Annotated in this window: 53 protein-coding genes and 4 pseudogenes (1 of these 57 only partly in view); 19 read left to right on the top strand and 38 right to left on the bottom strand. The window is 59.6% G+C overall.

Translation table 11 applies throughout. The features are described 5' to 3' along the window. On the bottom strand, nt 1-477 hold the 5' end (the start) of the coding sequence (locus tag ACZYSM_RS22740; RefSeq protein ID WP_489074802.1) for an SDR family oxidoreductase. 525 nt of this gene lie to the left of the window's left edge; the window shows 477 of its 1,002 coding nt (coding positions 1-477); its start codon is at nt 475-477; its stop codon lies beyond the left edge, outside the window. Between the two features lie 95 nt (nt 478-572). On the opposite strand from ACZYSM_RS22740, the gene ACZYSM_RS22735 reads away from it, so the two are divergent. Further along, a complete protein-coding gene (locus ACZYSM_RS22735; protein WP_489074800.1) occupies nt 573-1,478 on the top strand; it encodes a LysR family transcriptional regulator in 906 nt (301 codons plus the stop codon). Nucleotides 1,479-1,664: 186 nt separating this feature from the next. On the opposite strand, the gene ACZYSM_RS22730 is transcribed toward ACZYSM_RS22735, so the two are convergent. The 8 genes from ACZYSM_RS22730 to ACZYSM_RS22695 form a co-directional block, all read right to left on the bottom strand. Beyond that, a complete protein-coding gene (locus ACZYSM_RS22730; RefSeq protein ID WP_489074798.1) occupies nt 1,665-2,942 on the bottom strand; it encodes an OprD family porin in 1,278 nt (425 codons plus the stop codon). 110 nt (nt 2,943-3,052) lie between these two features. Continuing rightward, entirely contained in the window at nt 3,053-4,279 is a 1,227-nt protein-coding gene (gene mhpT, locus ACZYSM_RS22725; protein ID WP_489074796.1) for a 3-(3-hydroxy-phenyl)propionate transporter MhpT, read from the bottom strand. A gap of 73 nt (nt 4,280-4,352) precedes the next feature. Then, on the bottom strand, nt 4,353-5,372 hold the full coding sequence (gene dmpG / locus ACZYSM_RS22720) for a 4-hydroxy-2-oxovalerate aldolase (protein WP_489074794.1): 1,020 nt from the start codon (nt 5,370-5,372) through the stop codon (nt 4,353-4,355). Nucleotides 5,373-5,383: 11 nt separating this feature from the next. Further along, nucleotides 5,384-6,319 carry an acetaldehyde dehydrogenase gene (mhpF, locus tag ACZYSM_RS22715; protein ID WP_489074792.1) on the bottom strand — a complete coding sequence of 312 codons (936 nt, stop codon included), beginning with the start codon at nt 6,317-6,319 and terminating at the stop codon, nt 5,384-5,386. Nucleotides 6,320-6,351: 32 nt separating this feature from the next. Continuing rightward, a complete protein-coding gene (gene mhpD / locus ACZYSM_RS22710) occupies nt 6,352-7,146 on the bottom strand; it encodes a 2-keto-4-pentenoate hydratase (protein WP_489074790.1) in 795 nt (264 codons plus the stop codon). A 118-nt stretch (nt 7,147-7,264) separates the two neighbouring features. Continuing rightward, nucleotides 7,265-8,134: an alpha/beta fold hydrolase gene (locus ACZYSM_RS22705; RefSeq protein ID WP_489074788.1), complete on the bottom strand. Its 870-nt coding sequence runs from the start codon at nt 8,132-8,134 to the stop codon at nt 7,265-7,267. A gap of 73 nt (nt 8,135-8,207) precedes the next feature. Beyond that, nucleotides 8,208-9,152, bottom strand: a complete 945-nt coding sequence (mhpB, locus tag ACZYSM_RS22700; protein ID WP_489074786.1) for a 3-carboxyethylcatechol 2,3-dioxygenase — start codon at nt 9,150-9,152, stop codon at nt 8,208-8,210. A 1-nt stretch (nt 9,153) separates the two neighbouring features. Further along, nucleotides 9,154-10,884 carry a bifunctional 3-(3-hydroxy-phenyl)propionate/3-hydroxycinnamic acid hydroxylase gene (locus ACZYSM_RS22695; RefSeq protein ID WP_489074837.1) on the bottom strand — a complete coding sequence of 577 codons (1,731 nt, stop codon included), beginning with the start codon at nt 10,882-10,884 and terminating at the stop codon, nt 9,154-9,156. A gap of 292 nt (nt 10,885-11,176) precedes the next feature. Between ACZYSM_RS22695 and ACZYSM_RS22690 the strand changes: the two genes are divergently transcribed. Continuing rightward, nucleotides 11,177-12,004, top strand: coding sequence for a DNA-binding transcriptional regulator (locus ACZYSM_RS22690; protein ID WP_489074784.1), 828 nt, complete (start codon nt 11,177-11,179; stop codon nt 12,002-12,004). A 23-nt stretch (nt 12,005-12,027) separates the two neighbouring features. Here the strand turns inward: ACZYSM_RS22690 and ACZYSM_RS22685 are convergent, their stop codons facing one another. After that, entirely contained in the window at nt 12,028-12,693 is a 666-nt protein-coding gene (locus ACZYSM_RS22685; RefSeq protein WP_489074782.1) for a ribonuclease T2, read from the bottom strand. A gap of 211 nt (nt 12,694-12,904) precedes the next feature. Between ACZYSM_RS22685 and ACZYSM_RS22680 the strand changes: the two genes are divergently transcribed. Further along, nucleotides 12,905-13,567 carry a glutathione S-transferase family protein gene (locus ACZYSM_RS22680; protein ID WP_489074780.1) on the top strand — a complete coding sequence of 221 codons (663 nt, stop codon included), beginning with the start codon at nt 12,905-12,907 and terminating at the stop codon, nt 13,565-13,567. A 59-nt stretch (nt 13,568-13,626) separates the two neighbouring features. Here the strand turns inward: ACZYSM_RS22680 and ACZYSM_RS22675 are convergent, their stop codons facing one another. The 5 genes from ACZYSM_RS22675 to ACZYSM_RS22655 all read right to left on the bottom strand — a co-directional run bounded on the left by ACZYSM_RS22675 (nt 13,627) and on the right by ACZYSM_RS22655 (nt 18,387). Then, nucleotides 13,627-15,237, bottom strand: coding sequence for a gamma-glutamyltransferase family protein (locus ACZYSM_RS22675; protein ID WP_489074778.1), 1,611 nt, complete (start codon nt 15,235-15,237; stop codon nt 13,627-13,629). Nucleotides 15,238-15,269: 32 nt separating this feature from the next. Continuing rightward, the gene (locus tag ACZYSM_RS22670) at nt 15,270-16,049 is read right to left on the bottom strand and encodes an amino acid ABC transporter ATP-binding protein (protein ID WP_489074775.1); all 780 of its coding nucleotides are present in this window, start codon (nt 16,047-16,049) and stop codon (nt 15,270-15,272) included. Nucleotides 16,050-16,051: 2 nt separating this feature from the next. Continuing rightward, nucleotides 16,052-16,819 carry an amino acid ABC transporter permease gene (locus tag ACZYSM_RS22665; RefSeq protein ID WP_489074773.1) on the bottom strand — a complete coding sequence of 256 codons (768 nt, stop codon included), beginning with the start codon at nt 16,817-16,819 and terminating at the stop codon, nt 16,052-16,054. 11 nt (nt 16,820-16,830) lie between these two features. Further along, entirely contained in the window at nt 16,831-17,637 is an 807-nt protein-coding gene (locus ACZYSM_RS22660; protein WP_489074771.1) for an ABC transporter substrate-binding protein, read from the bottom strand. A gap of 81 nt (nt 17,638-17,718) precedes the next feature. Further along, nucleotides 17,719-18,387 (bottom strand): GntR family transcriptional regulator, encoded by a 669-nt coding sequence (locus ACZYSM_RS22655; protein WP_489074769.1) that lies wholly within the window; start codon nt 18,385-18,387, stop codon nt 17,719-17,721. 334 nt (nt 18,388-18,721) lie between these two features. Here ACZYSM_RS22655 and ACZYSM_RS22650 point away from each other — a divergent pair. Continuing rightward, nucleotides 18,722-18,874, top strand: a pseudogene (locus ACZYSM_RS22650) (transposase domain-containing protein); the annotation flags it as partial. Nucleotides 18,875-18,950: 76 nt separating this feature from the next. Here ACZYSM_RS22650 and ACZYSM_RS22645 read toward each other — a convergent pair. From ACZYSM_RS22645 to ACZYSM_RS22595, 11 genes and pseudogenes are all read right to left on the bottom strand, one after another. Then, complete coding sequence (locus ACZYSM_RS22645; RefSeq protein WP_489074767.1) at nt 18,951-19,757, bottom strand: sulfite exporter TauE/SafE family protein; 807 nt, start codon at nt 19,755-19,757, stop codon at nt 18,951-18,953. Nucleotides 19,758-19,766: 9 nt separating this feature from the next. Beyond that, on the bottom strand, nt 19,767-20,990 hold the full coding sequence (locus ACZYSM_RS22640; protein ID WP_489074835.1) for an NAD(P)/FAD-dependent oxidoreductase: 1,224 nt from the start codon (nt 20,988-20,990) through the stop codon (nt 19,767-19,769). A gap of 42 nt (nt 20,991-21,032) precedes the next feature. Beyond that, nucleotides 21,033-21,359 (bottom strand): annotated as a pseudogene (locus ACZYSM_RS22635) (protein tyrosine phosphatase family protein); the annotation flags it as partial. A gap of 59 nt (nt 21,360-21,418) precedes the next feature. Continuing rightward, the gene (locus ACZYSM_RS22630) at nt 21,419-22,282 is read right to left on the bottom strand and encodes an MBL fold metallo-hydrolase (RefSeq protein ID WP_489074765.1); all 864 of its coding nucleotides are present in this window, start codon (nt 22,280-22,282) and stop codon (nt 21,419-21,421) included. A gap of 88 nt (nt 22,283-22,370) precedes the next feature. After that, nucleotides 22,371-23,129, bottom strand: coding sequence for an amino acid ABC transporter ATP-binding protein (locus tag ACZYSM_RS22625; RefSeq protein WP_489074763.1), 759 nt, complete (start codon nt 23,127-23,129; stop codon nt 22,371-22,373). A gap of 4 nt (nt 23,130-23,133) precedes the next feature. Continuing rightward, a complete protein-coding gene (locus ACZYSM_RS22620; RefSeq protein WP_489074833.1) occupies nt 23,134-23,829 on the bottom strand; it encodes an amino acid ABC transporter permease in 696 nt (231 codons plus the stop codon). Further along, nucleotides 23,826-24,521, bottom strand: a complete 696-nt coding sequence (locus ACZYSM_RS22615) for an amino acid ABC transporter permease (protein WP_489074761.1) — start codon at nt 24,519-24,521, stop codon at nt 23,826-23,828. Before ACZYSM_RS22615 ends, ACZYSM_RS22620 begins: the two co-directional genes overlap by 4 nt. A 42-nt stretch (nt 24,522-24,563) precedes the next feature. Continuing rightward, on the bottom strand, nt 24,564-25,409 hold the full coding sequence (locus ACZYSM_RS22610; RefSeq protein WP_489074759.1) for an ABC transporter substrate-binding protein: 846 nt from the start codon (nt 25,407-25,409) through the stop codon (nt 24,564-24,566). A gap of 94 nt (nt 25,410-25,503) precedes the next feature. After that, the gene (locus ACZYSM_RS22605; RefSeq protein ID WP_489074757.1) at nt 25,504-26,682 is read right to left on the bottom strand and encodes a trans-sulfuration enzyme family protein; all 1,179 of its coding nucleotides are present in this window, start codon (nt 26,680-26,682) and stop codon (nt 25,504-25,506) included. A gap of 22 nt (nt 26,683-26,704) precedes the next feature. Next, entirely contained in the window at nt 26,705-27,748 is a 1,044-nt protein-coding gene (locus tag ACZYSM_RS22600; protein ID WP_489074755.1) for a PLP-dependent cysteine synthase family protein, read from the bottom strand. Between the two features lie 13 nt (nt 27,749-27,761). Beyond that, the gene (locus ACZYSM_RS22595) at nt 27,762-28,142 is read right to left on the bottom strand and encodes a Rid family detoxifying hydrolase (protein ID WP_489074753.1); all 381 of its coding nucleotides are present in this window, start codon (nt 28,140-28,142) and stop codon (nt 27,762-27,764) included. A 147-nt stretch (nt 28,143-28,289) separates the two neighbouring features. On the opposite strand from ACZYSM_RS22595, the pseudogene ACZYSM_RS22590 reads away from it, so the two are divergent. After that, nucleotides 28,290-28,465, top strand: a pseudogene (locus tag ACZYSM_RS22590) (IS21 family transposase); the annotation flags it as partial. 342 nt (nt 28,466-28,807) lie between these two features. Then, nucleotides 28,808-29,827, top strand: coding sequence for a D-cysteine desulfhydrase (locus ACZYSM_RS22585; RefSeq protein ID WP_489074751.1), 1,020 nt, complete (start codon nt 28,808-28,810; stop codon nt 29,825-29,827). A gap of 49 nt (nt 29,828-29,876) precedes the next feature. Here the strand turns inward: ACZYSM_RS22585 and ACZYSM_RS22580 are convergent, their stop codons facing one another. Then, on the bottom strand, nt 29,877-30,344 hold the full coding sequence (locus ACZYSM_RS22580; RefSeq protein WP_489074749.1) for an Lrp/AsnC family transcriptional regulator: 468 nt from the start codon (nt 30,342-30,344) through the stop codon (nt 29,877-29,879). A 168-nt stretch (nt 30,345-30,512) separates the two neighbouring features. Between ACZYSM_RS22580 and metC the strand changes: the two genes are divergently transcribed. The 3 genes from metC (at nt 30,513) to ACZYSM_RS22565 (ending at nt 33,385) form a co-directional block, all read left to right on the top strand. After that, entirely contained in the window at nt 30,513-31,700 is a 1,188-nt protein-coding gene (metC, locus tag ACZYSM_RS22575; protein WP_489074747.1) for a cystathionine beta-lyase, read from the top strand. Nucleotides 31,701-31,811: 111 nt separating this feature from the next. Continuing rightward, complete coding sequence (locus tag ACZYSM_RS22570) at nt 31,812-32,156, top strand: DUF3088 domain-containing protein (protein ID WP_489074745.1); 345 nt, start codon at nt 31,812-31,814, stop codon at nt 32,154-32,156. Between the two features lie 488 nt (nt 32,157-32,644). After that, the gene (locus ACZYSM_RS22565) at nt 32,645-33,385 is read left to right on the top strand and encodes a Mut7-C RNAse domain-containing protein (protein ID WP_489074743.1); all 741 of its coding nucleotides are present in this window, start codon (nt 32,645-32,647) and stop codon (nt 33,383-33,385) included. A gap of 288 nt (nt 33,386-33,673) precedes the next feature. Here the strand turns inward: ACZYSM_RS22565 and ACZYSM_RS22560 are convergent, their stop codons facing one another. The 4 genes from ACZYSM_RS22560 to ACZYSM_RS22545 all read right to left on the bottom strand — a co-directional run bounded on the left by ACZYSM_RS22560 (nt 33,674) and on the right by ACZYSM_RS22545 (nt 37,631). Further along, on the bottom strand, nt 33,674-34,054 hold the full coding sequence (locus tag ACZYSM_RS22560; RefSeq protein ID WP_489074741.1) for a RidA family protein: 381 nt from the start codon (nt 34,052-34,054) through the stop codon (nt 33,674-33,676). 321 nt (nt 34,055-34,375) lie between these two features. After that, nucleotides 34,376-35,623, bottom strand: coding sequence for an MFS transporter (locus ACZYSM_RS22555; protein ID WP_489074739.1), 1,248 nt, complete (start codon nt 35,621-35,623; stop codon nt 34,376-34,378). Nucleotides 35,624-36,190: 567 nt separating this feature from the next. Continuing rightward, nucleotides 36,191-37,114 (bottom strand): NADP-dependent oxidoreductase, encoded by a 924-nt coding sequence (locus tag ACZYSM_RS22550; protein ID WP_489074737.1) that lies wholly within the window; start codon nt 37,112-37,114, stop codon nt 36,191-36,193. Nucleotides 37,115-37,190: 76 nt separating this feature from the next. Further along, nucleotides 37,191-37,631, bottom strand: coding sequence for a DoxX family protein (locus ACZYSM_RS22545; protein WP_489074735.1), 441 nt, complete (start codon nt 37,629-37,631; stop codon nt 37,191-37,193). Between the two features lie 212 nt (nt 37,632-37,843). On the opposite strand from ACZYSM_RS22545, the gene ACZYSM_RS22540 reads away from it, so the two are divergent. Beyond that, nucleotides 37,844-38,743 carry a LysR family transcriptional regulator gene (locus ACZYSM_RS22540; protein WP_489074733.1) on the top strand — a complete coding sequence of 300 codons (900 nt, stop codon included), beginning with the start codon at nt 37,844-37,846 and terminating at the stop codon, nt 38,741-38,743. Between the two features lie 383 nt (nt 38,744-39,126). Then, nucleotides 39,127-39,552, top strand: coding sequence for a nuclear transport factor 2 family protein (locus tag ACZYSM_RS22535; protein ID WP_489074731.1), 426 nt, complete (start codon nt 39,127-39,129; stop codon nt 39,550-39,552). 128 nt (nt 39,553-39,680) lie between these two features. Here ACZYSM_RS22535 and ACZYSM_RS22530 read toward each other — a convergent pair whose 3' ends face one another. Beyond that, on the bottom strand, nt 39,681-40,349 hold the full coding sequence (locus ACZYSM_RS22530) for a dihydrofolate reductase family protein (protein WP_489074729.1): 669 nt from the start codon (nt 40,347-40,349) through the stop codon (nt 39,681-39,683). A 261-nt stretch (nt 40,350-40,610) separates the two neighbouring features. Further along, nucleotides 40,611-41,252, bottom strand: a complete 642-nt coding sequence (locus ACZYSM_RS22525; RefSeq protein WP_489074727.1) for a hypothetical protein — start codon at nt 41,250-41,252, stop codon at nt 40,611-40,613. A gap of 382 nt (nt 41,253-41,634) precedes the next feature. Between ACZYSM_RS22525 and katG the strand changes: the two genes are divergently transcribed. The 4 genes from katG to ACZYSM_RS22505 all read left to right on the top strand — a co-directional run bounded on the left by katG (nt 41,635) and on the right by ACZYSM_RS22505 (nt 47,653). Next, the gene (katG, locus tag ACZYSM_RS22520) at nt 41,635-43,869 is read left to right on the top strand and encodes a catalase/peroxidase HPI (RefSeq protein ID WP_489074725.1); all 2,235 of its coding nucleotides are present in this window, start codon (nt 41,635-41,637) and stop codon (nt 43,867-43,869) included. Nucleotides 43,870-44,126: 257 nt separating this feature from the next. Further along, nucleotides 44,127-45,035 (top strand): alpha/beta fold hydrolase, encoded by a 909-nt coding sequence (locus tag ACZYSM_RS22515; protein WP_489074723.1) that lies wholly within the window; start codon nt 44,127-44,129, stop codon nt 45,033-45,035. 705 nt (nt 45,036-45,740) lie between these two features. Then, nucleotides 45,741-46,319, top strand: coding sequence for an S-(hydroxymethyl)glutathione synthase (gfa, locus tag ACZYSM_RS22510; RefSeq protein WP_489074721.1), 579 nt, complete (start codon nt 45,741-45,743; stop codon nt 46,317-46,319). 302 nt (nt 46,320-46,621) lie between these two features. After that, on the top strand, nt 46,622-47,653 hold the full coding sequence (locus ACZYSM_RS22505) for an IS110 family RNA-guided transposase (protein WP_489074719.1): 1,032 nt from the start codon (nt 46,622-46,624) through the stop codon (nt 47,651-47,653). A 469-nt stretch (nt 47,654-48,122) separates the two neighbouring features. Here the strand turns inward: ACZYSM_RS22505 and ACZYSM_RS22500 are convergent, their stop codons facing one another. Next, entirely contained in the window at nt 48,123-48,776 is a 654-nt protein-coding gene (locus ACZYSM_RS22500) for a peroxiredoxin (RefSeq protein ID WP_489074717.1), read from the bottom strand. Between the two features lie 127 nt (nt 48,777-48,903). Then, nucleotides 48,904-49,308, bottom strand: a pseudogene (locus ACZYSM_RS22495) (GNAT family N-acetyltransferase); the annotation flags it as partial. 168 nt (nt 49,309-49,476) lie between these two features. Here ACZYSM_RS22495 and ACZYSM_RS22490 point away from each other — a divergent pair. The 4 genes from ACZYSM_RS22490 (at nt 49,477) to ACZYSM_RS22475 (ending at nt 52,025) form a co-directional block, all read left to right on the top strand. After that, the gene (locus ACZYSM_RS22490) at nt 49,477-49,782 is read left to right on the top strand and encodes a panthothenate synthetase (protein ID WP_489074715.1); all 306 of its coding nucleotides are present in this window, start codon (nt 49,477-49,479) and stop codon (nt 49,780-49,782) included. Between the two features lie 111 nt (nt 49,783-49,893). Beyond that, on the top strand, nt 49,894-50,655 hold the full coding sequence (locus ACZYSM_RS22485; protein ID WP_489074713.1) for a bestrophin-like domain: 762 nt from the start codon (nt 49,894-49,896) through the stop codon (nt 50,653-50,655). Nucleotides 50,656-50,744: 89 nt separating this feature from the next. Then, entirely contained in the window at nt 50,745-51,146 is a 402-nt protein-coding gene (locus ACZYSM_RS22480) for a hypothetical protein (protein ID WP_489074711.1), read from the top strand. Nucleotides 51,147-51,599: 453 nt separating this feature from the next. Further along, entirely contained in the window at nt 51,600-52,025 is a 426-nt protein-coding gene (locus ACZYSM_RS22475; protein ID WP_489074709.1) for a DUF1810 domain-containing protein, read from the top strand. Between the two features lie 556 nt (nt 52,026-52,581). Here ACZYSM_RS22475 and ACZYSM_RS22470 read toward each other — a convergent pair. From ACZYSM_RS22470 to ACZYSM_RS22460, 3 genes are all read right to left on the bottom strand, one after another. After that, a complete protein-coding gene (locus ACZYSM_RS22470; protein ID WP_489074831.1) occupies nt 52,582-54,225 on the bottom strand; it encodes a fatty acid--CoA ligase in 1,644 nt (547 codons plus the stop codon). Nucleotides 54,226-54,305: 80 nt separating this feature from the next. Beyond that, a complete protein-coding gene (locus tag ACZYSM_RS22465; RefSeq protein WP_489074707.1) occupies nt 54,306-56,084 on the bottom strand; it encodes an acyl-CoA dehydrogenase C-terminal domain-containing protein in 1,779 nt (592 codons plus the stop codon). Nucleotides 56,085-56,091: 7 nt separating this feature from the next. Beyond that, nucleotides 56,092-56,316, bottom strand: a 225-nt coding sequence (locus ACZYSM_RS22460) for a hypothetical protein (protein WP_489074705.1), incomplete at its 5' end; no start/stop codon positions are given.

Genomic DNA, 56,316 nt, shown 5'->3' with positions numbered 1-56,316 from the left:
CCGGGCGCCCTGCCCCGTGGCCACGCGCAGCCGCTGTTCGAGTTCGACGCGGATGCTGCCCTTGCGGGTCGATGGACGCTGCGGTGCGTCCTCGTGCAGCAGCGCGAAGGCATCCGGGCCGTAGTTATAGACTGTACCTGGTAGCACGATGGTGGCGCCTTCGACCATGGCTGCCGCGATGGTGTTGTCGATCATCGGCAATACCCACTCGGCCCAACGGCGGTAGCCGGGTGGGTTGACCGCATGCACGATGACGCTGCAGCCGCGCGCGGCTTGCACCACGTCGTCGCGGTGCATTGCATCGCCACGCAGCCAGGTGATGCCCTCTCGCTGTTCGGCGGCGTGTGCAAGCCCGCGCTGGAGCGCCTGAACCTGCCAGCCCCTGTCGCGCAACTGGCGCGCCACTTCGCCGCCGACACCCCCCGTTGCGCCCAGCACCAGAGCCTTATTGCTCAGAGGGCTGCTCGTCGTTGCCATGTCTGTTCTCCAAATAGGTTTCGGTGAACGGATTCTGGTTCTGTCGAAGAAAGAAAGAAATTGCCCAAGATAAGGCATCAGCTATACATTTATGTATGAATAACACGATTGGCTGGGAGCTCTACCGCACCTTTCTCGCCGTGCTGACGGAGGGCTCGCTCTCGGGTGCAGCGCGTGCCCTTGGCATCACTCAACCAACGGTGGGCCGCCACATTTCTTCGCTTGAAACGTCGTTCAAGCAGACCCTCTTCACTCGCTCACAGACGGGCTTATTGCCAACCGAGGTCGCATTGGCGCTGCGCGGCTATGCCGAGGCCATGCAGAACACCGCAGCAGCACTGGAGCGCGCAGCAGCCGGCCATGGTCAGGGGGTGACCGGAACAGTGCGGGTTTCGGCCAGCGAGGTCATCGGTGTAGAGGTGCTCCCGCCAATGCTGGCACTGCTGCGGCAAGCGCATCCCCAGCTCAAAATCGAGTTGGTGCCTACCAACCGCGTGCAGGACCTGTTGCACAGAGAGGCCGACATTGCGGTTCGTATGACCCCGCCTAAACAAAACTCGCTCATCGCCCGGCGCGTGGGCGAGGTGGAACTGGGCCTCTACGCGCACGCAGACTACTTACAGCAGCACGGCACGCCAACGATGCCAGCGGACCTCGCTCGACATGCGCTGATCGGGTTCGACGTGGAAACACCCTTCCTGCGCGCCGCCAGTAAGCAACTGCCTGGATGGACACGCGAAGCCTTCTCGCTGCGCACCGACAGCCACCTGGCCCAACTCGCCATGATCCGCGCCAGCTGCGGCATCGGCTTTTACCAGTCAGCCCTGGCCAAGCGGGATGCCAAGCTCGTGCGCGTGCTGCCCCAGCACGTCACCTTCAACCTGGAAACCTGGGTCACCATGCATGAAGACTTGCGCGACAGCCCTCGCTGCAAGGCGACTTTCGATGCGCTGGTACGGTGCCTACAGGCTCATACGACCGGTACGGCAGCCGACGCCTGAAGCCCCTGTTGCGCATCTGCCGGGCTAGCCACGGGAATGTTCATTATTGACGTCATGCGCTCGGCGGACCCGGTGCCCGGAGAGTGCCTCCAGACCCGAATTTTCCATAGTTTTTAGAGGGTTCGACTTCACCGGCAGTAGAGAGCGCATTGAGTCCCTAACCACCGGCCAGCCTCTAGTGTCGGGTCATTTCCAAAGCGCTAAGGTGTAATCGATATTGACGCGCGTCTCGTTGTCGTCGCGGAAGGTCGCCTTTGGCGCAAAATCGTTGCGGTACCAGGCGTGACGCAGACGCAATGAAACCCCCTTGAACGTACCCGACTGCACCACATAGGAAAGCTCGACATCCTTTTCGTTCTCGCTGCTGTTATCACCCCCCAGTGCCACCGGCATTTGGATATCACTGCCGCTCATATACCGCAGCATGCCCTTGAGCCCCGGAACGCCAACACCAGCAAAGTCATAGTCGTAACGTGTCTGCCAACTGCGCTCCTTGGGGTTAAGAAAGTCGGAACTGAGCGCGCCTTCACTGACAACCAATGGTTCGGTCCCGGCGAGGTACGGCATGGCGGTATTGCCGTTAAGTTGCATGTAACCGGCGCCCAGGCTGTGCGCACCCAGCGAATACGTGAACATCATGCCCAGGTTACGGTTGTCCACGGTACCTGCGTTTGCGGCACCGCTTTCTCCGGTGACGAAGTACCGGACATCGGTTTTCAGCTTCCCGTCGCCGATGGGCAGGAGGTGTATGAAACCGAAAAAATCCTTGCGATACATATCCTGGAGTTCTGCGTGGTAGTACCTGAGGGTCAGGGCATTCGACCATTGATAGTCGCCGCCCATGAAGGCGAACTGATCCGATTCGGCAGCACCGTTGAAACGGCCGTTAGGGGAGGCAACCGTCATTTTTTGATAGTTGGTCGAATCGCGCAGATTGATCCGGTCCAGCCAGCCGACATTCAAGCTGAGCTTGTCCACGTCCTGGGATTGCAGGTAGAACCCGCGGAACGTTTGCGGCAGCAGTCGCGTCGGGCTGGCGAAAGCAACCGGCAGGAAGGTGCTGATCGTGCCGGCCTGCAATTCGGTTTTCGAGACCTTCATTTTGGCGGTCAAGCCCAGCTTTGAATAATCATCGTTGGGTTCACGAGTGCTCGGGTTGTACGGCAACAAACCAGTGCCGGTACGGTCCGGCGATGAGTCGAGTTTGATGCCCAACAAGCCTTGGGCATTGAGGCCAAAACCGACCAGTCCCTCAGTGAAACCGGATGAGTAGTTGAGAATGAAGCCTTGGGCCCATTCACGAGCAGCAGATTGAGCGGAGATGCCTTTGTAGTCGCGATCAAAGTAGTAGTTGCGCGCCGTCAGACTCGCTTTACTGTCTTCGACGAATCCGGCCGCCCAGGAAGTGGAAGCCAGAACGAGGGACACGGAAATACCAACCGCGTGCAGAGATGATTTGTGCATGGATTGTTCACTTTTTTTTGTTGTAGTTAGCCCTGCCGCGTCAGCGTCAGCGGCATAGGCATAGGCATAGGCATAGGCATAGGCATAGGCAGATAGAGAGAACGGGGCGGCTACTCGGGCAACAGTTTTTTACGTCGCATAGACAGGCAGAACATCGCCACCGCGGCGAGCACAATGCCTGGCGCAGCGGCCAGCATTACCCCGGCGGTCCCAGTGCCCAGGGCAAGCATCTGACCTGCGACCAAGGGACCAGTCATGGCCCCCAGGCGACCCACTGCGACAGCGCTGCCGACGCCGGTAGCGCGCACCTTGGTGTGGTAGAACAACGGCGCGAGGGCGTACAGAACGCCTTGCCCACCGGTGGCGAACAAGCCTGCGACAAAACCTGCCAACAGCATGCTTTCGATCTGGCTGGCCATGCCCAGCGCAGTCAGCGAACCGAGGATGCCCAGATAAATCAGGGCTGCCAGCGCCCAAGCGGGCAAACGGTCCATTAGCACGCCCAATAGCAAGGTGCCAATGGCGGCACCGATTTGCAGGGAGAACATCACCCAGCTGGCCTGACGCCCGGTGAACCCCTGCCCCACCAACAGGCTGGGCAACCAGTTGATCAGGATGTAGACCACCATGAGGGTGAAGAAATAGCTGAGCCAAAGCAGCAAGGTTGCTGTACGTGAACCGTCCCGAAACAAGCCGTGCCAGACGCTCATGCTCGTCTCTCCAGGCTGTGGCCCAGGTTGACTCAGTCGATCGCGAAACTGCGCCGACTCTGGCAGGTATCGGCCCAACAGCGGCACGATCACCAGCGGCACGAGGCCGCCGACGTAAAACACCACCTGCCAGCCACCGGAGAAACCGACGATGCCAATCGTCGCGGCCAATGCCGCGCCCAGCGGTACGCCGCAATACATCATGCTCACGGCCGTGCCCCGCAAGCGCGGGCCCGCGGCCTCGGAGGACAGCGCGATCAGATTTGGCAACGCAGCGCCCAGGCCGATCCCAGTCAGGCAGCGCGCCACAACCAGGCTGTTGAAGTTCCAGGCTATGGCGGTGACCAGGGAAAACACCCCGAACAACGCTACCGAGCCCATCAACACCCGCTTGCGCCCGATGCGATCGGCCAGCCAGCCGCCGACGAAGGCGCCCGGCAGCAGGCCAAGAATACCGGCACTGAACACCCAGCCCATGTGCATCTTGTCCAGACCGAATGCGGCCGCCATACCTTGGGCGGCGATGCCGGCAGCCTGCAGGTCCAGGCCTTCCATCAGCGCCACCAGAAAACACAGACCGATGGTCGAAGCGAGCTGGGTACGGCTTTTTGCAATAATCCCATTCATGGGCAAACACCCCGTTTTATTGTTGTAGTGGGTATGTATAAACCGGCCGCCGACAGGCGGCTGGTTGGTTTTCTCAGCGTTTGAGCAGGTCCAGTGCGACGTCCACGATCATGTCTTCCTGGCCGCCGACCATCCGGCGCTTGCCCAATTCGACAAGGATGTCGAGGGTCTTCAGGCCGTACTTCGTGGCGGCGATTTCGGCGTGGCGCAGAAAGCTCGAATAGACCCCGGCATAGCCCAGCGCGAGGGTTTCGCGATCCACTCGCACCGGGCGGTCCTGCAGCGGACGAACGAGGTCGTCGGCGGCGTCGAGCAAGGTGTAAAGATCGGTGCCGTGGTTCCAGCCCAGGCGTTCGGCGGCGGCGATGAACACCTCCAGCGGCGCGTTGCCAGCACCGGCGCCCATCCCGGCGAGGCTGGCGTCGATGCGGTCGCAACCTTCCTCGACGGCGGTGATCGAGTTGGCCACCCCCAGGCTCAGGTTGTGGTGAGCGTGCATGCCGGTTTCGGTTTCCGGTTTGAGCACTGCCTTGAACGCGCGGAAGCGCTCGCGGATGTCCTGCATGTTCATCGCGCCACCGGAGTCAGCCATGTACACGCAGGTCGCGCCGTAGCTTTCCATCAGCTTGGCCTGCGCCGCCAACTGCTCGGCGGGGATCATGTGGCTCATCATCAGAAAGCCGACGGTGTCCATGCCCAGTTTGCGGGCGTATTCGATGTGCTGTTTCGACACGTCCGCTTCGGTGCAATGGGTGGCGATGCGCACCACCCGGGCACCGGCGTTGTAGGCAGCTTTCAGGTCATGCACGGTGCCAATACCCGGCAACAGCAAGGTGGTGATTTTGGCGTGACTGATCACGTCGGCCGCGGCTTCTATCCACTCCAGATCGGTGTGTGCGGCAAAGCCGTAGTTGAAGCTGGAGCCTTGCAGGCCGTCGCCGTGAGCGACTTCGATGGCGTCGACTTTCGCCTTGTCCAGGGCGCGGGCAATGTCCTGCACGTTCTGGATCGAGTACTGGTGACGGACCGCGTGACTGCCGTCGCGCAGGGTCACGTCGGAGATGTACAGCTTTTTACCGGGATTAAAACTCATGGCGATTCTCCTCAGGCGTTCAGCATCGACTGCGCCATGCGCTCGGCGGTAGCCAGCGCGGCGGAGGTCATGATGTCGAGGTTGCCGGCGTAGGCTGGCAAGTAATGGGCGGCGCCTTCGACTTCAAGGAACACCGAGGTCTTGAGGCCGGAGAATTTGCCCAGGCCAGGGATGTTCAGCGGTGCGTCTTCAGGGATGACGTCGAACTGGACTTTCTGCTTCAGGCGATAGCCCGGCACATAGGCCTGCACGGCGGCGGCCATCTCGACGATGGAGGCCTCGACCTCGGTCTGACTGGCCGCTTCGGACAGCACGAACACGGTATCGCGCATCATCAGTGGCGGTTCGGCCGGGTTCATCACGATGATCGCCTTGCCCTTGGCCGCACCACCGACCACTTCGATGGCCTTGGAGGTGGTTTCGGTGAACTCGTCAATGTTCGCGCGAGTGCCAGGGCCGGCCGACTTGCTGGCAATCGAGGCAATGATCTCGGCGTAATGCACCTTGGCCACGCGCGATACCGCCGCGACCATCGGAATGGTCGCCTGACCACCGCAGGTGACCATGTTGACGTTCAGCTGATCGAGGTTCTGCTCCAGGTTGACCACCGGAATGCAGTACGGGCCGATCGCCGCCGGCGTCAGGTCGATCAGGCGGATTCCCGGTTTGACCGAACGCAGAAAGGCGTCGTTTTTCACATGGGCGCCGGCCGAGGTGGCATCGAACACGAAATCGATGTCCTTGAACACGTCCATCCGGGTCAGCCCCTCGACCCCTTCATGGGTCGTGGCCACACCCATGCGCTGAGCACGGGCCAGGCCATCGGAGGCCGGGTCGATGCCGACCATGACCGCCATTTCCAGGTGCCTGGCGTTGCGCAGGATTTTGATCATCAGGTCGGTGCCGATGTTGCCGGAGCCGACGATGGCAACTTTCAATTTTTTCATGGTGTTTACCTTTTGTGCACGCAAGTCGCCGATCACTCGGCACTGAACTCGACACCGACCTGACCGATGCCTTCAATCACGGCTTCGAAACGGTCGCCAGCACTGACTGGCGCCATGGGACCCAGTGCACCGGTAAGAATGACGTCGCCTGCCTTGAGCGGTTCACCCAAGCGCGCCATGGTGCGAGCCAACCAAACCGCAGCATTGAGCGGATGGCCCAGGCATTCGGCGCCACTGCCGCTGGAAACTTCTTCACCGTTGCGGGTCATGCGCATGCTGGCCTGGCGCAGGTCGAGGCCGTCCAGGCGACGGGCTGGACCGCCGAGCACGAAGCAACCGCTGGAAGCGTTGTCGGCCACGGTATCGACGAAGCGAATGTTCCAGCCCTGCACGCGGCTGCCGACGATTTCCAGCGCGGGTAATACCCAGCCAGTGGCCGCCAGGACCTCAGCGAAAGTGGCATCGACGCTTGGCAGGTCGCGTTCCAGGATCAGCGCGATTTCGGCTTCGATCTTCGGTTGCAGCACACTGGCGAACGGCACCACCTCGTTGTCGCCGTAGCACATGTCGGCGAACAAGGTGCCGAAGTCCGGCTGATCCACACCCAACTGACGTTGCACCTTGGGATTGGTCAGGCCGATCTTGCGGCCGACCACGCGCCGGCCACTGGCCACGGCATGGGCGACGTTGAGGCGCTGGATGGTGTAGGCGGCCTGGCCGTTGTCTTCACCAATCCGATCGCGCAGCGGTTCGATCGCTTCACCGCTGGCCTCGGCCTGGCGCAAGGCGCTGGCCAGTTGATCCAGAGTTTGTTGGGTAACACTCATAACTCACCTCAGAGGTTGCGCGCTGTTCAAGCCCCGCCCGATACCCTGCCAAGAGGATATCGAGCATGCCTGGCGCTGGAGTGGGAGGAACCGAAGTTCACCAGCGCCAGGTGCCCGATCAGTGGGTCAGGAAATCCAGCACCATGCGGTTGAACTTCTCGGCGTGCTCCCACTGCGCCCAGTGGCCGCAACGGTTGAACACGTGCAGCTGCGCCTTGGGCAGACCGGCCAGCAGGCGCAAGCCGGTGTCCATCGGCACGAAGCGGTCTTCGCGGCCCCAGACGATCAGGGTGTCGGCGGTGATTTCGTGCAGGCGGTGGCTGAAATCCGGAAATTGCTTGGGGTTGAGGGTGCTGCTTTTGACGAAGTTTTCCAGGTGATCGCGACGTGCCAGAATGTTCTCCAGACGAGTCTTGAACAGTTCGTCAGTCATGCTGCTGGCGTCGAAAACGAAGACGTTCATCATCTTCTTCAAGTTCTCGATGGTCGGTTCGCGGTACAGCGCGCCGATCAGCTTGATGCCTTCGGTCGGTTGCGGCACGAATGCGCTTGGGCCGCCGGTACCGCCGCCCATCAGGATCAGTTTGCCGATCCGCTCAGGATATTCCAGGGCGAAAGCGACGGTGCTGTGGGCACCCATCGAGTTGCCGATGATGTGTACGCGGTCCAGGTCCAGCACATCGAGCAGGCCCTTGAGCGCTTGTGCATTGAGGTTCGAGCGCGAGCCTTCGCTGACGATCGAGTCGCTTTTGCTCCAGCCTGGGCAGTCGAGCAAAATCACTCGGTAACCCGCGGCCACCAAGGGTTCGATATTGCGATGGAAGTTCGCCCAGCCGCTGGCGCCAGGCCCCGAACCGTGCATCATCACCACGGTTTCATCGCCATTACCGACATCGTTGTAGTGCAGTTGCAGGTCCAGGTCGCCTTCCTTGATGCGTGCAAACCGGCTGGTCGAGGCTTCGGTCGGTACAGAGTTCGTTGCAGTCATCTCATGCTTCCTTCAATTCGGGGGATGGAGCGCTGGCGTCAAGCTTTAGCGCCGTTGCGGTGGATTCATGACGCTATTTCAAGGGCCGGGCCCCCAAGGCGCCGAAGCCTGCGATCCACTCGGGAATCGGGCGGTAGTAGCGGTCGTTTGCCTGATAGGGACCAAAGGCCGAGAGCGCGGCGAAAGCCGCCACCCAGGTTTTCACTTCATGGGTGGATTTGCCGGCAAGCGCCGACAGCTCGGCATTGCCCATGGCATCGAGCTCGCTCAGGCGGCCTTCGGCCAGAATGTCGAGGAAGCGCTGATCCCACTCCGGGTTCAGTGGGTGCAGCGAGTTCTGGTCCTCGGTGAAGCGCTGGGCCGCGAGGATGACCCGCTGCTGGCGCGCTTCACGCTCATTGGCCGGCAAGTGGCGGCCGCTGCCCATAAGCCGGTCGGCCATGCGGGCATCAACGTGGGCCAGTTCCGGCACTGGCGGCTGATGCGACAAGCCTCCGGAGCCGAGAAACAAGACCCGTTTGTTCAGCGTGCGGGCAAAGCGCCCAATGGCCTCGCCCAACAGGCGAGCACGCTGGAAACCCGGCAGCGGGATGGCCACTGAGTTGACGAAGACCGGGATCACCGGGCAACGATCGAGCCCGCCGAGCAGCAGCTCGAGCGGTTGGGCAAAGCCGTGATCGACCTGCATGCAGTAGGACACGGCCGTGTCCACGCCGGCATCGAGTACCGCTGTGGCACAGGCCTCGGCCAGCGCCCTGGGCACGTCCAGCTTGCCGGCGGCCGTGTCGAAATCGCCAATGGCCTCGGCCGCCATGCCGATGCAGAACGACGGCATCACGTCATAGAAAAAACCGTTGTAGTGATCGGGGGCGAACAGGATCACCAATTCAGGTTGAAATTCGGCGATCCGCGCGCGGGCCTCGGCGACGACGCTATCGACCTCGGCCAGTACCGCCGGCGCCGGGTCGACGTAACCGACCAGCGGGGTATGCGACAAGCACTGCAGGCAGGCACTCATCTCAAGCCACCTTGCTTGCGGCCGACACGTTGATCACCTGCGGCGTTGCCCAGAGGGCCTGTGCCAGCGAGTCACAGACCCGGCCCAGGGTTTGCGGAATAGCCAGGCCAGCCAGGAAGCGATCCGGACGCACCAGGGCAATGGACGCCGGATAACGACCGAACCACTCCTTGAGTCGTCCGCTGCTGTCACCGATGCGGATTACCCCGTCGCTGAGCTCGCGCTCGGCTTTGAGCTGAACCGTGGGCAGCACTTGAATAAAACGGGTGCCCAGGTTGCGCCAGAACACGACCTGCTCGGCACTCAGGCCCCAGGTCGGATCATTGCCCCAGGCAATGATTGCGAAGTTGCTGCCGATCACTTCATCGAGCAGGACTTCCTGACCCGCTTCGGTGAGCACCTTCGGCTGGATAAACATACGTCCAACCGGCGAGTTACTGACCTCGGGACCGCTGGCGACCAGCACACCGGTGGTGTATTGCGGCATCGGCTTGAAACGCATTTCCAGGAAGTAGCGTTTGACCGGTGGCAGGTAATTCAACAGCCAGGAAATACCGTCGCGCAGCATGCCCTGCCAACGCTGGGGCGGCGCGAGCACGTGACCGGCCAATACCGACAGGTTGATCATCGCCTTGGCATGGTCGCGACGTTCCTGCTCGTAGGTGTCGAGCAGTGCTTCACCGGCCAGCCCCTTGACCACCAACGCCAGCTTCCACGCCAGGTTGCAGGCATCGCGCATGCCGCTGTTGTAACCCTGCCCTTGCCAGACCGGCATGATGTGCGCGGCATCGCCAGCCAGGACGATGCGCTGGACACGGAACTTGCCGGCCAGGCGCGCGTTGTGGGTGTAGACCCGGCTGCGGATCAGATCGATCCGGTCCGGATCGGGCAAGACCTTGGCCAGCAGGCGACGCATGTTTTCCGGCTTGCTCAGTTCTGCCTCAGTCTCACCGGGCATGACCATGAACTCGAAGCGACGCACGCCATGGGGCAGCGCAGCGGACACATAAGGGCGCACCGGGTCGCAGCACAGGTAAACGTTCGGCGTGCCCAGCGGATCGTTGGCGATGTCGACCACGATCCACTGGTTTGGCGCAGTCTTGCCATCGAAGGATATGCCCAGGGTGCGGCGCACATAGCTGTTACCACCGTCACAGGCCACCAGATAATCGGCGCGCACAGACTCTCTGACACCACCGGGCGCATCCATGTGCAGGGTCACGCCATCGGCGTCCTGACTGAAGTCGATCAGATCGCGGCTGAACAAGGTCCGTACATTGCTGAAGCGCTGTAGCCCGTTGAACAGCACCGCGTCGACCTGCGGCTGAATGAAAGCATTGCGGCGCGGCCAGCCGAACTCGTCGGTCAGCGGCTGAATGTCGGCAAAGCAACGGCCCTTGGGCGTGAGGAAACGCATCGCATGCCAAGGCGTGGTATGCGGCAACACCTGGTCGACCAGGCCGAGCGCCTGAACCGTGCGCAGGGATTCGTCGTCAATGCCAATGGCACGCGGGTAGTCGATCAGCTTGTCGAGCTTCTCAATGACCAGTACATCGACGCCGACCTGACCCAGATAGTTGGCAATCGCCAAACCTACCGGACCGGCGCCGAGTACGACGACCTGGGCGGTGTGATTGGTGAGAGAAGCTTTTTCGGGCTGCAGGAAACTCGTTGTTTTCATTGTTTTCACCGTTTGAAACCATGTCACAACACCCGGCGTTTCAGATTGCAGGCAAGCCGGGGCCAGCCCCGGAGTTCGCCAGGCGACCCAGGGGGATAGGTTCAGTCGTTACAGAAGGTGGGTCGGTCCTGCTCAGGTGTCGCAGGGATTACCAGGCACGTCGATCCAACGGGCATCGAGCGAGGGAGAAGCGCAGGCATGGCTCATAGTGTTCTCCCCGTTCAAGGGTATTTGTCGTTGTTGGCGCTAGTATAAGAACGGCGTTTCTTGTCCTACAATGAAAAACACCCTAGGCGTGCACTAGGTGCACAGGCCTGATTTACAATATTTTTTTGGTGACTACATGACCTCTGGCGCCACTACCGATTACAAAACCGTGCGCGGCCTGACGCGCGGTTTGCAATTGCTCAACACGCTGAACCGTCTCGACGGTGGCGCCAGCGCAACCCGACTTGCTGAACTGACCGGGTTACACCGGACCACCGTCCGCCGCCTGCTCGAAACCTTGCAAGACGAAGGCTATGTGCGCCGCAGCGAGTCGGACGACAGCTTTCGCCTGAACCTGAAAGTGCGCGAACTGAGCGAAGGTTTTCGTGACGAGCAATGGATTTCAGCGCTCGCGGCGCCCCTGCTGGCTGAACTGCTGCAGGAGGTGGTGTGGCCAACTGACCTGTGCACACTGGATGTGGATGCCATGGTGGTGCGCGAAACCACCCATCGCTTCAGTCGCCTGTCGTTTCACCGCTCCATGGTCGGTCGCCGCCTGCCCCTTTTACTCACGGCCACCGGGCTGGCTTATCTGGCCTTCTGCCCCGATACCGAGCGTGAACGGATCATCGAATTACTCGCCAGCCGGGAGGATGAAGAGAACCGCCTGGCACGCAGCCCCGAAGCACTCGACAACCTGTTGCGTAGAACCCGCCATCGCGGCTATGGCGAAAACTTCATGACCTGGAACAAAGAAGAAAAAATCGCTTCGATCGCCGTACCGGTTCGCGGGCAACACCAACTGCTCGGTTGCCTGAATCTGGTGTACGTGGCCAAGGCGATGACAATCGAACAAGCCGTTGCGCGCTATCTGCCAGCATTGCAGAGGACAGCAAAACGGATTGAGCGCGAGGCTCTTGAAGGAGCCCCCGATGAGAACCGATCGACCTACGAAGGGCGTTGAGCTGGCGCCCCCCATTGGCTCGTTCATCGAATAGGCGGCACTCGAATCTCACCGGACCGACATTGATTTTTCACGCCCTTGCCGCACGCCCCGAATGACAAGTCCTTGCCCATGCAGACACGAACCTCCGAGAGTTCGGGTCCGTTACACCGAATAGCGATGCCATTAGCGGGTATGCCGGGATTACTTTCCCGGAACAATTGCACAATCTCTTGAGCTTCGAAGGTGTGGGTGGTGCTGAAAGGTTGCAGTTTCTCCGGGATCCGCACGGCGCCAACGGCCTTGTCTGCTGTGTCCAGGTAACCCGAGGCGCCCAGGCCACTGCAAGTGCCGTGCTTGGTCCATTCATGATTAAGCAGTTTCCTGGTCACAAACAACGTCAGCCCTCTCGCCTGCTCCGCTTGCGATAAAGGGACCATCGGAGAGCACGACTCCGGCCAGCCGCCTTTGGCGTACTGAGGCCAGAGACCATGGAGCACAAAGCCGTAACCTTTTCCCGAGCACTGCTCATTTTCGCTATGCGTCAGGCAAAACGTGGGCGACCAGGACAACGTCAGCAGATAGTAATCAAACACCCCCGCAACCGAATCAGCCTGCTGCTTGCTGTTTCGCGCCTCGCGAGCATCGCTCATACCAACACTGCAAATCGTCAGCGCAATGAGCGCGCCCAGTACATAAAGTTTTCTCATTTACGCTCTTCTTGGGGACCGGATCGCCCGGTCATTTCAAATAGTGGGTGGGAGAGTCTAGGCCAGGAAAGAGTCTTGTCATACTGACGTTTCAACAACATGACTGGGGCTGTCGCAGCTGATTCGGGCAGTCAATTCAGCGACTATGATGAGGGGGGCAACGGAGTTGGAACTGTAGCCTGCGTAAGCGCTATCGCCGAGGAGCCAAAAAATGTCGCTGACTCTTTACTACCATCCGCTGGCGTCGTTCTGCCACAAAGCGCTCATTGCGCTCTACGAGAACGGTATCGCATTCGAAAGGCGGGTCATTGATCTCGCGGACGATGCAGACAGAGCGGAGCTTCAAGCCCTATGGCCCATCGGCAAATTCCCGGTCATCCGTGACCATGCGCGCAAGCGCGATTTGCCAGAGGCCACCATCATCATTGAGTACCTGGATCACTTCTATGCCGGTGAGCAGCCTTTGATTCCAGGCGATTGGGACGCCGCGTTGGAGGTGCGTCTATGGGACCGCTTTTTCGACAACTATATCCATGAGCCGATGCAACAGATTGTCGGTGATCGCCTACGCGGCGCTAACGGTGATTTAACGAAACAACGATCCACGCTGGAGACGGCGTACGTCATGCTGAACCGCCAGATGGCGTCCAGGACCTGGGTTGCCAGTCAAGACTTCAGCATGGCCGATTGCGCCGCTGCCCCGGCGCTGTTCTATGCCAGCACCCTCCAGCCGTTCCCGGACGAGCTCAGCCACTTGAGCGCCTATTTCGACAGGTTGACGCAAAGACCGTCATTCCAACGAGTCATCGACGAAGCCAAGCCCTACTTTTCACTCTATCCGTTTGCGGACGCTATCCCTAAGCGGTTTCGCTAGGCGTCTGACGCCACACGTTTGTGGCGAGGGTGCAAGCGCCCTCACCACCCACGCATCCCTCAACACACCGCGATATGCGAGTCCGTTCGTGGCTCAGTCCCGCCACATAACACACCCGTTTCAGGATCGCGCAGAATGATCTGGCCACGCCCGTAACTGGTCAGATCGCACGCCATTTGCACCTGATGCCCGCGCCGCGCCAACGCCGCAGCCATATCCCGCGAAGCGCCCTGCTCGATGCCGACCCTCAGCCCTCCCAGCCACTGCCAGCGCGGCGCATCCAGGGCCGCTTGCGGGTTGAGGCCGAAATCCACCAGGTTCATGACCATCTGCACATGCCCTTGGGGCTGCATGTAGCCGCCCATCACGCCGAACGGTCCCATCGCCACGCCGTCCTTGCTGAGAAAGCCCGGGATGATGGTATGGAAAGTTTTCTTCCCGGGTGCCAGGCAGTTCGAATGCTCGGGATCGAGGCAGAACTCTTCGCCACGGTTTTGCAGGGCGATGCCACTGTCGGGCAGCACCACGCCTGAGCCAAAGCCGTGGTAGTTGCTCTGGATGAACGAAACCATGTTGCCTTCGTTGTCGGCGGTGGCCAGGTAGACCGTGCCGCTGGTGTGGGGGTCGCCTGGCTGCGGCACCACCGCCTGCTCGCCGATCTGCGCACGGCGATGAGCGGCATAGGGTTCGCTCAGTAAGTCCTCTACCGCGACCCGCATATGCTCCGGGTCGGTGATGTAGTGCAGGCCGTCGCTGTAAGCGAGTTTCATGGCTTCAAGCTGACGGTGCCAGGTCTGCTGGCTGTCGCGGTGATCGAAGTCGAAGCCCTCGAGAATTTTCAAGGTCATCAACGCCACCAGGCCCTGGCCGCTGGGTGGAATCTCCCAGACGTCGTAGCCCCGGTAGTTGACCTTGATCGGGTCGACCCACTGGGCGCGGTAATTCTGTAAATCACTGGCGCGCAGATAACCGCCCGTGGCCTGGGAATGCGCATCCAGCCGTTGAGCCAGTGCGCCACGATAGAAGCTTTCGCAACCTGTGGCCGCCAGTTCCGTCAGGGTCTGTGCCTGGGCCGGGTTGCGGAACATCTCGCCGGCCCGTGGTGCCCGGCCGTCAATTAGAAAGGTCTCGAACCAGGTGTCGAGGACGTTGTCCCGGCTCGGGGTGAAGTCCTCCAGCGCGGTTTGCCATTGAAGAGCAACCACCGGCGACACCGGAAACCCATCCCGCGCCAGGCTGATGGCCGGCTGCAACAAATCGGAAAAAGGTAAACGCCCGAAGCGCTTGGACAACTCGGCCCAGGCCGACGGGCAGCCTGGCACCGTCACCGGCGTCCAGCCATGCAGCGGCATTTGCTGATGGCCGGCAGCCTTCACCGCGTCAATGCTCAGGGCTTGCGGGGCATGGCCACTGGCGTTCAAACCATGCAATTTATTCTGGGTCCAGACCAGCGCAAAGGCGTCGCCGCCGATACCACAACCGGTCGGCTCAACCACCGTCAGCGCCGCCGCCGTGGCAATCGCCGCGTCAATGGCATTGCCACCATGGCGCAGGATTTCAATTCCCGCTTCGGCGGCCAGGGGCTGGGAGGCGGCGACCATGCCGCGTTTTGCAAAAACGCTTTGACGCTGTGAGGCGTAGGGGTACTCATGGGCTGAAAATTTGAACATGGCAGGATTCTCACAATAGAAATTTTTAAGGCTCACAGCACCCGACTGAGAAAAGCGCGGGTGCGGGCATGGCTCGGCTGGCTGAAGATCTGCTCGGGCGGCCCTTGCTCAATCAACTCGCCTTGATCAAGCACCACCACCCGGTCGGCCACCTCTCGGGCAAAGCCCATTTCATGGGTGACCACCACCATGGTCATGCCGTCCTCGGCCAACTCCTTCATCACTTGCAGGACTTCGCCGACCGTCTCCGGGTCCAGAGCGCTGGTAGGCTCGTCGAACAGCATCGCCTGAGGCTTCATGGCCAACGCCCGGGCGATTGCAACCCGCTGCTGCTGACCACCGGACAACATCGACGGGTAGTGATCGGCCTTGTCGGCCAGCCCTACTCGCTTGAGCAACGCCCGCGCCTGTTCCAGCGCCGCAGCGCGAGACACACCCAGCACATGAATCGGTGCTTCGATGATGTTTTCCAGCGCGGTCATGTGCGCGAACAGGTTGAAGCGCTGGAACACCATGCCGATGTCCCTCCGCTGCCGGGCAATGTTGCGTTCCGAGTCCCGGACCAGGCTGCCGTTGGCCCGAGTGCGGTAACCCATGGGCTGACCGCTGACGCGAATCTGTCCGGACTGAATGTCTTCGAGCAAGTTGATGCAGCGGATAAAGGTGGTTTTGCCGGAGCCGGAGGCGCCGATCAGCACCACCACTTCGCCCCGTCGAACTTGCAGGGAGATCCCCTTGAGAATCTCCAGGTCACCGAAGGACTTGTGAATATCCAGCGCTTCGATGACCAGTTCTTCACTCATGTGCGGCATGTTCAACGCCCTCTCAGCAGTTTCATGGTGTTGCGACCGAACATACGGCTGGCGGCTGGTGCCGGCCGGTCGGACTGGCCGAACCGAGCCTCGAGCCAACGCTGGAAAAAGCCCCAGAGCGTGGTCAGCACCAAAAAGTAGAGGGCGACCACCAGATACAACTCGAACACCCGGAAGGTCGCCGAGGTCACCATTTGCGTACTGAGCAGCAACTCCTGCACACCGATAACGCTGACCAGGGTGGTGTTCTTGAGCATCACGTTGAACTCGTTGCCCAACGGCGGCACGATCACCCGGAAGGCCTGGGGCAGCACGATGCGCCGCATCAGTTTGGGAAACGTCATCCCCAGGGAACGCCCGGCTTCATACTGGCCCTTGTCCACCGCACCGATTCCAGCGCGGATGATCTCGGCCATGTACGCGCCTTCGTTGAGGCCCAGGGCAATGATCGCCGCCTGGATATTGCCCGGCACGATGAACCAACCCAGGTCCAGGTCTTCGAAACGGAAAATCCCCCCGGCCGCCAGTGCCGTGTAGAGAAAAACGATCTGCACCAGCAACGGCGTGCCGCGCATCAGCCACACATAAAAACGCACCGGGTACTGCAACAGCGGGTTGCGCGACAGCTTCATCAGCGCCGCCGCCAACCCCAGCACACAGCCCAGTAGCATGGCCGATACGCTGATCAGGCAAGTCAGCCAGAGCCCCGTCAGGTAGACATCGCTGGGCTGCAGCAGGTACTGCCAGAACACATCCCAATTGAAGTTCATCGAATGCGCCCTCAGTCCAGTTTGTCGCTGTCGACATGCCATTTGCCGAGCAGCGCGGCGTAACTGCCGTCAGCGCGCATGCCTTGCAAGACGTCGCTCAATGCCGCGCTCAGCTGTGGATCGCTTTTGCGCGCGCCGAACCCGGTAAGGATCCGGTTGAACGCTGGCACCGCTGACTGGAACAGGTCCGGGGCTAGTTTCTGATAGTGCCCGGCCGACTCCACGGTGGTGCCGAAGGCGTCCACCTGGTTGATCCGTAGCGCCTGGAACGCATCGGCGTCGACGTTGTACACCACCAGTTTCATCGGGGCCTTGCCAGCCGCTGCCAGCTTGTCGTTTTCGGCGCCAAGCAGGATGCGGATTGTCGAACCATTGCTGACCGCGACCTTGAGCCCGGACAGGTCTTCCAATGTGTGCACCGATTTTGGGTTGCCCTTGGGCACCACGATGGATTGGCTGGAGTACATGAAATTAACGATATCGATCACCTCGCGGCGTTCGGGCTTGTCGAACAACTGATCGACGATCATGTCGCATTGCTGCGCCAGCAGGGCCGGGATGAGCCCGGCGAAGGGAGAGATCCGCCATTCGACTTTTTTGTCACCCAAGCGCCGGGCGATCTCTTCACCCAGATCGACTGCAAGCCCGATTGGCTTTTGCTTCAGGTCAAAGGACACCAGGGGCGGCGAGTCCATGCCCGAGCAATAGACGATCTTGTCGCTCTTGCTTAATCGCTCAGGAAGCTCGGGGGTGGCCTGTGCCCATTGCGAGCAAAGGCTTAAGGTAAAAACGGCAACTAACGCGCAAGGCTTGTGCATGGCAAGACTCCAGTTATGTCAGGTAACGAGGCGTTACTCAAAATCACAACAACCGCAAAACCGCTAGGTCAAAGACCCTTTTTACTGATGGGCCTCAAGGAACTGGATCAACCGCGGGATCGTTCCTTCGATGTGCTCGCACACCACCGAGGCGGCTTTGTCCGGGTCGCCTGAGCGCAGCGCGGCGAGAATCGAGGCGTGTTCGTCCCGGGCGCTACGGGGTTTATCGGCGTGTTGCAGCCATAGGCGCATGTGCGGCTCGATCACCGAATACAGTGCCGAAATTTGCCGCATCAGCCGTGGGCGCTCACTCAGGCTGCACAGGTACTCATGGAAGGCGCGATGGCGACTGACCCACTCGGCGCCGTCTTCGCGGTAGTCGTCCATTTCATCGAGCAGGCGCTCCAGATGGCTGAACTGACGCTCGGTGATTTTTGTCACGGCCACTCGAATTGCCAGGCCTTCGAGGGCGCTGCGCATTTCGAAGACCTCACGCATTTCCTCGATATTCAAACCCCGGACGATGGCTCCGCGATTGGGCCGCAGAATCACCAGTCCGTCGGCATCCAGACGCCGGAAGGCTTCGCGCACCGGCATCCGGCTCATGCCGATTTCACCGGCGATGTCCTCGGCAATCAGCCGTTCCCCGGTGCGGTAACGCCCTTTGCAAATGGCTTCCAGGAGAAAGTTGTAAGCCTCCTCCTCGGCGGTGATGGGCTGGCGCTCGGTATAGACAGGGGCAAACTTCATGGGCGGCACCTTTTGAATTTTTGTATCCAATTATCCATAAAGCCAAAAAAGCACTTTGCATGCCAATTTTTATCGGCTGCTTTCAGGTGGTTGATTCAATTGATTTATTGCTGACTTGAAGGGCTGGCAGAGAAAACTGCCAGCCTGGGAGGCGAGTTGAAATGACCCAAGATGTGGCCTGCCCGCCCGATAAAGGTGCTCGTGGTAACACGGGCTCACACGTTGCCGGCGATGCATTGCTTACCGACGACTCGATCCCTTGCCGCAGCCCGCGAGCCTGCGTTCGGTCTGGGTCCAGGCTGTGTGAACACTCGCTGCACACGTTAATAGCTGACAACTTTACAGTTTGGTCGAGACAGCTAAAGCCAACGGCCAAGAGCCCTATGCGTGGCTGCGCCACGCACTTGAACGGTTGCCGCAAGCCGCCGCAGTAGAAGACTTCGAAGCCTTGCTGCCGTGGAACTGCACGCCGCAAATACCAAGATAGCTATACGCCCCACCTTTAAAAGGTGGGGTTCATGGATCGCATACAAAGTACGCAGCGGCCTTCCTGATTATGTTTTCTACATCCAGGTTTTGAGCATCAGGTAGCCAGCAACCACAACGCACACCGCAGAAAAACCGAGTTGTATGGCTTTGACGGGAATCCTGGGGGAGATGATTCTTCCCAACAGCATCCCGCCGACACTGGCGGCTATAAAAACCCCACCTGTAGCCGTTATGTGGGCACCGGCGTGAATAGCGCCCGTCACCGCAGTGGCTGAGATCAGGGCAATGGTCATGAGCGAGGTAGCCACGATGCCATGCATTCTGATGTCTGAAAACTGTTGAAATGCAGGCACGATCAGGAACCCTCCACCCACACCGAGCATCCCCGTTAACAGCCCTGAGAGCGAGCCGACGAGGGCTAAGGTGGTTGAGCATTTCAATGTCCAGCGTAGGCGGCCGCTCTCAGGGTTGAGCATGCAGTTTTTGTGTTGCCAGCGCTGCTCAGTGTCTGCGGTTTTAGCCTTACTGCCGCGCGCCTGTCGAATCATGCGTATCGCCACAATAACCATCACCATGCTGAACAGGGAAATCAGTACAGTGTTGGGCAGCGAATGGGCAATGTGCACGCCCAGGGGCGAGAACACGGCGCCCAACAGCGCCATCACCAAGGCTGCACGATAACGTACCAGCCCTTTCCTGAGGCCATCCATGGCCCCTAACGTCGCCGCCGCGCTGACGGCAAACAGCGCCACGGGGGCTGCCGCCGTCATGGACCAGCCCAAGCCGATCACCAGCGCGGGTACGGCCAGAATGCCGCCACCGGCACCGGTAAGGCCAAGAATGATGCCAATGATCATCCCGAACATTCCACTGAGTAGCATGCTGGCCCCTTACTCAACCTTGGAGAGACTGGTCAGCCACTCACGCCCCTTGAGCATGCCGTTCCAGTAAAACCAGGGCAGGAATCTGGCTTTCAGGAACCATGCACACTGCCGGGCTACAGTCGGGTCCAGGGGGAACGATGGCAGCAATTTCCCGCCGTAACCGAACTCTGCGAGCACCACCTTGCCTTTTTCGACCGTGAGCGGGCACGACCCGTAGCCGTCGTAGCGCAGCAACATGGGCTGATGACGGCGCAATGCCAGGAGGTTCTTGGCCACGACAACAATTTGCTTGCGGGCTGCGGCAGCGGTTTTGGCGTTACTGGTGGAGCAGATATCGCCAAGCGCAAATACGTCCGGATAACGGCTGTGTTGCAACGTCCCCGGATCTACCTCGCACCAGCCTGCTGAGTCCGCCAAGGGGCTGCTACGAATGAAGTCGGGGGCTACCTGTGGCGGGACCACATGGAGCATGTCGAATTTTTTGGCGTACTGAGTGGGCTTGCCGAGCTCGTCCAGGCTTTCGAACCAGGCCGTTTTGGCCGGGCCGTCGACTTTGACCAGATTCGAGCCGAATTTCAGCTGCGCTTGATACTTCTCGATGTACTTCATCAGCGGCGGGACAAAGGCCGCCACGCCGAACAGCGTTGCGCCGGCAAGATTGAACTCGACATCCATGTCCTGTAGCACGCCTGATTTTTGCCAATGATCGCAGGAAAGGTACAGGGCCTTTTGCGGGGCGCCGGCACATTTGATCGGCATGGCAGGCTGGGAAAAGAGGGCTTTACCGCGGCGTAACCCCTGCACCAGCTGCCAGGTGTAGGCGCATAGGTCATAGCGGTAGTTGGACGTCACCCCATGCTTGCCCAAGGTTTCTTCCAGCCCTTCGATTTTTTCCCAGGCAAGCCTCAATCCAGGGCAGACGATGAGGTTTTGATAAGCGACGCTTTTACCGTCGCTCAGCAACAGACGCTTGCTGTCTGGCAGGACCTCGACCACAGCAGCCTTGATCCAGGTTGCGCCACGCGGAATGACGTGCGACATGGGTCTGACGGTCTTGCGCACGTCATACGCCCCCCCGCCAACCAGCGTCCAGGCCGGTTGATAGTAGTGCTTGTCATTGGGTTCAATGAGCGTGATCTGCAGATCGGGAGCACGCTTGAGCAGGCTGGCCACGACCCCGATGCCCGCCGATCCTCCACCAATGACCACGATGTCGGCGCTGATGCTGATATCGGCGCGACTTGTGGCGACTTCGCTGCGAGCGGCACTCGCCGACGCTTGTTGGTAGAGCTGGGTTGAGCGATTACCGGTACGACAAAACGCCAAAACGGGTGCAGGTAAGGTCCCCAACAATTGGCCGAATTGCTGGATATCACCGTCGCTGATGTTATTGGGCTGGACCGGGAGATAGGCAAAGTTCAGGCCCAGCCGTTTGGCTTCGTCTTGAATAGCTGCGCTGGCAGGTTGATCCGCGCCACCTTCATGATCCGGTCGGTTACAGATGATTGAGCGAAACCCTAGCTTGGCCGCTTCGTTGAGATCTTCCAGGGCTATTTGACCGGTTGTTGCAAAATCTTTGTTATGAGTGGTGACTTGCATGCCATTTAGACTCTTAAAGAGGTTATCCATGTCGCGCAGCCTGAATTCAATAAAAGGATTCAGAACACATTGAGCGGAATCTTCAGGTAGCTGATGCCATTGGCCTTCGCCACGGGGCTCTCCCCGGCCCGCATGTTGATCTGCACTGACGGCAGCAGCAGTCTGGGCTGGTTCAGGGTTTTGTCGCGCGCAGTGCGCAAGGCCACGAATTCAACTTCGCCGATGCCTTGGCCGACATGGATGTTGTGCGCGCGCTCCTCGTCCACCGTGGTCTGGTGACAGTAGACCTCGCGGCCGGGGGATTTGTAGTCGTGGCACATGAACAGGCGGGTGCTACCTGGCAGCTCGAACAGTCGGCCAATCGAACGGTACAGTTGATGAGCGTCGCCACCAGGAAAGTCGCAACGGGCGGTGCCGCAGTCGGGCATGAACAGGGTGTCGCCAACGAATGCCACATCGCCGATCAGGTAGCTCACGCACGCCGGCGTATGGCCGGGTGTGTGCAGTACGCGGACGGCCAGCTCGCCGATGTGGAATGTTTCGCCGTCGGCGAACTGGCGGTCGAACTGACTGCCGTCCACCCTGAATCCGTCTTCGGCGTCGAACAAGCTGGCGAAGGTGCTCTGCACCAGGGGAATGCGATCGCCAATGCCGATCTGCCCGCCCAGTTGCCCCTGCAGATAGCGGGCAGCCGAGAGGTGGTCGGCATGCACGTGGGTTTCCAGCACCCACTCAAGGGTAAGCCCGTTGGCGCGCACCTGCTCGATCAGGCGATCGGCACTCGCATATGAGATGCGCGCGGCGGCGGCATCGTAGTCAAGCACCGGGTCGATGATCGCGCAGCGCCGGGTCAGCGGGTCGCTGATCAGGTAGCTGTAGGTGCAGCTATCCGGGTCGAAGACAGGTTCAACGTCAAACTGCATAGTCACTTTTCCACGCTCAGATCGTCTGGGTCAGTACTGCCGGTAACGTGCAGCAGCGCGGCGGTTGAGCCGCACTGCTGGACTCCACTCAAGACGCCAGCGACATAGCGCCCCCGGCCATTGGCGAGCGAATATCGGACAGGAATCGCTGCGCGCGAGGGTGCTCAGGGTTCAGGAAGAACGACTCGGGCGTCGCACGCTCCAGCACCTTGCCCTGATCCATGAAAATCACCCGATCGGCCACTTCGCGGGCGAACCCCATCTCGTGAGTGACGCACACCATGGTCATGCCCTCTTTGGCCAAGCCTTTCATCGCCTGTAAAACCTCGCCGACCATTTCCGGGTCTAGCGCGGAGGTGGGCTCATCGAACAGCATCACCGGAGGGTTCATGGCCAGCGCCCTGGCGATGGCCACGCGCTGTTGCTGGCCGCCCGATAACTCACCGGGATAGGCGCCGGCCTTGTGGGCCAGGCCTACCCGTTCGAGCAGGCTCATGGCCAGGTCGTTCGCTTCTTTGGCGGGCAGCTTGCGCAAGCGCCGCGGTGCCAAGGTGCAGTTTTGCAACACGGTGAGGTGTGGGAACAGGTTGAACTGCTGGAACACGAAGCCGATCCGGCTGCGCAAAGCGTTCACACTGACGGAGCGCGCATGGATGTCCACGCCGTCGATGAAAATGTTGCCACTCTGGATGGCTTCCAGCCGGTTGAGGGTGCGAATCATCGTCGACTTGCCTGAACCCGACGGACCGCAGACCACCACCACCTCACCTTTGGCCACGGTTTCGTTGATGTCAGCCAGCGCATGATAGCTGCCGTACCACTTGTTGACGTTTTCTAGTTTGATCATGGGATTAAACCTTTGCAGAACGGACGGCGAGATGCTTTTCAAGCCAGTAGGCGAAGCGCGACAGGCTGAAGCACATGACGAAGTAAGTGAGGCCGAGGAGTGCATAGATCTCGATCGGTTTGGTCGGCAGCTGAGCGCTGATCTGCGAAGCGACAAACGACACTTCGGAGAGGCTGATGATGTAGCCCAGCGAGGTCTCCTTGATGGTCGAGACGAACTGGTTCACCAGCGAGGGCAGCATGTTGCGAAAGGCCTGGGGCAGGATTACCAACAGCATCGAAGACAGGTACGAGAAGCCGAGTGAGCGGGAGCTTTCCATCTGCCCACGGGGCAATCCGAGAATCCCGGCGCGGATGATTTCGGCGAGGTAGACCCCATCGAAAATCACCAGGGCGACGAGCATGGTGCCGAATTGATCGGTGCGTTGACCGGTAATAGTCGGCAGCAGGAAATAGGCCCAGAAGATGACCATCAACAACGGGGTGCCACGCAGTACATGCACCAGGCCTGTGACCGGCACGCGCAAAAACGCGTATGGACTGATGCGGCACAGCGCGAGCAGCACCCCGACCGGAAAGGCCAATACCAGGGCCAGCGCAGCCAGGATCAGGGTCATCGACAGGCCGCCCAGGGGGCCGTTCGGGTACTGGCCGATCAGGTAGTACAGCCCATAGGTTTGGATGATATCGAGCATCGTCAGGCACTCCGTACGGGATAGCGTTGCTGGTACCAGCTGGACAGCAGGGTGATGGCGATCGAGACGCTGACATAACCGGCGGTGGTTACGGCGAACGACTCAAATCCCCGGAAGGTGGCGCTTTCCACCTGCTGGGCCTGATACATCATTTCAGCGACGCCGATCACCATGGCGATGCTGGTGTTCTTCCACAGGTTCAGCGTCTGGCTGATCAGCGGTGGCACCGTCATCCGCAGCGACTGCGGAAGGATCACCAGGCGCATGGTGCTGATAAAGCCAAAACCGAGGGTGCGGCCCGCCTCCATTTGCTCCTTGGGAATGGAGCGCAAACCGCTGCGGATGTCCTCGGCCATATAGGCCGCGGTATAGAGCACCAAGGCGATGACAGCACTGACCGCCTCAATATTGTGCTGGTAAATCCAGGACTTGATGGGGGCCGGCAGCAGCTCCGGCGCGCCGAAATACCAGAACAGCATGTGCGCCAGCAGCGGCACGTTGCGGATTGCTTCCACGTAGGTGATCGCGATGCCCCGTAACGGGGCGTAGGGGGCGAGCCGCAAGACGGCCAGGACGATCGCCAGCGGTAGCGCGATAACCAAGGTGATCAGGGCGAGTTGGATGGACAGCAGGAAGCCACTGACCAGCCACTCCTGATACTGCCCGGACAGCACGATCGACAAATCAAACGTATTCATAAATGGGCCCGTAGCCCGGCCGAAGGCCGGGCCTTCAACAAGTCAGTTGATGTTGTCGGTTTCGATCTTGAACGACCGGCTGGCGAACTTCATGTTGGAGTCTGGACCAAACCATTTGGTGAACAGTTTCTGGGCCTCGCCGGAAGACTCCAGATCACGCAGAGTCTTGTTCACCTGCTCCTGGAAGGCGGGTTCGCCTTTCCTCAGTCCCAACGCCAAGTGTTCGGTCGAAAAATTTTGTGGGAGGATCCGGAAATCTTTTGCCGTATCTCCGAGCTTGGCGAAATTACCGGCCAATGAAGTTTCGTCGTTGGCGTAAGCCACACCTTTGCCCTGTTGCAGAGCGAGCAAGGCCTGAGGGTTGGTGTCGAACGAGACAATCTGGGCTGTGGGGAGCTTCGATCTGACGGACTGCTCCATCGTAGTGCCTTTGATCGTCAGTATCTTCTTGCCTGCCAATTGGTCCAGTTGATCGATGCCACTGTCCGCCTTGACCATCATCTTCTGCCCGGTGATAAAGGTCGAGAGCGAGAAGTTGATCAAGGCCTCACGCTCCTTGCTATGGGTCAAGGAGGCGGCCAGGAGGTCGATACGACCCTGCTGCAGTTCGGGGATACGTGCGGTGTTCGCCAATTGCTTCACCACTGGCTTGACACCAATGCTCGCGGCGATGGCAGTGCAAAGATCCACGTCGTAACCCACGATTTCGCGAGTGGCCGGGTTCTTCATGAAGCTGAACGGCTCGTCGGTGCCAAGCACGCCACAGACCAACTCCCCCTTTGCCTTGATATCGCTGAGTTGGTCGGCTGACGCCGAGACACTTGTTGCAAGCGCCAGGGCCAGTACTGCTGTTTTCCAGTGGGCTTTGACTACGCGATTCGTTTGCATTTTCTTGACCTTATTATTGTGAAAAAGCATTCCAGTTTTAGTCAGCATTGGGTGGAGCGAACTTCGAGGTACCTCTTGTCGTCAGGGGTATTGGTTATTCGGCCGAAGTAGTACGCAGTCGCTCGAAACCGGCATTCAAGTCGGCGATCAGGTCGTCGACGTGTTCCAGGCCGATGGACAGGCGGACCAGGTTCTCGCTGATGCCGAGGCTGATTTTCTGCTCATGGCTCAAGGAGTTGTGCGACATGCTGTAGGAGTGGTTGATCATGCTTTCAACTCCGCCCAGGGAGTCGGCCAGAACAAAAATCGACAGCTGCTCGATGAAGGGGGCCATCGCCTTGCGGTCGGCTTTGAGCTTCAGCGAGACCACTGCACCACCGGTGCGCATCTGGCTTTTGCACAGCGCATGTTGCGGATGGTTTTCCAGCCCCGGATAGAACACTTCCTCAACCTGCGGGTGGGTGCTGAGGAAGCGCGCGATCTGCGCCGCATTGCTGCACTGGCGCTCCATGCGCACGTCGAGGGTTTTCAGGCCGCGCAGGGCCAGGTAGCAGTCGAACGGCCCCTGGACCGCACCGATGGCCATGCTGATGGAGCGCAGACGAGCGAACAGTGACTCCTCAGCCGCGACCACCACGCCACCGATCAAGTCGGAGTGCCCGCCGATGTATTTACTCGCTGAGTGCATCACCAGGTCGACGCCGTACTCGATCGGGCGCTGGTTCCAGGGCGAGCAGAAGGTGTTGTCGACGCAGGTCAGGAGGCCGTGGGCGCGGGCGAAGTCGGTCACGCGCTGCAGGTCCACCAATTGCAGCAGGGGGTTGGTCGGCGTCTCGATCCAGATCAGTCGGGTGTTGTCGCGACGGCTGGCCGCCAGGGCCTCAAGGTCGTTGAGGTCAATGTAGCTGGCGCTCAGCCCGGAGGTCTTGCTGCGGTAGTCTTCCATCAGGCGGAAGGTACCGCCGTAGACGCCGGCCATCACGATCACATGGGAGTCTTTGGGCAGGAGCTCGAGCACAGTGGCGGTGGCAGCCATGCCCGAAGCGCAGGCCACAGCACCATGGCCGCTCTCTAACTGCGCAATGCAACTCTCGTAGGCATGGCGGGTGGGGTTGCCGACCCGCCCGTAGGCGTAGTCTGGACTGTCGTCAAGGCTGCGCTTGATGAACGAACTGGAGGTGACTATCGCTGGGAAGATTGTGTTGTCCGCGTAGTTCGACTGTTCGCCGGCGTGGATCACTTGGGTGGAAAAGTTGCTCTTGTTCTGGCTCATAGCCGGTAATCCCTTGCGAAGACTAAAGATAGCGATCGAGTTGTTTCGAATAGGGTGTGATGTCACCGATAGTACGAGCGACCCAGTCATGGTCGTAGTAGGTGTCCAGATAGCGTTCGCCGCTATCGCACATCAGGGTCACGATAGAGCCCTTCAGTCCTTGCTCCTGCATCCGCAACGCAACACTCAGCGCGCCCCACATATTGGTACCGGTGGAGCCACCGGCCTTCTTGCCGAGCAACTTTTCCAGCCAGTAGAGGGTGGCGATGCTGGCAGCGTCGGGAACCCTGAGCATGTCGTCGATCACGTCCGGCAGGAAGGACGGCTCCACCTGGGGACGACCGATGCCTTCGATGCGGCTGCTATGGGTGCTGGTGAGACTTGAGTCGCCTGTTCGGTAGCTTTCATAGAATACAGAGTTCTCCGGGTCCACCACTATCAATCGGGTATCGTGCCCCTTGTAGCGGATGTAGCGGCCGATGGTCGAAGAGGTGCCGCCGGTGCCTGCACTCATGACAATCGCGTGGGGAATGGGATGTGGCTCGCCGGTCATCTGCTGGAAGATGCTGTCGGCTATATTGTTGTTGCCGCGCCAATCCGTCGCCCGCTCGGCGTAGGTGAACTGGTCCATGTAGTGGCCATCGCTCTCGCGCGCCAGGCGCTGCGCCTCGGAATAGACCAGGGACGATTGATCGACGAAGTGGCAGCGTCCGCCGAGCTGCTCAACCTGTACGATCTTTTTGCTCGCGGTGTTGCGCGGCATGACCGCAGTGAAAGGCAGGCCAAGCAGTTTGGCGAAATAGGCTTCGGACACAGCCGTGCTACCCGAGGAAGCCTCGACCACATGGGTGCCCTCGCGGATCTTGCCGCTGCAAATGGCGTGCAAGAACAGCGAGCGTGCCAGCCGGTGCTTGAGGCTGCCGGTTGGATGTGTGCTCTCGTCCTTGAGGTAGATATCGACGCCCTTCAACCCCGGAATGTCCAGCTTGTGGGTATGGGTGTCGGCGGAGCGCAACAGGTCGCAGGAGATACTACTGATCGCAGACCGGATCCATTCATTCATCATCGTTTCCCCCGGCTCAGCATGCGGCCACAGCGATCGCGTCAATTTCCACCAACGCTGCCCGCGGCAAGCTACTCACGCCGATCGCCGCTCGTGCGGGATAGGGCTTGGCGAACAGCTCTTCCATCACCGAATTGATCAAGGCGAAATGGCTCAAGTCAGTCAGGTAGATGGTCAGCTTGACCACATCGGCGAAGCCCATTGAGGCCTCTTCGAGAATCGCACCCAGGTTGGCAAAGGCTTGCCGGACCTGTGCTTCGATGCCTTCGACCATCTGCATGCTCTGTGGGTCAAGGGCGATCTGACCGGAAACATAAAGGGTGGCTGCGCATTTTACGGCTTGCGAATAAGGGCCAATCGCCTCAGGAGCGACGCGGGTGGTGATGATCTTCTTCATATTCGGGGCTCTCAGGGCACATTTCATGGGATAAATCTTACAGTCACCCTCCAGAAAAAGAGTTTTAATCTTCCTATTCCTTACGCTGGTTTTTAGGAAAATTTTCTACAATTTGCAGTAATAAGAAAAATTTATGCTTTCGATCACCAGAGCAAGGCGCTGCATGCCTATGTGCAGCTGACGTTTGCACTCGACGAAGCGTTTCAGTTTGACTGGTGCAAAGAGGGGTTACTGGCCGGCGGTATTTACCGGCGCATGCGGTGTCCCCTCTGAAGCTGTGCGTCAGTCGTGCATTCTGGCTGGTGGCTTACTCGAGCCAAGGCTAATAAAGGCAAAGACCGGACTGTGAATGCGCACTAACGGGGATGATGACGGGCCTGCTCTCCGCGCGGCGCGTGTCGCATCGACTCCGCCGACCACCAGAAAAAATCTTCCAAGCCACGACCAAAGTCCGTGTGTTTTTGGGAACATTTTCTATTTTGACAACGCTAAGCTTCCCTTCAGTCGACCCGCACTCGTGATCGTCGAAGATACGGCGAGCGACGCGTTCTTCCATGCACCGCGTTCCGAGCGGGCGCGCGACTTCCTTGACAAGATCCTGCACTGACCCGCCACGCTTCGCGGCCGATCCGGCCGTGCCCCTTCAACGAACGACTGGGCCCGATATGAAAATGACAACACTTTCCGCGAGACTCAATACTTTCGCCCGCTTGAGCCTGATCGACGCGGCGACGCCGCTGCAGTGGCTGCCGCGGCTCTCGGCCCACGTGGGCCGCGACGTCTACGTCAAGCGTGATGATTTCACGCCACTCGCGATGGGGGGCAACAAGCTGCGCAAACTCGAGTATCTCGCCGCGGACGCGATCCGCGAGAAGGCGGACGTGCTCGTGACCGCCGGCGCCGTCCAGTCAAATCACGTCCGGCAGACCGCCGCGCTCGCGGCACGACTCGGACTCGACTGCGTTGCGCTGCTGGAAAACCCGATAGGTACCGCACGCGACGATTACCTGCAGAGCGGCAACCGGCTGTTGCTCGATTTGTTCCGAGTGCGCGTGCACGACGTCGACGATCTCGACACCGCGGACCGGCAGCTCGACGCTGCGGCCCAACGTCTGCGCGACGAAGGCCGTCGCCCATACGTGATCCCGATCGGCGGTTCGAATGCGCTCGGCTCGCTCGGCTACGTTCGCGCGGGTCTCGAGCTCGAGCAGCAGATCTCTGCGGCGGGGCTCGACTTCTCGGCCGTGGTGCTCGCGTCCGGCAGCGCGGGCACGCATGCCGGCCTCGCACTCGCGCTCGCCCATGCATTGCCGTCGCTGCCCGTGATTGGCGTCACGGTATCGCGCACGGAGGCCGCGCAGCGTCCGAAAGTGCAGGGCCTCGTCGAGCGCATCAGCACGCTGCTCGACGTCGAGACGCCGGCCGGCATGCGCATCGACCTGTGGGACGAATACTTCGCGCCGCGCTACGGCGAGCCGAATCGTGCCGGCCTCGACGCGGTTCGTCTGCTCGCGCAAACCGAAGGGCTGCTGCTCGATCCCGTGTACACCGGCAAGGCGATGGCGGGCCTGCTCGACGGCATCGCGCGCGGCCGCGTGGAAGGAGACGGCCCAGTGCTGTTCCTGCACACGGGTGGCGCGCCCGCGCTGTTCGCGTATCGCGACGCCATCTCCTCGCCGCAATAACGCAGAGCGCGCCGCCCCTCGACGATCGTCGGCGGGCGGCGCGTTCGCATCATGCCATCACGATGTAATCGGTCGGCAGCGCGGTCGTACGCTTGATCACCTCCATCGCGAACGCCGAACTCACGTCCATCAGCTCGACGCTCTTGATCAGCCGTTTGTAGACTCTGTCGTATCCAGCGATATTCGGCACGACGACCTTGAGCATGTAATCGACGTCGCCACTCATCCGGTAGATCTCGATGATCTCCGGAATCGCACAGACAGCCTCGACGAAATGCGACGTCCATGCATCGCCGTGCTGGTTCGAGCGCACCGTCACGAATGCAACGAGCCCCAGGTTCAGCTTGGCCGGATCGCACAGCACAACCTGCCGACAGATCACGCCGTCGTCCCGTAGTTTCTGCAGCCTTCGCCAGCATGGCGTCGGCGACAGATTCACTGCCTTTGCCAGGTTGTTCAGACCGATCGTCGCATCCTCCTGAAGTATCGTGAGCATCTGTGCATCGCGCTTATCCATACTGCCTCCAAGTTAGAATTTTTTTCTAATCTTATCTGTATTGGCGACATTCTTTGGAAACAATTTTCGTCTGCACGCAATTAACATAGCTTCAAGCACAGCGACTGCCGTGACGATGCGGCGCCACTTGATTCGCCTCGATTGAACCGACGATAAAAGGATCACGCCTTGAACTCCACGTATTCGACCGACACCGTTCTGGCCCACGAGGGCCGCACGCACAGCCAGCTCGGCGTGCCGGTGAACCCGCCGGTCTACCGGCAATCGACGTTGCTCTTTCACAGCATCGAGGCGCTGAAAACGGCGAGCGGCACGCCGAACGCATACGGCCGCGGCGGCAGTCCGACCACCCGCGCACTTGAGAGTGCGCTCGCCCGCCTCGAAGGCGCACATCGCGCGATGCTCACGCCGAGTGGGCTCAGCGCGATCACGACATCGCTGCTTGCGGTGCTCGGTCCCGGCGATCATTTACTGATGACAGACTCGGTCTACGATCCGACTCGCGCGTTCTGCTCGGAGACGCTCGCGCGTCTCGGCATCGAAACGACCTACTACAATCCGTCGATCGGCGCGGACATCGCAGCACTGATGCGTCCGAACACCCGCGCAGTGTTCGTCGAGTCGCCCGGCTCGCTGACGTTCGAGGTGCAGGACATTCCGGCGATCAGCCGGGTCGCGCATCGGCACGGCGCAATCGTGCTGATGGACAACACCTGGGCCACGCCGCTGCATTTCCGTTCGTTCGAGCATGGTGTCGACGTGTCGATTCACGCGGCGACGAAATACATCTCCGGGCACTCTGACGTGCTAATGGGCGCGATCCTCACGACCGAGGCGCTCTTTGCGAAGATCAACCGCTTCTATCGGCAGCTCGGCATGACCGTGAGCAGCGACGATGCGTATCTCGCACTGCGCGGCCTGCGCACGCTGTCGCTCCGGCTCGAGCGGCACCAGCGCAACGCGCATGCTCTGACGGAATGGCTCGCGCAGCAGCCGGAAGTCGCTCAGATCCTGTATCCGGCGCGATCGGACTCACCTGGGCACGCGCTGTGGAAGCGCGATTTCACGGGGGCGAGCGGCCTGTTCGGCGTGGTGCTGAATCCACAATCGGACGAAGCGATGCGCGCGATGCTCGACGGCATGACCTGCTTCGGCATGGGCTATAGCTGGGGCGGTTTCGAGAGCCTCATTCTCCGGTCGAACCCGGCGAGCTCCCGCACGGCGACTCAATGGCCGTGGGAAGGCCCGCTGCTGCGAATTCACGCAGGCCTTGAGCACCCGGACGACATGATCGCCGATCTCAAAGCTGCATTCTCGCGGCTGCGCGCCGCCGCGCTGACACCAATGGAAGCCTGACCCGCCGCGCGCGCGTCGACGATTCTCGTATCGATGCTTCGGTTCGCGACGCTCACGCGCATCGACGACACATCACCTCAACCTTCAACACCCAACCACAGAGAGACAACCATGAAAGACAAACTGCTCATTCTTCGTCCAGGCTTCTTCAGCGGCACCGAAGGCCCGTTCTACTGCGGCGACTCGGTATCCGTCGAAGGCTTGCTGAGCTTCTGCCCACAGCTTCGGGACGTGGTCGACGTCGCGTACATCGACGCGCCTCGTCCGCGCAACGCGATCGTCGCGTTGATTGGCGAAGACAACCAGTCTGCGCCGGTGATCGTGCTCGGCAAAGGGCAGGTGCCGAAGGACACGTCCATCGCAGTTCAGGAGCACAACGGCACGCGCTTCATCAACGCCCCCGACGATATCCGGCGCTACCTCTCGTCACAGTACAGCGTCGCGCAAGCGTCGTGATCGGTAGCGCTCGGGCGCACGCATCGAAAACGGCCCGCCGCACCTCGTGACGGCAGGCCGCGGGCCGACGGTTCGCTAGCGAACCGCCGGCCCGTTCCTTTGGCACGACCGCGCCGCAACCGCAACGGCCCACTCGACGCACAGTCCCCCGCCTTCACCGGTCGCGCGTGGCACTTCGGCACGAAGATCCACCCGACTAGGATGGCAGTTCAAGGAAGTCGACCTGAATCGCCCCGGCTGCCTAGACGCACCCGAATGACTGTTGGCTGATTCTGTTGAAAAAGTCGCCTTCCCAATATTACAACCTTGATGAACGCCCAGCCTGCTGGGTAGCAAATGACGCGGATAACCATTTCAAGCAGAACATCCAGCATCGAAGCTCCATGGCATAGTCAATTTCAACATGATTACGATCGTAGTTTGGGGCCTGCCGGAGAAGGTGTCCGGACTGGACTCACTCATCCTGCAGCCCTGCCATACTGTTCAGCATGACCAGTGCAACCTTCCGCTTCTACGAGGAGCTCAACGATTTCCTGCCGGCCGAACGGCGGCGGCAGTCCTTCACCTGCGAGTGCGCGCGAGGGGCGACGGTCAAGCACATGATCGAGGCGCTCGGGATACCGCACACCGAGGTCGAGCTGGTGCTGCTCAACGGCGAGTCGGTGGGCTTCGAGCGAGTGATCTTCGACAGTGACCGGCTGGCGGTGTATCCCAAGTTCGAAGCGCTGGACATCAGCCCACTGCTCAAGGTTCGTGCGCAACCTTTACGGGTGCTGCGCTTCGTCGCTGATGCGCACCTTGGCGGGCTGGCCAGCCTGTTGCGCATGAGCGGCTTCGACACCCTCTACGACAATGGCTTCGAGGATGGCGAGATCGCCGAGATCGCTGCGCAGCAAGGACGCATCGTGCTAACCCGCGACCGCGAACTGCTCAAGCGGCGGATCATCAGCCACGGCTGTTACGTGCATGCCCTGAAACCGTCGCTGCAGCTGCGCGAATTGTACGAGCGCCTCGACTTGGCGCGTAGCGCGCGGCCATTCAGCCTGTGCCTTCATTGCAACTTGCCGCTGCACGAGATCAGCCCGGAACTGGCCCGGCCGCAGGTGCCGCCACGCGTTGGCGCCCTCTATTCGCACTTCCTGCGCTGCGACGCCTGCCAACGGGTTTACTGGGAGGGTTCGCACTGGCGCGGTATGTGTGCACTGCTGGCACCTCTGCTGGACCGATAGGCTGCGTTGCCAGGGATAACTGGCTTTTGCATCAGGTAGATAACGGCCAATAGCAGTCATTAGGTCACGATGCGGTTTACTGGGCGTTTGGGGGTAGTTGCTTCGCCTGCTATATCTGCATCGGCGCTACGCTGAGCAGTTCCAGATGATGTTTGGCAGGGACATGTTTTTCTAGTCAGGCTTGTCACGGTGGAGGCGCGCATTGTAGCGGCGAAACGCTTGACCGGCCCCGTGTGCTGCCCGGTGGCGGCCGCTCGATGAGCAGAGCCGCCGAACAAGTCCGCGGACTCAGCCCTTGGCCGCCATCGCGGTGACTTCCACGCGCATGCCTTCGACCGCCAGTGCGGCCACGCCAACGGCGGCGCGAACCGGCCAGGGCTTGGCGAAGAAGCGCTGGTAGACCTCGTTGAAGGCGGCGCGGTCGGCCATGTCAGTGAGGTAGATGGTCAGATGCAGGATCCGGTCCATGGAACTGCCGGCGCGCTCCAGCGCTACCTTGAGCGCCTGTAAGGTGCACTCGCTTTGCTCGACGATGCCGCCCAGCTCCAGGCTGCCGTCGGCGCGGGTAGGTATCTGAGTGGAGACCAGCAGGCCGCCGAAACCGGCGACGTCGCAGGAGATGGATTCCGGGTCGGGATCGGGAAGGAAGGTGAGGTCGTGGTTTGCCATGGGGATCTCTTGCTTGAGGTGGTAAAGGGCGGTCGTGTATGGGCGGTGGGCCCGACATCGTCAGCCGGCTCGGTCAGCCAAGCCCGCTGGGGCATTCAATGAGGCAACGCCTTTTGCGCGGCCAGTTTACAGCCCCATCGTCGGGCCGTTCGTGAATTAACTCGAAGACTCGGAAGCCATGCAGATGGGTGCTACCCGTGGCATGCCCATACAACCAGCTGGCACCTGAAGATCCGACTGCGCCCCCATGACGCTCAAGCACGCCAAGAGCGGAACGAAGATCATGAATATCAAGGTTGTCAGTCATACCCGCCACCTCGTTCAGAAACCTGCCGAGGGTGCCGGGACAGCGTCCTGAGGCAACTGGCGGCCGGCAATCAGGATGAACGCCACTGACAGCAGCGCGCAGAGCGCACCCAGCATGATCGACGCCGCGTAACTCTGGTAAAGGTCGAACAGCAGCCCTGCGACGCTCCCTCCGATCAGGGCGGCCACCCCGACCGAAATGTACAGCGCGCCCAGGATTGCCCCCAGATTCGGTGTGCCGAACCAACTGGCAGCCACCGACGGATAGTGGGATATGCAGCCACCATTGGCCACGCCGAAACCAATGGCGAACAGCGCCAGAGTGACGAATGTATGGGCTGCGAGCCACAGGAGATTGAGCAGCACCAGCGCGAAGGTCAAAACGATCAGCAGGCGACGCGCGCCCATCCGGTCACCGATGCTCCCCAGGAACAACCGGCCGGCTACGTTGCCGACGCCGATAAGCCCGATCAACAAATTGGCCTGGGTGGCGGAAATGCCAAACTGGCGTGCGTAGGGGTTGATGTGCACAAGCGCGATAAACAGCCCGACCGAGCCAAAAAAAATCGCCCCGAAGTACCACCAGAATCGCCCCGTACTCGCGGCTTCGGCCAAGCGCATGCCGCTGGGTACAGCCTGAAGCCCGCTGCTCGCAGAGGGGGCAAGGCCATCCGGCAAAAGGCCTAGTTCCTGGGGATTGCTCCTGACCAGCGACGCCACCAGCAGGCCAACGACAAGAATGGCCACTGCGAAGATCTGCATCGTCGACTCCCAGGAGAAATGCTGCATCAGCAGCCCGGCAGTTGTCGGCCCGACAAAAGTCCCTACACCGGTTCCCGCCAGCGCAATGCCCGAAGCCTTGCTGCGGTTCTTGACGAACCAGCGCTGGACCGCTGCCACCGTCGGCACATACACCAGGCCGACCCCCAATCCGACCAGGGGGCAGAAGCACACCAGGAACAGCTGCAACGAGCCAGAGGCTGGGCTACCGAGAAAAAAGCCGAGCGCCAGCAAGATGATGCCAGCGCAGACCACAACCCGGGTCGAGATGCGATCCGCCAGAGATCCGGAGAACACCCCGACCGCGTAGTAGATGAAGGCCGTCAGAGAAAAAACCGATGCCACGGAAAAACGCCCCACATCGAAGTTGGACTGGATCTGCGAAAAAAATGCCCCGAAGGAGTAAGCGCCGCCAAAGATAAGTGCCAGCAGCAGATGTGCCGCGAACACTACGTACCATCCTGGAAATACTTTGGTTTTCATAACAGTTTGCTCTCGGATCTTTATGGCGCGGATGTGCCGGCATCATGAACGCCTCCAACTTCATCAGGCGTTCCCCCCTTCAGATCCGTCTATGGTGGGCATACATACTTGTACATACATGTATGCAACTTTGCGGCCAGCCGCCCTCCACCCGTCTTTGTCCAGCCCCCCAAAACGCCTGGAAGCCGCACAACACACTGGATCAAATATAAAAAAAGCGAAAAAACAGACCCCGCCCGATCCTTGGACCGGTGAGCCCTGAGGTATTTTTTCGCACCATGGCGAGATATTAGGTAACAAGTTGCCGGGAATGAGTGCGCGTTGGTGACAGCTGATGAGAGCGCTGGAAGAGTCGCATTGCGCGTACCGCTGTGGAGCCGATTATCCAGGTGTCCAGGTCAATAAACCCTTGCGTGCAAGCGTTTGAGCATCAGGTCAAACGTGCCTCGATTTCGCCAGTCGCTAAAGCGCTGATTCCAACCATTAAAGCGTTTGCATCTCTTCAACAAATCAGGCGATGCAATCAAGCGATCGCCTGCATGCTTGCGGTCTTTTATTGCCTGATTTTTATTGGCCAAGATTGAGTACGATTTTGCCACGTGTATGTCCGGCCATACTTTTTTCTACGGCCCGCTTCACCTGCGAGATCGGAAACACTTCGACCTCTACAGAGAGTTGGCCTGCCTCGAACAACTCGGCGATGGCCGTGAGTTGTCTGCCATCCGGGCGAGTGGCGAAATTTTTCGCTGAAACGCCGTGCACCTTCGCCAACTCCGCGTTCGGCGCGCTGACCGGCGACACCAGGACCCCGCCCCGCTTCAATACCTTCCAGGAACGTAGTTGGGTTTCGCCGCCAATCAGGTCAAGCACGATATCCACATCGGCCACTACATCCTCGAAGGCCTGGCTACGGTAGTCGATCACCTGATTCGCGCCGATTTTTTCCAGATAGCCATGGTTGCCGATCGAAGCTGTGGCAATGACCGTGGCACCGGCATGCCTGGCTATCTGCACGGCCATGCTGCCGACTCCGCCGGCGGCACCGTGAATCAGCACTCGCTGACCCGCCTTGATGTCCGCATGCTCATGCAACGCTTGCCAGGCTGTCAGTGCCGCCGTTGCCACACCACTGGCCTGCAGGGCAGAAAGACTGCGCGGCCTGAGCGCCAGGCGATCTGCTGGTACGGCAGCCTTTGTGGCAGATCCACCGACAATGCCGATAAAACCAAATACCTTATCGCCGACTGCAAAACCACTCACACCCTTGCCGATCGCGGATATCGTTCCTGCCACTTCGACGCCCGGCGTGTAGGGCAACGGCAACGGGATGAAGGCTTTCATGGAGCCCGAAAGAATCTTCCAATCGATCGGGTTGACCGCTGCACCCTCCACGTCGATCAGCACCTCGCCCTCGCCCGCAAGCGGGTCGGCGACATCTTCCAGGCGCAGCACATCTGGGCTGCCGTATTCATGTACACGTATGGCTTTCATGGGGAATCCTCGGATTATTTCGAAAGATGAAACCTGGGAGGCGCCGCAAGCGTTCATCCACTGCGGCGCCATTGGCTCAGCGACGACGGGCATCGAGGCTGAAGCGACCGGCACCGAACGCGACGATCTGCAACAAGCCACCCGCCATGGCGATGTTCTTGAAGAAGTGGATGAACTGGTTCTGGTCGCTCAGACTGTTATGGAATGCCAGCGCGGTGAACACGCTGAACAGGGCAAGCACCAGCGCAACGGTACGGGTGCGGTAGCCAGCGATAAGAGCAATGCCGCCACCGATTTCGATGATGATGGCCAACGCCAGAGCGAGCTGCGGGAACGGCAAACCAACCGAACCGATGTAGCCGATCATCATCGCCGGGGCGCTCAGTTTGGAGATGCCCGAGAGAATAAAGATGGCGCTGAGGAACACACGGCCGACCAGAGCAGCCGTGGCGGTGGGAGCGACAGAGCTGGACAGTTCATGGGTATCACGGGAGGTAGTAGCTGTAGATTGGGACATGGGTTGTTCTTCCATCAAGTAGGGCGCATCCACCATGGAGCGCCGCATTGAGGAAAAGTCTGCCACCCACTCTACAATCTTAATAGCCGACTAATTTCGACGATTACGTTCTAGTTTTTCGAAATGTACTCACGTCCTGCTCATCTGGTTCTTGCGGCACCACTGCACGTGAAATCAGCATAAATGCCCCGCAAGCGTTCAAGGAAATCGAAATGATCTCAGACCCGGGTACTCCCACTCTCGATCAACTGCGTGTATTCCTGACCGTTGTCGAGGTCGGCAGTTTTGCCGCAGCGGCGCGAAAACTGAGCAGAGCCACTTCTGTCATCAGCTACTCAATTTCCAATCTGGAGATGCAGCTTGGGGTTGTTCTCTTCGATAGAAACACCACGCGCAAACCCCAGCTGACCGATGCGGGACGTACTGTGCTCGCCGAGGCACGTACCATCACCAATGGGGTCAACGGGTTGCGGGCCAAGGTCAAGGGGCTGTTGCAAGGCCTGGAGGCAGAGATTCACCTGGTGCTCGATGTGCTGTTGCCTGCCGAGCGCGTGGTCGATGCGCTCAAATCATTCCAGGAGACCTTTCCTACCGTATCCTTGCACCTTCATATGGAAGCCCTGGGCGCCGTCACTCAGCTCGTGCTCAATCGCAAGGCCAGCATCGGCGTGGGTGGCCCACTCGATAACATCATCGATGGAATCGAGCGCATCGGTATTGGCAGCGTCGAACTGGTGCCGGTCGCAGCGCCCAGCCACCCGCTCGCAACGACTCGGCTGAACGCCCCAGGTGCTGGACGCGAGCATGTCCAGTTGGTGCTGTCGGATCGCTCACCTTTGACCCAAGGCAAGGACTTCGCCGTCATCGGTACGAGGACCTGGCGCCTGGCGGATCTGGGGGCCAAACACATGCTGCTGAGGGAAGGGATCGGCTGGGGCAACATGCCGTTGTCCATGGTCAGGGATGACTTGGCGACAGGCCGCCTTGTGCAACTCGACATGCCGGACCTCAAAAGCGGTGTCTACAGCTTCGATGCCATCTATCGCACGGATACACCGCCCGGTCCGGCGGCAAAATGGCTGATCGAGCGCTTCGCCCAGCAACACGAGTAAAGCACCGGCTATTCCAATTTCTCGACCATTAGCATCGACTTTATTCGGCTATTGCGTGTTCTTTCCGTGTGGCAAATTCCTCTTCGCCGTGGCAGCGTCGCCGCGGCCCGATCAGGAGCCCTGTCATGACAACGCTGAATAACTTCCTGGCGGTTTTCTTGTGTGCGGCAATCTGCACCAGCGCCAGCGCCGCTCAGCCCAATAGCTACAGACATGACGTCGAACTTTGGTACGACGCGTTCGACAGGAATGACCACCGATATCCATGAGTTCAGAGATGGAAAAATCATCCGGACCTGGCACATGGAAGACTGGATGACAGGCCTACATCAGCTTGGCGTTTTGCAACGCTAAAACCACCTGACCAATCGGAGAGAATGACCATGGGTATCGCTGCCGAATTGCTGAACCTGCATTTCGAAACGTTCATTAATGACCACGAGAAGTGGAAAACACTGATCGCCGATGATCTGCTGTGGGAGCTTCCCTACGCGCCCGGTTTGGGTCATCCCGAACGGCTGACCGGACGTCAGGAAGTACTGAGCCATGTGGGCTGGTTCATTGAAGCGGTCGAGAATTTCCGTTTCTACGACCTCAAGGTCCATGCCTTCGCCGATTCCGATAGGGCGGTGGCCGAGGTCAAAGCAGAGGGTTTGATCAAGCCTACGGGCCGAATTTATCGCCAGGACTACGTTCTTTTCTGCCGAGTGGAGAACGGAAAGATCGCTTTCCTGCGTGAATACTTCGACCCGATTCGTGCTGCGCATGCGCTTGAGGCACCAATATCTTCGGCACAGCAATATGAATAGATAGCCCATAGTTTCTCAGACATTAGCCGATAATGTCTGCTCTCGTTCAATAAGCAGCCGGTCATCCATTACGTGGATTATCGTTCAATGTTCCGGTCAGCGGCAGCGCCGTCCACTGCAACCGGTTGTTAGGCGTCATTGTGCCCTTGGCGCCGGAGTACAACATGGGTGGCTTTCTGCGACGCAACGAACTGAACGCATTCGTATCCTAGAGCGCGCATGTCAATCCCCTCGAACAGTCGCTCTCCCCCGCCCAGCAGGACCGGCGAGATAGCGACGTGCAGCTCATCGATGAGGCCCGTACGAAGATATTGCTGGATAGTGTTAGGTCCGCCGCCAATGCGCACATCCATTCCGTTGGCTGCGTCGCGCGCCCGGTCAAGCGCCTCGTGAATACCGCCCGTGACGAAGTAGAATGTCGTTCCGCCTTCCATCTGGATGGGCGGGCGCGCGTGATGAGTCAAGATGAAAGTTGGAACGTGATAGGGTGGGTTGTCCCCCCACCAGCCTTTCCAGTTCATGTCGGGCCAGGAACCGCGAATCGGTCCGAACATGTTTCTTCCGAGAATCCAGGCGCCAACATTCTTGAAGCCCCGCGCAGCGAAGTCGTCATCGATCCCCGTTGTGCCACCGTCGGCGCCAAATAGGGTCCGTTGGAACGTGCGTGTTGGGACTAACCACTGGTGCAAATCTGTCCCGCCCACGCCGAGCGGATTACTCATGTCCTGATTCGGACCAGCTCCGTATCCGTCAAGCGAGATCGTAAAGCCCTCAACTCGGACGCGTGTCATTTTCATGCCTTCCTTTCGATTGACGCCTAACTATCTATTTCGACAGCAATTCTGCTGTATAACTCCGGCCGCTTCTGTACAGCAGTCCGCAGAAAAATTCACGGAGAACCGCTCCCGGCTTGGTTTTGCATGAATCTCATGCCATTTTGCACCCTACTAAATTGGGATGAAAAGCAGCAGGCGGTATGACTCACCCACATAGGTAACACATCAGTTCAAGCACATGGACCGTCACCATCAGTTCGGTCAGACAATTGCTGAGCTTTGCTACAAAGGTCGCTTGGCGTGGACTGCAGTCCACCGCCTATTGCGTCGCGTGTCGAGGGTTGCCAGGTCATTGCTGAGCCGCGTAGGCGACTCCCCGGTGACTTCGCACAGCAGCGCTGTTATAGCTTCCCCGTTAACCGTGCCGTGCTCTTGTAGAAGATCCGCCACAGCGGTGACAGCGGGCCAATAACGACGCACCAGACAGCTGGAGCGGGCGATTGCCTGGGATTCGGCATCGAGTAGCTTTCGTGCGGGCAGCAAACTGATCAATTCGTAACCCCGGCGCCGGTCACCCCAGCCGCTGCCGCTGCCGCTGATAAATTTGTCAGATTTGGTGTGCCTGTAGACTGCTTCGGCCACGGGGCCGGCGAAGCAATCGAGAAGGTCGCGTTCAATAGACTCGACCATAGAGGGCAAGTATTCAGCAATCCCGGGGGCGTCGAAGGATGGATGCGGGACACAGTAATCAGCCTCTACCAACCCCTCTACGTTTTGCGGGTTGCCGCGCAGATCAATCATTGGGCCGGCGAAGGCTTCTGTCCTGGTGCGCACAGTGACGCGCTCTATGTGCTGATCATTCCACCAAAAGGCCAGGACGTGGCCAGCTTCGTGGATGGCCGTGCGGCGCGGGCGCTGATTCATGGGCGGGTCCTCTACCGTGCATGGGTTCGTCGCGTAAAAGGTCTTACGAGAGCTACTCATACCCGCTGCTCCATCTCCAGAGGCCCAGTAAAAGATTATGCCTATCAAGACCTAATACGCCACCTATTAGCTGACTGCTTTATAGGGGTCTAACCTTAACGGAGCGCTGGTGAAAACTGGCCGGTTGAGACCTGATTAGAGATACGAATAAGTCAGAAGCGTACTAGGCTTGCCGTGGGCCACCGTGCTGGTAACTCGACTGCTGCTATCCGGATTTCCCGTGTGACCACGACGATCAATAGATCGAACAGCTGGCCCTGCAGCCTATGTCATTGATTTCGCTCGTCGCTATTGCGCGCCCACACCGGGCCGGGATAGCCGGATGAACACGACCAAAGGTACCTCACACATGGCAACTGAATCGAAATGCCCGTTCAATCACGCCGCCGCGGGCGGTGGCCCGTCGAACCGCGACTGGTGGCCGAACCAACTCAATCTGAAGATCCTGCACCAGCACTCGTCCCTGTCCGACCCCATGGACGTGGGCTTCAACTACGCCGAAGCGTTCAAAAAACTGGACTTTGAGGCGCTCAAGAAAGACCTGCATGCGCTGATGACCGATTCGCAAGACTGGTGGCCTGCGGACTTCGGTCACTATGGGCCGTTCTTTATTCGCATGGCCTGGCACGCCGCAGGCACGTACCGCACCGGTGACGGGCGTGGTGGTGCCGGCTCCGGTCAGCAACGCTTCGCGCCGCTCAACAGTTGGCCGGATAACGTCAGCCTCGACAAGGCGCGTCGACTGCTCTGGCCGATCAAGCAAAAGTATGGTCGTAACATCTCCTGGGCCGATCTGATCGTCCTTACCGGCAACGTCGCGCTGGAGTCCATGGGCTTCAAGACCTTTGGTTTTTCCGGAGGCCGTCCGGACGTCTGGGGACCCGATGAGGACGTCTACTGGGGCTCCGAAAGCACCTGGCTGGGGGGCGACGTGCGCTATGGCAAAGATGAGAGCCGTACCGTCCAGGAGCGCAACCTGGAGAAACCGCTCGCCGCGGTGCAAATGGGCCTGATCTACGTGAACCCGGAAGGCCCGGAGGGCAACCCGGACCCGGTAGCTGCTGCGGTGGATATCCGCGAAACGTTCGCTCGCATGGCGATGAATGACGAAGAAACCGTGGCACTGATCGCAGGCGGCCACGCCTTCGGCAAGACCCACGGCGCCGGGCCTGCATCCAATGTGGGGGCCGTGCCCGAAGCCGCTGGCCTCGAAGAGCAGGGCCTGGGCTGGAAGAGCAGCTTCGGTACGGGCAAAGGTGGCGACACGATCGCCAGCGGCCTGGAAGTGACCTGGACCACGACCCCCACGAAGTGGAGCAACAATTACCTGGAGAACCTGTTCAGCTTCGAGTGGGAACTGACCAAGAGCCCGGCGGGTGCGAACCAGTGGACGGCGAAAAACGGCGCCGGCGCGGGCATCATTCCGGATGCTCACGACCCGTCCAAGCGTCGTAATCCAACCATGCTGACCACGGACCTGTCCCTGCGATTCGACCCGATCTATGAAAAGATTTCGCGGCGCTTCCTGGCGAATCCCGATCAGTTGGCCGACGCGTTCGCCCGCGCCTGGTTCAAGTTGATCCACCGCGACATGGGACCGCTCTCGCGCTACCTCGGCCCGGAAATGCCCAACGAAAAACTCCTGTGGCAAGACCCCATCCCGGCGGTCGACCATACCCTGGTCAACGACAGCGACATCGCCTCACTCAAGAACAAGCTCCAGTCCTGTGGTCTGACAGTCTCGCAGCTTGTATCAACTGCTTGGGCGGCGGCTTCCACCTTCCGTGGCTCCGACAAGCGCGGTGGCGCCAACGGTGGGCGCCTGCGCCTGGCCCCGCAGAAGGACTGGCCGGCCAACCAGCCTCAGCTATTGGCGAACGTGCTGGCGACCCTCGAGAAGATCCAGAGCGAGTTCAACAGCGCGCAGACTGGCGGCAAGAAGATCTCGCTGGCGGACCTGATCGTGCTGGCCGGTAGCGCTGGCGTCGAACAGGCGGCGAAAAATGCCGGTTACACCATAACGGTGCCTTTCACGCCAGGACGCATGGACGCGAGCCAGGAACAGACGGATGTCGAGTCTTTCGGGTTTCTCGAACCCATCGCCGATGGCTTCCGTAACTACCTCAAGACCCGTTACCGCGTACCGGCCGAGGCATTACTGATCGACAAGGCGCAACTACTGACACTCACCGCGCCAGAAATGACGGTGCTCATCGGCGGCCTGCGCGTGCTCAATACCAACGTCGGACAAACCCGGCACGGGGTCTTCACCAAGCGACCTGAAGCGTTGACCAACGACTTCTTCACCAACCTGCTCGACATGGGCGTGGAATGGAAGCCGGTCTCGGACGCCAATGAAGAGTTTGAAGGACGCGATCGCAAAACCGGCGACCTCAAATGGACAGGCACTCGTGTCGATCTCGTCTTTGGCTCGAATGCGCAATTGAGGGCGTTGGCTGAGGTCTATGCATGCAGCGACGCGCAGGAGAAGTTCGTGAAAGACTTCGTAGCTGCATGGACCAAGGTGATGAACCTTGACCGCTTCGACCTCAGGTGACGCGAACGTTGGACCTGGTCTTGAAGTAGGTCACCTCGACCTGATCGCTCAGGTCGGGGGACTCCAGGGAGGTTGCCAAGAGTAGATGCAGCATATTCCATTCGGTGTTCCTGAAAACCCGCAACGCCTCCCTGTGTGGGAGGCGCTGGGCTTTTTACTCGCCGGATGACGCGGGGCTCGGTGGGTCAACCCTCGCCGCCAAGCTACCCCTCCATTGGCTCCGGGCAGCTTCCACACGCACTTCTGGAGACACCGTCATGTTCCGCGTCCTGTTTCCCGCTTTTATGCTGCTTGCTCTAAGCATCCCGGTACATGCTCAGGTGACTCCATTTCCTGTCTCCTTTCGTACTCAGGACATCCCTATAGAAGGCGTCACGCTGCATGTGCGCGTCGGCGGCAAGGGGCCGGCCGTGGTGCTCCTGCATGGCTTCGGCGACACCGGCGACATGTGGGCGCCACTGGCCGCCGAGCTGGTCCGGGATCACACAGTCGTGGTGCCGGACCTTCGCGGTATGGGCTTGTCGTCGATCCCGGACAGCGGCTACGACAAAAAGACCCAGGCGGGCGACATCCGTGCGGTGTTGGCAGCTCTGGATATCGAACACTCGGTGGTCATCGGACACGACATAGGTACCATGGTCGCCTATGCCTACGCCGCGCGTTATCCGCAGCGTACCGATCGCCTGGTAGTGATGGATGCGCCCGTACCGGGCATTCCACCCTGGAACGAAATTGTCCGCTCACCGGCGCTTTGGCACTTCGACTTCGGCGGACCGGATGCTGAACGCTTGGTCGCCGGTCGTGAGCGAATCTACCTGGACCGGTTCTGGAACGAGTTCGCGGGCGACCCCACCAAGGTGGACGAGGAAACCCGTCGGCATTACGCCACTCTCTATGCCCGCCCCGGCGCCATGCGGGCAGCCTTCGCCCAGTTCCGCAGCATTCGTCAGGATGAGGTGGACAACAAAGCGTCGATGAAAACGCGGCTGACTATGCCGGTGCTGGCCATCGGTGGTGAAAAATCCTTCGCAGGCAATGAAGCGATCGTGATGCGTAACGCAGCGGACAAGGTCACGGAAGTGGTGGTTCCAGGGGCAGGACATTGGCTGATGGAAGAGGCACCAACACAGACCATTCGATCGATTCGCGACTTCATCGCGCAGTGACGCGTCGAGATCTCAGAGGGGATGTTCGTGTAGGGCCTTGTATCAAGGGCCTGCTCTGAAGTTATTTAAGTGGCTGGTTCACGGGTCAAAAACTGCCGAAAAATGCCCGTTTCGGGTCGATTGCCATCCCTCCTGATCGGCAGAGATCGGCCAGAAGCAGACCTTAAAACCCTTGGCCGTGTGGGGATTCCATCTGGCACACAGACGGGTCTGATTGGTCCGTACGGCTAACATCGGCGCGCATATGGCTGTTGGGGCCGCGTCAGCGGCAACAGTGAGGATCTACCGTGACGCTTTTTGACTAATACGCCTCCCCGATTATCCGCCTTAGGCAGGGGGTGCTGATAACAGACACCACGGTAATAAAGTCCGTCCCTATAAACGATCCGCTGCGTGACCATTGATGCGTCAAGTGGGGTACCGCGCCTGGCTCACGCCGGCGTTCTGAATTCGGCACACTCGCCCGTGCGCTGGCCCGAGCTGCGCTCGAGGCCTCATCGCAGACTATTCTTGATCTGGGTAACCGACCGGTCGCACCGAAGGAGGTCACTCGTTTATGCACTGTGTCCTTTTCGAAATCCGCCGCGGTTCGATCTGATGCATGAAGGCAAATCGATCCGCGCCGTCATCGAGTTCCGATGAACTACCGGTCTGGGGCACGGCCCCAGGCACTTTTGTCTGACACCCTGAAACGGAGACGCCAGCATGAGCACCTTGCAACTTCACCCTGCACTGGACAATGGTATCCAACCCGCCGCCGCGAACTTCGCAGGTGGTACCCTGCAATGCCTGTGTGCGACCGACAAGGTCGAGGTCAAGATCGACGCACAAACTCTGCATAACCACGCGTGCGGCTGCAGCAAATGCTGGAAACCACAAAACGCGACATTTGCCGTCATCGCCGTGGTGCCTCGAGATAAGGTCAGCGTCATTGCCCATGGCGAAAAACTGGCGATTGTCGACGAAACCGCCACCATCCGGCGCCACGCCTGCAAGCAGTGTCACGCCCATCTCTTTGGGCGCATCGAGAACAAGGACCATGCGTTTTATGGCCTGGACTTCGTCCACACCGAGCTTTCGCCACAGAGCGGATGGGCTGCGCCGGGATTCGCGGCGTTCGTGTCCTCCATCATCGAAACCGGCACACCGCCAGCGCAAATGAAGGCTATCCGCGAGCGCTTGCGCTCGATCGGCCTAGAACCCTATGACTGCCTGTCGCCGGACTTGATGGACGCACTGGCGACTCATGTCGCCAAACAGAAAGGCCTGCTCCCCGCCGCCTGATTGATCGGTCGCCGCGGTTTCTTTTCCGGACCGCGGCTCCGATTCACCTTTGATGTTGTGCACCCCACATAATTAACTGGGGGGCTGTCGGCATTAAGACAACGGGTTACGCCAGTTTTCAATTCCGCTCGTACCAACTTTGTACCACCAGACTCTCTCAACCCACCTTTTCGCTATGGCTAACTGAATCTACATCAGGCAGCAATCGCCAAAAGCAATGGGATGGACTCCTCCTCACTTCGGCATCTTGAGTGCCAGACTGAAGGTGCGAACCACAGTCAACAGTGAGAAGGAGTCCACACATGAAGCTTATGCGCATTGGGGTCGACTTGGCCAAGAACGTGTTTCAGATCCACGGTGTGGATTGCCATGAGAAGCCGGTCTGGCGGCAGCGGCTATCACGTGATCGCTGGCTTCAAACGGTGCTGGAAAAGGTCGAACCTGGTTGTGAGATCGGCATGGAGAGTTGCGGCGGGGCCCATCATTGGGCGCGGCAACTCGAAGCTCGCGGATTTCGAGTCAAGCTGATCGCCCCCCAGTTCGTTAAACCCTATGTCAAAAGCAACAAGAACGACGCGAACGATGCCGAGGCGATCTGTGAAGCGATGAGCCGTCCCAGCATGCGCTTCGTCGCCATCAAGACGATCGAACAACAGGATATCCAGGCGACGCATCGCATCCGGGCCGGCTTAATCGAACAGCGGACGGCCAAAGCCAATCAGATCCGTGGGCTGGTCGCCGAGTACGGTCTCGTTGCACCGAAGGACTTGCTGATGCTGCGTCGCGCAATGCCGTGCTGGCTAGAAGATGCGGATAACGGTTTGACGGCACGCTTTCGTCGTCTACTGGATGGTTTGTGGGACGACCTTCGTGCGCTGGATGGGCGCGTATGCAAGCTCGACGGCGAGATCACGGCGATCGCGACAAACGAGCCGTCCGCCGTTCGCCTTCAACAGCGGCGCGGTGTCGGTCCAATGATCGCCACAGCGCTCGTCGTCGCTCTCGGTGATGCCCGTCAGTTTGCCAATGGCCGACAGTTTGCCGCCTCGCTGGGACTGACACCGAGGCAACACAGTTCTGGTGGTAAGGATCGACTGCTCGGTATCAGCAAGCGCGGTGATGCATATCTGCGAACATTGATGGTGCATGGCGCACGCTCGGCGCTATGCACAGCCAAATCCAAAGAGGATCGACTCAGCCAGTGGGCCGTTCGTTTAGCCGAGCGATCGCATCCCAATGTGGCCGCTATTGCGCTGGCCAACAAAACTGCACGCATGGCTTGGGCGATGCTGCGTTACGGCACTGATTACCAACCGAATCAGGCAGCGGCCTGATCTATTTACCCGACGTGTTCTACGAGAGAAACAACTCTTAACCACGATTGCGAAGCAACCTGAACGATGGCAAACCGGTCGAACCGGCGTCGGCAAAACCCTCGAATGCCCAAGTGCGAAAAGCACGAAAAAGCGATCGGGAGCCGGCGCGCGAATAGCCCATCATGGCCCTGCATCGAAACGATGCCGTATTTAGAGGCCGAATATACGTGTGCAGTCGGCACGGGCGCCAAAGCAAAAGGGGCTTGCAATGAGGAGGAGTCCATATACGGTCAGTCGGATGCGTCTACAAATGAAGGTCGAGTCATATCGCCTGACGGCCGGCAGAAAACTTCAAGGTGACCGTCGTCGCGGCGCCGGCAGTCAGGTGGGTGAGCCCAGTCAACACGCCAATCGATATCGTCCGGTGTAGAGTCGCTCCCGGACATAATCCTTTCTCCCATCGTGACTGAGCCCTTGTTGGTTGTTGTTACTTCGGTTGCGCCACGGTGCGCAAATAGGGTTTCAACGTCTTGAAGCCCTGTGGGTACTTCTTCCTGGCCTCTTCGTCGGACACCGAAGTGGGGATGATGACGTCCTCACCCGGACGCCAGTTCACCGGGGTGGCGACTGTGTGCTTGGCGTTTAATTGCAAAGAGTCGAGCAAGCGCAACACTTCATCGAAGTTACGCCCGGCACTCATTGGGTAGATAAGCATCGCTTTGACTTTCTTGTCCGGGCCGACGATGAACACAGAACGCACTGTGGCGTTGTCCACGGCGGTGCGTGAGCCACCACTGGCATTCGGGTGAATCATGTCGTAGAGCTTTGCCACTACCAGATTCTCGTCGCCGATCATGGGGTAGTTGACCGCATGGCCCTGGGTTTCTTCGATGTCACCGAGCCAGGCCAGGTGGTCGCTGACCGGGTCGACACTGAGCCCGACTATCTTGGTGTTGCGCTTGTCGAACTCTGGCTTAAGTCCGGCCATATAACCGAGTTCAGTGGTACATACAGGGGTGAAGTCCTTCGGATGTGAGAACAGGATGGCCCACTTGTCGCCAATCCACTCGTGGAAGTGGAGCGGGCCTTCGGTGCTTTCGACGGTGAAATCCGGTGCTTCATCGCCAATGCGGATTGCCATGTTCGATCTCCTTACAGTGATGGGTAGGGACGTTGTCAGAACCCTGGCTGCTGGTCCGACGGCATTTGGTCTCTGCGTTGAGCCTGTCAACGCGAGTCAGTATAGGAGACACATCCAGACATGGCCTCTATGGCTTGTCGGCCACACGAGGTCGTACAAAACACTGCTCGGTGACCCGTTCACCCCATTGCTGTCCCTCTTGCTCCTGTTCTAACGTGAAACCAAAGCCCTCATAAAGTTTACGAGCAGCATCAAGGCCTTTGAACGTCCAGAGCCGCGTTGCACAAAAGCCCCATTCATCACAGAGCTTCATTGCTTCCGCCAACAAGCGTTTGCCTGCTCCCTTCCCTCGCGCCGAGTCATCCAGAATGAAGCAGCGAAGAATCGCTTCGCCGCCCTCTCCTTCGCCGTCGATGGCGATCGAACCGACAATTCGCTGGCTGTCCAGAGCCACCCAAACCTCGTTGCGTGGATGGTGCAAACGCCCCATCAGCTCCGCCGTGTCTGATGCAACCAGACTTTGGAACGGCTGGTGGCGAACGGTAGCTTGATGACCGCCGGTAACCCTGAATGGGTGTCAGCTCATGCTTCGCTATGCTCAATGACACGCCGCTGGAGCGGCTGAATGCAGACCTGACGGCATGAGCGCCAGGAGCAAAGGTAGGGAGACGAGGCAGCCACTTGAAAAGAGAATCAAATAATGAAAATGCTACTGATGGTCGAGTGCCCGAATGAACCCTTCAACTCTCTCGTCAGAGCCGGGAAGATAGGCGAAATCATCGGGCGTATCCTGGAGAGCATCAAACCGGAGGCTGCCTACTTTACTGAGCAGGACGGAATGCGCGGCGGGATTTTCCTGATCGACGTACAAGACTCATCCGAGATCCCCAGTTTTGCGGAACCGTTTTTTCTCAACTTCCAGGCCAGCTGCAAGTTCCGTCTTGTCATGAGTCCACAGGACCTGCAAAAGTCCGGTCTGGAAGCGCTCGGCAAAACATGGGGGTGAGGAACAATCAGTCCAGAGCGGTTACGTACGAACCCAAGCTATACCCCGCCAGGCCGTCTACGCTCAAAACGCCCATGAGCAGCCTGAAGACAACCGGAGCGGAGGTTCAACTTGAATCATTTGGTGATCGCACTGATCGTTTTCCTCTGCCTGTTCGGCAGCGCGCTGCTGGGATCGTATGTACGGGAGCGGCTGCCCTCTCATCACCTGAGCGATGACTCCGTCGCCGTGGTGAAACTTGCGACGGGTCTGATCGCGACCATGGCCGCGTTGGTGCTTGGCCTTCTGGTCTCTTCCGCCAAAGGCACGTTCGATACAGCCAACGCCGAGCTCGTGGGAACAGCGGCCAAGGTCGTTCAGTTCGACCGGTTGTTGTCCCGATATGGACCGGACACCCTGGAGATCCGCAATCAGCTCAAGTACAACTACGCTGACGTTGTGCAGGTGCTTGCCGCACATGACGCGGTGCAACTGGCGAAACTCAACAGTCCTGAGACGATCAACCGCTCTGAAGAATTGCAACGCAAGGTCGAAGCGCTTTCGCCTGGCAATGAGACTCAGCGCGCGCTTAAGGCGCATGCCTTGCAGATCATGGATGAAGTGTTCGCAACCCGCTGGCTGGCACTGCTTCAGGCAAATGCGTCGATCCCGCCCACGATGCTGGTGATTCTGGTGGCATGGCTGTCCATTATCTTCGGTTCGTTCGGACTGTTCGCACCGCGTAACGGCACTATTCTGGCGGTGTTGATGATGTGTGCACTTTCAACCTCCGCGTCGATTCTGCTCGTCGAGGAGCTGAACAAACCACTCGATGGTTTGATCGGTGTGTCGCTTGTCCCCATGCGCGATACGCTAAGCCGGCTCGGTCAGTAGCCAGGCCTGGACAGATTCCGCGTTGGCACGATCAAGTCGCGACGAACCCGATGGGCAATAGCGGCTGCGGATAGCTATGATTGGAGACCATGACAGCCTCTCTCCAGATTCGACAACCTTGCCCACCTGGTGCCTGCGACTGCGGGCGTGAACAGCTGGCGGATATACCCGGCGCTGATTTGCGCATCCTGTACCTGACCCGCCAGGAGGAAAAACGCCTGCTTGAGCGGCTGGAAAATCTTCAGAGCCTGGCCGACCTCGAGCATATGCAGCGTCGGATGTACGAGCAGTTAGGCATTCGCCTGCAAATCACCCCAAGCTTCCACGAAGTACGAAGCATGCGCGGCATCGGCATTCACCTCCTGGACTTGCCCGGACTGTGTCGCAAAACCCGCCAGTCGATCCCGGCCGCCATTCGTCGTGGTTTGGAGAAGCACCCGGAGATCGCCTACGAGCTGCTCAACGCTCATGACCTTTTGCGCGATGCTTGAGCTCTCTGAAACGCAGGCGGGGATGGCCTGGCGCACTCCCCGTCCTGTCAACTTATCGCAGGCAGCCCGAAAGGTAGTCACTGAACCAACAGCTCATTCAGCCGGTTTGGTGCGAGCGGCCGCTCGCACCTGAGCGAGCGTCTCGCCCCGCCAATCACTCAGCTCCTTGATTTGAGCCGATCGTCTCCTGCTTCATTATGGTTGTCGCTCGCCACTTGAGTCGCGCTGACTGACGGCTTCTCTCCAGGCAATCAACGACTGCTTCACGCCCTGAGGAAGTCAGCCATCCGTAACCGGCTGCTTTCAATGAAACTGCTGACTTCGCCGATGTGTCATACCATTGCAGGCTGAATCATTCTGCGTGACCTACCGCGGCGTTGCGTTTCTGCGTCCTGGTTCAAACGGCCCGCGCCGCCAGGCTTTACAGTGTCTACCAACTTAGGGAGTACAAACGTGCACGATCCCTTCAATCTTCTTCGTTTCGTCGAGGCCCAGCGCCCGGTTTTTACCCGAGCCATGGAAGAGTTGCGTGCCGGGCACAAGACCAGTCACTGGATGTGGTTCATCTTCCCGCAACTGCATGGCCTCGGGCATAGCGAGATAGCCAAACGCTTTGCCATTTCTGGTGCTGCCGAAGCCCGGACCTATCTGCTGCATGATTTACTGGGTCCACGGCTGGAGGAAAGCGTAAGTACCATCCTGCAACACAGCGACAAGAGTGCACTGGAAATCCTTGGCCACCCCGATGACCTGAAGTTGCGCTCCTGCCTCACGCTGTTCGCCAGCATCAAGCCCGAACACCCCCTATTCCAGCCGGCCCTCGATCAGTTCTTCGCCGGCGAGCCAGACGCCAAGACCCTGTTCCTTCTTGAAGAATAAGGTCGACGCGAGTTACGTCGCCAGCACCACCTCGAACCTCTTCGATGCCGTGATCGGCCGGCTTGGGTTGATGCAACTGACCATTCGCAGCAGCTATTGACGACAGGCAGAGAACGGCCAGAAGCGATCATATCCGCTGACTCTTAGTCGGTCTCGAGTCAAGGCTAAAAGCCAACTTATCCTGCAGGTCTTGCTGCAGGGTCTCTCCTAGAACTAAACCTGACTGGTTGGATCAGCGCCATACGTTGTTCCAGCTGCTCATCCGTGAGCTTGCCCCGCGGGACACTGGTTTCTTAGTTTTTGCGGATCTGCACCAAGCCGCGGTAGTCGGCGAAATAATTCGCCGGCAGGGCCGCGCCCGGGTTCGCTTGAGGCCAGACAGGACGAGTCGGCGCCTGCCGGGCAATCAGTTCTTCGGCAACACTGCGAGCGTGACGGGTGCGCAGGCGAGACCGATCAGGGCCAGGGGACCTTCGCAGCGGTAATGGATCAGGTTATTCATTAATGATTTCTCGGTCGGATAAAGGGGTACAAGCTGCGCAATGTGCCTACCCCTTCAGCTCAATGCGTCTTCCCGGATTAACTTCTTGTTGATCTTGCCGACACTGGTTTTAGGGATCTCAGCGACGAACTTGAACTGCTTGGGGATTGCCCATTTGTTAATCCGGCCACGCTCCACAAACTGTTGCAGGTGGGCTTCAAGCATCTGTTTATCAACGTACTGTCCAGGCTCGCACACCACCAGGGCCATGGGCCGTTCGCCCCATTGCTCGTCCGCAATGCCAACCACCGCGACAGAAGTGACCGACGCGTGCTCGCTGATCAGGTTCTCCAAATCCAGCGAGCTGATCCACTCCCCGCCCGTCTTGATCACATCCTTGATTCGATCCTTGATTTCCACCCTGCCCTGGGAGTCGATGGAAGCCAGGTCACCGGTGTGCAGCCAACCGTTGAGCCACAGCTCGGCGCCCTTTTCAGGCTCATTCAAATAGCCTTGAGTCAGCCAGGGAGCACGCACAACGATCTCACCCAGAGACTCACCATCGTGGGGAACGTCATCGCCGCCGGCATCGATGATTTTCAAATCGACCATCGGTATGGGCATGCCGGTCTTGATTCGAGTGGCTAACTGCACTTGCGTGGATTGTTCAAGCGCCTCCCCACGCAGGTAAGTCGAGCAAAGCATCGGGCAGGTCTCGGACATCCCGTACCCGCTGTGCACCTGAATACCTTTGGCGCTCGCCTGGCTGGCGATACCCAGGGTCAGCGCGCTGCCCCCGAAGAGCATTTTCCAGCCATCGAAAGAGGTCTGCGCCGCTTCGTCGCAGCCCAGGATCATTTGCAGAATGGTGGGCACGCAATGGGAAAAGGTGACCTTCTCTTCTCGATAAAGCCTGACCAGGCTATTGGGCTCATAACGACCGGGGTACACCTGCTTGATGCCCATCAGGGTCGCAACATAGGGCACGCCCCAGGCATGCACGTGGAACATCGGGGTGATCGGCATGTAAACGTCGTCGGAGCGCAGTAGCGACAAGCTTTGGTAGACACCCAAGGAACCCACCGCATTCAAGGTATGCAGCACCAACTGACGATGAGTGAAGTACACCCCTTTAGGGTTCCCGGTAGTCCCCGTGGTGTAGAAAATCGTCGCCACCGAGTTCTCATCAAAGTCCGGGAAATCGTAATGGGCAGCCGCCTGGGAGAGCAGGCTTTCATACTCCCCCAGCACCGGCAGCTCGGTGCCGGTCGCGGCGTCGTCAGAGAGCCGGATATAGCCCTTGACGGTGTTCAGGCCATCATGAATCTGCTCGATCAAGGGCAGGAAATCATCATGCACCAGCACCAGATCATCCTCGGCGTGGTTCATGGTGTAGAGCACCTGATCCGGGGAAAGACGAATGTTCACCGTATGCAACACCGCGCCGATCATCGGCACCGCAAAGAAACACTCCAGGTAGCGATGGCTGTCCCAGTCGAGCATTGCCACTGTATCCCCGGCCTTGACGCCGGCCGCCGTCAGCGCATTGGCCAGCCTGTGGATCCGCTCGATGAGCGTCTGGTAGCTGTAACGCAACTTGTCGGCATAGACGATCTCCTGTCCGGGTTCGTATCGCACACCCGACAGCAGCAAGCTCTTGATCAACAGTGGGTAGGTGTATGCGCCTTGTGCTGGCGGAATTATTTTTGTCTTCACGATGGTTACTCTTCCTAATACTGTTTCAATACGCCTGCACAAACGACTCCCCTGCAAGCGACGGGAGTCGTGGAACATTGCAATCAGAACTGCGCCGCATCCAGCAGGTAGAGGCTTTCGCTGCCGGCCTTGACCGAAGCGCTCAGTGAGTGGATACGCGGCAGCAGGCGGGCAAAGTAGAAGCGTGCAGTGCCCAGTTTGCTGGCGTAGAAGTCGTCCTCGGTCTGTTTGCCCAAGGCCGCTTTGGCCATCCGTGCCCACATGTAGGCATAGGCGGTGTAGCCGAACACCTGCAAGTACTCGACCGAGGCGGCGCCGATTTCGTTCGGGTTGTTTTGGGCCCGATCCAGCAACCACGCAGTCAGCTCGTCGAGGGTATCCACGGCAGCGTTCAACGGCTTGCAAAACTCGCCCAAGTCAGCGCTGGCGTTGGCGGTGAAGTTGCGAATTTCAGCGGCGAACAGCCGATAGAGTGCCCCGCCACTGCCGACGATCTTGCGTCCTGCCAGGTCCAGCGCCTGGATGCCATTGGTGCCTTCGTAGATCTGCGTGATCCGCACGTCTCGCACCAATTGCTCCTGACCCCACTCACGTATGTAGCCGTGTCCGCCGAAAATCATCTGCCCGTGCAGGGTGGTTTCCAGTCCCATGTCAGTGAGAAACGCCTTGGCGATCGGAGTCAGCAGGGACACCAGTTCTTGCGCGCGCTGGCGGGTTGGTGCGTCTTCGCTGTATTTGGCAGTGTCCAGTTGCAGGGCCACGTAGCTGGAAAATGCGCGCCCGCCCTCGTTCAGGGCTTTCATGGTCAGCAGCATGCGGCGCACGTCCGGGTGCACGATGATCGGATCGGCGGCCTTGTCCGGGTGCTGCGCGCCGGTCGGCGCACGGCACTGCAGGCGATCACGGGCATACACGACGGCGCTCTGGTAGGAGCGCTCGCCCTGCGCCAGCCCCTGAATACCCACGCCCAGACGCTCGTAGTTCATCATGGTAAACATCGCCGCCAGGCCCTTGTTCGGCGCATCGACGATCCAGCCGGCCGCCCCGTCAAAGTTCATCACGCAGGTGGCGGATGCCTTGATGCCCATCTTGTGCTCGATGGAACCGCAGGACAGCGCATTGCGCTCGCCCAGCGAACCGTCGGCATTGACCATCACCTTGGGCACCAGGAACAGCGAAATGCCTTTGGGACCCGCGGGTGCATCCGGCAGTCTGGCCAGTACCAGGTGGATGATGTTCTCGGTCAGGTCGTGCTCGCCGCCAGTGATGAAAATCTTGCTGCCGCTGATTTTGTAACTGCCGTCGGCCTGGGGCTCGGCCTTGGTGCGGATAAGGCCCAGGTCGGTGCCTGAATGGGCCTCGGTCAGGCACATGGAACCGCTCCAGACACCGGCATACATGTTCGGCAGATACTTTTCTTTCAGGTCTTCGCTGGCATGCGCATTCAGCGACAGGCAGGCACCGGCAGTCAGCATCGGGTACAGACCGAACGACAGGTTGGCCGCATTGACCATTTCTTCAACCTGAGCACAGATCGCCTTGGGCATGCCCATGCCTCCGAACTGCGGATCGCCGCCTACACCCACCCAGCCGCCCTCGGCGAATGCCTGGTACGCCGCCAGAAAACCATCCGGGACTTGCACCGCACCGTTGTTCCAGACGCAGCCTTGCTCGTCGCCTTTCTGGCGCAGCGGGGCGATGATGCCGGCGCTGATCTTGCCGGCCTCTTCGAGGATCGCTGCAGCTGTCTCTTCATCGACCACCTCGGACAAACCGGGCAGTTGGGCCCAAAGCCTGGACACCTCAAAGACTTCATTGAGTACGAAGCGCATGTCGCGCAGGGGGGCTTTGTAATCAGACATGGTTGGCTTACTCAGACAGTGTGAGGGCATGAGGCATGCCCGTTTTTTTGGAATTGTCGGTGTCACTGACGTGCACTACCGGTCCATCCGGAGCTGCACCACGAATCAGCGAGGGCCCGCGCAACAGGAAGTACGACAGCGCAGGAATCAGGATCAGCGCCCCCAGCATGTTCCACAGGAACATGAAGGTCAGCAGGATGCCCATGTCCGCCTGGAACTTGATCGGCGACCA

Source organism: Pseudomonas sp. F220, from assembly GCF_057813935.1.
Note: the sequence above shows the minus strand (reverse complement) of the source record. Positions and strands in the feature narration are given on the sequence as shown.

Bases quoted from the DNA above. Each gene is read 5' to 3' on its own strand.
- ACZYSM_RS22735 (WP_489074800.1), top strand. From the start codon at position 573: ATGAATAACACGATTGGCTGGGAGCTCTACCGCACCTTTCTCGCCGTG.
- ACZYSM_RS22730 (WP_489074798.1), bottom strand. From the start codon at position 2,942: ATGCACAAATCATCTCTGCACGCGGTTGGTATTTCCGTGTCCCTCGTT.
- mhpT (WP_489074796.1), bottom strand. From the start codon at position 4,279: ATGAATGGGATTATTGCAAAAAGCCGTACCCAGCTCGCTTCGACCATC.
- dmpG (WP_489074794.1), bottom strand. From the start codon at position 5,372: ATGAGTTTTAATCCCGGTAAAAAGCTGTACATCTCCGACGTGACCCTG.
- mhpF (WP_489074792.1), bottom strand. From the start codon at position 6,319: ATGAAAAAATTGAAAGTTGCCATCGTCGGCTCCGGCAACATCGGCACC.
- mhpD (WP_489074790.1), bottom strand. From the start codon at position 7,146: ATGAGTGTTACCCAACAAACTCTGGATCAACTGGCCAGCGCCTTGCGC.
- ACZYSM_RS22705 (WP_489074788.1), bottom strand. From the start codon at position 8,134: ATGACTGCAACGAACTCTGTACCGACCGAAGCCTCGACCAGCCGGTTT.
- mhpB (WP_489074786.1), bottom strand. From the start codon at position 9,152: ATGAGTGCCTGCCTGCAGTGCTTGTCGCATACCCCGCTGGTCGGTTAC.
- ACZYSM_RS22690 (WP_489074784.1), top strand. From the start codon at position 11,177: ATGACCTCTGGCGCCACTACCGATTACAAAACCGTGCGCGGCCTGACG.
- ACZYSM_RS22685 (WP_489074782.1), bottom strand. From the start codon at position 12,693: ATGAGAAAACTTTATGTACTGGGCGCGCTCATTGCGCTGACGATTTGC.
- ACZYSM_RS22680 (WP_489074780.1), top strand. From the start codon at position 12,905: ATGTCGCTGACTCTTTACTACCATCCGCTGGCGTCGTTCTGCCACAAA.
- ACZYSM_RS22675 (WP_489074778.1), bottom strand. From the start codon at position 15,237: ATGTTCAAATTTTCAGCCCATGAGTACCCCTACGCCTCACAGCGTCAA.
- ACZYSM_RS22670 (WP_489074775.1), bottom strand. From the start codon at position 16,049: ATGCCGCACATGAGTGAAGAACTGGTCATCGAAGCGCTGGATATTCAC.
- ACZYSM_RS22665 (WP_489074773.1), bottom strand. From the start codon at position 16,819: ATGAACTTCAATTGGGATGTGTTCTGGCAGTACCTGCTGCAGCCCAGC.
- ACZYSM_RS22660 (WP_489074771.1), bottom strand. From the start codon at position 17,637: ATGCACAAGCCTTGCGCGTTAGTTGCCGTTTTTACCTTAAGCCTTTGC.
- ACZYSM_RS22655 (WP_489074769.1), bottom strand. From the start codon at position 18,387: ATGAAGTTTGCCCCTGTCTATACCGAGCGCCAGCCCATCACCGCCGAG.
- ACZYSM_RS22645 (WP_489074767.1), bottom strand. From the start codon at position 19,757: ATGCTACTCAGTGGAATGTTCGGGATGATCATTGGCATCATTCTTGGC.
- ACZYSM_RS22630 (WP_489074765.1), bottom strand. From the start codon at position 22,282: ATGCAGTTTGACGTTGAACCTGTCTTCGACCCGGATAGCTGCACCTAC.
- ACZYSM_RS22625 (WP_489074763.1), bottom strand. From the start codon at position 23,129: ATGATCAAACTAGAAAACGTCAACAAGTGGTACGGCAGCTATCATGCG.
- ACZYSM_RS22615 (WP_489074761.1), bottom strand. From the start codon at position 24,521: ATGAATACGTTTGATTTGTCGATCGTGCTGTCCGGGCAGTATCAGGAG.
- ACZYSM_RS22610 (WP_489074759.1), bottom strand. From the start codon at position 25,409: ATGCAAACGAATCGCGTAGTCAAAGCCCACTGGAAAACAGCAGTACTG.
- ACZYSM_RS22605 (WP_489074757.1), bottom strand. From the start codon at position 26,682: ATGAGCCAGAACAAGAGCAACTTTTCCACCCAAGTGATCCACGCCGGC.
- ACZYSM_RS22600 (WP_489074755.1), bottom strand. From the start codon at position 27,748: ATGATGAATGAATGGATCCGGTCTGCGATCAGTAGTATCTCCTGCGAC.
- ACZYSM_RS22595 (WP_489074753.1), bottom strand. From the start codon at position 28,142: ATGAAGAAGATCATCACCACCCGCGTCGCTCCTGAGGCGATTGGCCCT.
- ACZYSM_RS22585 (WP_489074751.1), top strand. From the start codon at position 28,808: ATGAAAATGACAACACTTTCCGCGAGACTCAATACTTTCGCCCGCTTG.
- ACZYSM_RS22580 (WP_489074749.1), bottom strand. From the start codon at position 30,344: ATGGATAAGCGCGATGCACAGATGCTCACGATACTTCAGGAGGATGCG.
- ACZYSM_RS22570 (WP_489074745.1), top strand. From the start codon at position 31,812: ATGAAAGACAAACTGCTCATTCTTCGTCCAGGCTTCTTCAGCGGCACC.
- ACZYSM_RS22565 (WP_489074743.1), top strand. From the start codon at position 32,645: ATGACCAGTGCAACCTTCCGCTTCTACGAGGAGCTCAACGATTTCCTG.
- ACZYSM_RS22560 (WP_489074741.1), bottom strand. From the start codon at position 34,054: ATGGCAAACCACGACCTCACCTTCCTTCCCGATCCCGACCCGGAATCC.
- ACZYSM_RS22555 (WP_489074739.1), bottom strand. From the start codon at position 35,623: ATGAAAACCAAAGTATTTCCAGGATGGTACGTAGTGTTCGCGGCACAT.
- ACZYSM_RS22550 (WP_489074737.1), bottom strand. From the start codon at position 37,114: ATGAAAGCCATACGTGTACATGAATACGGCAGCCCAGATGTGCTGCGC.
- ACZYSM_RS22545 (WP_489074735.1), bottom strand. From the start codon at position 37,631: ATGTCCCAATCTACAGCTACTACCTCCCGTGATACCCATGAACTGTCC.
- ACZYSM_RS22540 (WP_489074733.1), top strand. From the start codon at position 37,844: ATGATCTCAGACCCGGGTACTCCCACTCTCGATCAACTGCGTGTATTC.
- ACZYSM_RS22535 (WP_489074731.1), top strand. From the start codon at position 39,127: ATGGGTATCGCTGCCGAATTGCTGAACCTGCATTTCGAAACGTTCATT.
- ACZYSM_RS22530 (WP_489074729.1), bottom strand. From the start codon at position 40,349: ATGAAAATGACACGCGTCCGAGTTGAGGGCTTTACGATCTCGCTTGAC.
- ACZYSM_RS22525 (WP_489074727.1), bottom strand. From the start codon at position 41,252: ATGAATCAGCGCCCGCGCCGCACGGCCATCCACGAAGCTGGCCACGTC.
- katG (WP_489074725.1), top strand. From the start codon at position 41,635: ATGAACACGACCAAAGGTACCTCACACATGGCAACTGAATCGAAATGC.
- ACZYSM_RS22515 (WP_489074723.1), top strand. From the start codon at position 44,127: ATGTTCCGCGTCCTGTTTCCCGCTTTTATGCTGCTTGCTCTAAGCATC.
- gfa (WP_489074721.1), top strand. From the start codon at position 45,741: ATGAGCACCTTGCAACTTCACCCTGCACTGGACAATGGTATCCAACCC.
- ACZYSM_RS22505 (WP_489074719.1), top strand. From the start codon at position 46,622: ATGAAGCTTATGCGCATTGGGGTCGACTTGGCCAAGAACGTGTTTCAG.
- ACZYSM_RS22500 (WP_489074717.1), bottom strand. From the start codon at position 48,776: ATGGCAATCCGCATTGGCGATGAAGCACCGGATTTCACCGTCGAAAGC.
- ACZYSM_RS22490 (WP_489074715.1), top strand. From the start codon at position 49,477: ATGAAAATGCTACTGATGGTCGAGTGCCCGAATGAACCCTTCAACTCT.
- ACZYSM_RS22480 (WP_489074711.1), top strand. From the start codon at position 50,745: ATGACAGCCTCTCTCCAGATTCGACAACCTTGCCCACCTGGTGCCTGC.
- ACZYSM_RS22465 (WP_489074707.1), bottom strand. From the start codon at position 56,084: ATGTCTGATTACAAAGCCCCCCTGCGCGACATGCGCTTCGTACTCAAT.